General features: G+C 43.8%; 24 protein-coding genes. 15 read left to right on the plus strand and 9 right to left on the minus strand.

The features are described 5' to 3' along the window. Nucleotides 1–668: 668 nt before the first annotated feature. A complete protein-coding gene (locus QVA83_RS05070; RefSeq protein ID WP_156079048.1) occupies nt 669–2,225 on the plus strand; it encodes an alpha-N-arabinofuranosidase in 1,557 nt (518 codons plus the stop codon). Nucleotides 2,226–2,338: 113 nt separating this feature from the next. Further along, complete coding sequence (locus QVA83_RS05075) at nt 2,339–3,169, plus strand: glycoside hydrolase family 11 protein (protein WP_156079047.1); 831 nt, start codon at nt 2,339–2,341, stop codon at nt 3,167–3,169. 39 nt (nt 3,170–3,208) lie between these two features. On the opposite strand, the gene QVA83_RS05080 is transcribed toward QVA83_RS05075, so the two are convergent. Beyond that, a complete protein-coding gene (locus QVA83_RS05080; RefSeq protein ID WP_156079046.1) occupies nt 3,209–5,032 on the minus strand; it encodes a NosD domain-containing protein in 1,824 nt (607 codons plus the stop codon). A gap of 263 nt (nt 5,033–5,295) precedes the next feature. Here QVA83_RS05080 and QVA83_RS05085 point away from each other — a divergent pair, with 263 nt between their 5' ends. Then, the gene (locus tag QVA83_RS05085; protein WP_156079045.1) at nt 5,296–7,701 is read left to right on the plus strand and encodes a glycoside hydrolase family 9 protein; all 2,406 of its coding nucleotides are present in this window, start codon (nt 5,296–5,298) and stop codon (nt 7,699–7,701) included. A 28-nt stretch (nt 7,702–7,729) separates the two neighbouring features. Here QVA83_RS05085 and QVA83_RS05090 read toward each other — a convergent pair whose 3' ends face one another. Beyond that, nucleotides 7,730–9,136 (minus strand): sugar porter family MFS transporter, encoded by a 1,407-nt coding sequence (locus QVA83_RS05090; protein ID WP_156079044.1) that lies wholly within the window; start codon nt 9,134–9,136, stop codon nt 7,730–7,732. A gap of 33 nt (nt 9,137–9,169) precedes the next feature. Beyond that, complete coding sequence (locus QVA83_RS05095; RefSeq protein WP_156079043.1) at nt 9,170–11,695, minus strand: glycoside hydrolase family 3 protein; 2,526 nt, start codon at nt 11,693–11,695, stop codon at nt 9,170–9,172. A gap of 380 nt (nt 11,696–12,075) precedes the next feature. Between QVA83_RS05095 and QVA83_RS05100 the strand changes: the two genes are divergently transcribed. Then, nucleotides 12,076–13,014, plus strand: a complete 939-nt coding sequence (locus QVA83_RS05100; RefSeq protein ID WP_156079042.1) for an aldose epimerase family protein — start codon at nt 12,076–12,078, stop codon at nt 13,012–13,014. 96 nt (nt 13,015–13,110) lie between these two features. Here the strand turns inward: QVA83_RS05100 and tal are convergent, their stop codons facing one another. Next, a complete protein-coding gene (gene tal / locus QVA83_RS05105; protein ID WP_156079041.1) occupies nt 13,111–14,064 on the minus strand; it encodes a transaldolase in 954 nt (317 codons plus the stop codon). A gap of 284 nt (nt 14,065–14,348) precedes the next feature. On the opposite strand from tal, the gene xylB reads away from it, so the two are divergent. The 4 genes from xylB to QVA83_RS05125 all read left to right on the plus strand — a co-directional run bounded on the left by xylB (nt 14,349) and on the right by QVA83_RS05125 (nt 20,319). Then, on the plus strand, nt 14,349–15,833 hold the full coding sequence (gene xylB / locus QVA83_RS05110; RefSeq protein WP_156079040.1) for a xylulokinase: 1,485 nt from the start codon (nt 14,349–14,351) through the stop codon (nt 15,831–15,833). 3 nt (nt 15,834–15,836) lie between these two features. After that, nucleotides 15,837–17,156 (plus strand): xylose isomerase, encoded by a 1,320-nt coding sequence (xylA, locus tag QVA83_RS05115; protein ID WP_156079039.1) that lies wholly within the window; start codon nt 15,837–15,839, stop codon nt 17,154–17,156. Between the two features lie 104 nt (nt 17,157–17,260). Next, nucleotides 17,261–19,276, plus strand: coding sequence for a transketolase (gene tkt / locus QVA83_RS05120; protein WP_156079038.1), 2,016 nt, complete (start codon nt 17,261–17,263; stop codon nt 19,274–19,276). Nucleotides 19,277–19,338: 62 nt separating this feature from the next. Further along, a complete protein-coding gene (locus tag QVA83_RS05125) occupies nt 19,339–20,319 on the plus strand; it encodes an aldo/keto reductase (protein ID WP_156079037.1) in 981 nt (326 codons plus the stop codon). Between the two features lie 97 nt (nt 20,320–20,416). On the opposite strand, the gene QVA83_RS05130 is transcribed toward QVA83_RS05125, so the two are convergent. Both QVA83_RS05130 and QVA83_RS05135 read right to left on the minus strand, forming a co-directional pair. Then, entirely contained in the window at nt 20,417–23,584 is a 3,168-nt protein-coding gene (locus tag QVA83_RS05130; RefSeq protein WP_156079036.1) for an endo-1,4-beta-xylanase, read from the minus strand. Between the two features lie 4 nt (nt 23,585–23,588). Continuing rightward, nucleotides 23,589–24,293: a hypothetical protein gene (locus QVA83_RS05135; RefSeq protein ID WP_156079035.1), complete on the minus strand. Its 705-nt coding sequence runs from the start codon at nt 24,291–24,293 to the stop codon at nt 23,589–23,591. A gap of 231 nt (nt 24,294–24,524) precedes the next feature. On the opposite strand from QVA83_RS05135, the gene QVA83_RS05140 reads away from it, so the two are divergent. After that, the gene (locus QVA83_RS05140; protein WP_156079034.1) at nt 24,525–26,459 is read left to right on the plus strand and encodes a sialate O-acetylesterase; all 1,935 of its coding nucleotides are present in this window, start codon (nt 24,525–24,527) and stop codon (nt 26,457–26,459) included. 326 nt (nt 26,460–26,785) lie between these two features. Continuing rightward, nucleotides 26,786–29,662 carry a glycosyl hydrolase 115 family protein gene (locus tag QVA83_RS05145; protein ID WP_156079033.1) on the plus strand — a complete coding sequence of 959 codons (2,877 nt, stop codon included), beginning with the start codon at nt 26,786–26,788 and terminating at the stop codon, nt 29,660–29,662. Nucleotides 29,663–30,110: 448 nt separating this feature from the next. Here the strand turns inward: QVA83_RS05145 and QVA83_RS05150 are convergent, their stop codons facing one another. Together QVA83_RS05150 and QVA83_RS05155 are read right to left on the minus strand one after the other, a co-directional pair. Next, nucleotides 30,111–31,139, minus strand: a complete 1,029-nt coding sequence (locus QVA83_RS05150; RefSeq protein WP_156079032.1) for a glycoside hydrolase family 43 protein — start codon at nt 31,137–31,139, stop codon at nt 30,111–30,113. 10 nt (nt 31,140–31,149) lie between these two features. After that, nucleotides 31,150–32,631 (minus strand): MFS transporter, encoded by a 1,482-nt coding sequence (locus QVA83_RS05155; RefSeq protein ID WP_156079031.1) that lies wholly within the window; start codon nt 32,629–32,631, stop codon nt 31,150–31,152. 229 nt (nt 32,632–32,860) lie between these two features. On the opposite strand from QVA83_RS05155, the gene QVA83_RS05160 reads away from it, so the two are divergent. From QVA83_RS05160 to QVA83_RS05180, 5 genes are all read left to right on the plus strand, one after another. Beyond that, nucleotides 32,861–34,057 (plus strand): XylR family transcriptional regulator, encoded by a 1,197-nt coding sequence (locus QVA83_RS05160; RefSeq protein ID WP_014951344.1) that lies wholly within the window; start codon nt 32,861–32,863, stop codon nt 34,055–34,057. 304 nt (nt 34,058–34,361) lie between these two features. Beyond that, the gene (locus QVA83_RS05165; protein ID WP_156079030.1) at nt 34,362–37,400 is read left to right on the plus strand and encodes a TonB-dependent receptor; all 3,039 of its coding nucleotides are present in this window, start codon (nt 34,362–34,364) and stop codon (nt 37,398–37,400) included. A 193-nt stretch (nt 37,401–37,593) separates the two neighbouring features. Further along, nucleotides 37,594–38,325 (plus strand): SapC family protein, encoded by a 732-nt coding sequence (locus QVA83_RS05170; protein ID WP_156079029.1) that lies wholly within the window; start codon nt 37,594–37,596, stop codon nt 38,323–38,325. Between the two features lie 11 nt (nt 38,326–38,336). Continuing rightward, a complete protein-coding gene (locus QVA83_RS05175; RefSeq protein WP_156079028.1) occupies nt 38,337–39,371 on the plus strand; it encodes a cupin-like domain-containing protein in 1,035 nt (344 codons plus the stop codon). A gap of 16 nt (nt 39,372–39,387) precedes the next feature. After that, nucleotides 39,388–40,869, plus strand: coding sequence for a tryptophan halogenase family protein (locus QVA83_RS05180; RefSeq protein ID WP_156079027.1), 1,482 nt, complete (start codon nt 39,388–39,390; stop codon nt 40,867–40,869). Between the two features lie 114 nt (nt 40,870–40,983). Here the strand turns inward: QVA83_RS05180 and QVA83_RS05185 are convergent. After that, nucleotides 40,984–41,858 (minus strand): helix-hairpin-helix domain-containing protein (locus QVA83_RS05185; protein ID WP_287498203.1); only part of this gene is annotated, 875 nt, incomplete at its 5' end.

Consider the following 41,858-nt stretch of genomic DNA (forward strand, 5'->3'; position numbering starts at 1 on the left):
GGTTGGTAATAACGATCCCTAAGGTCGGGGTAATCGGCGCTGACATTCAGCATATTTTTTGAGACAGGCGAGTTCATAAAATCATCCTTTGATTAGGGCAAATGAACCTTGCTGTACAGACAGGTGAAACGTTCGTACACCAAAGGTCGAAAGCCCTTAGCTCATTACGGTTGTCCGAAAGTGCTGCCTTGAAAAAGGCTGTGGTCAAATGAGCGACATTACCTTCGTTAAACGTGAAGGCATTTACAGCATGTCAACGGCCTCGCTAAACGCTAACAACATACGAACTTCGGTTTCGGTGTGACCCACACCTCTTCATTATTTCGGTATTTTTTATTTTAGTACTCTTTATTCAAGAGTATCTGCGTGCATAGAGTTTCCATGCGCGCGATCTAATGTAACACAAGCTAATGTAGCAAAAGCGGCAAGGCAAAGGGAAGTGAGTTAAAAGAGCTGCCTTATTTAGTTAACTATTGGCTTACTAAGCCAACACTTACTGTTTTTCCACGCTGCGAGCGGAACATCACCGAAGAAGGAGAAGAGACAAAGCTTTCAATACGACGTCGCCATTACGAAACAACATAAATTGAATCGTAAATGTCGTTATAAATTTTTAGGAAAGTTACTTGTATTATCAATGTTGTTTTTGATATTGAGGCGAGACTTAAATGTTTAAAATAAAGCCATTGCTATTTTATTGTTTTTCTATACTAGCGACGCCGACGGCGGCCCTTGCCGTTGACGTAAAGTTAAATATTGATGTCGAAAGCTCTGGCCCGATATTGAATAAAAATATTTATGGCCAGTTTATGGAGCATTTAGGCAGAGGCATTTATGAAGGCATTTGGGTAGGTGAAGACTCACGCATACCTAATGAAGAAGGCTTCCGATTAGATGTACTACAAGCATTACGCGATTTAAAGGTACCTTTATTGCGCTGGCCAGGGGGCTGCTTCGCAGATGAGTATCATTGGCGAGATGGTTTAGGTCCGCGAGATAAACGCCCAAGAACAATCAATAGTAATTGGGGAGGGGTTATTGAAGATAATGCGTTTGGCACCCATGAATTTTTCCAATTCGCAGAGTTATTAGGCGCACAAACATACGTCAACGGCAATCTGGGAACAGGCAATCCCCGAGAAATGGTAGAGTGGCTGCACTATATGACCTCTGATGCAGATACGACGATTGTTCGCGAACGTAAAAGAAACGGCCGAGATAAGCCGTTTAAAGTGGACTACTTCGCCATTGGCAATGAAAGCTGGGGATGTGGGGGTAATATGACACCAGAATATTACGCTGATCTTTACAAGCAATATTCTGCATTTCTCAAAGCCCCAGGAGGAAACCAACCTAAGTTTATTGCCAGCGGTGGTACTGACGATCAAACAGAGTGGACAAAAGTACTCACCGAGAAAATTAACTCTTCATGGAGTCTAAAAATGGACGCGATAAGCCATCATTACTACACACTTCCGACCGGAGATTGGAGTAATAAAGGAAGCGCCACAGGTTTCCCCGAAGATCAATGGTATTCAGCGATACATCGCACTTTGCAAATTGAAGCATTTATTGAGAAGAACCTCGCCGTTCTTAAAGAAATGGATCCTGAAAACAAAATCGGTTTTTATGTCGACGAATGGGGAACCTGGTACGACGTTGATGAGGGGACTAACCCTGGTTTTTTGTATCAGCAAAATACGTTGAGAGATGCGATTATAGCTGCATTGAATATTCACGTTTTCAACCGCCACGCCGAACGCGTACAAATGACGGTAATTGCTCAGATGGTTAACGTATTGCAAGCCATGATACTCACTGATAACGAAAGAATGCTTTTAACGCCCACATATCATGTATTTAAAATGCATATACCGTTTCAAAACGCGACCTACCTTCCCGTTAGCCTAAGTAAGCCACTATTAAATAAACACGCAGAGATAAGCATTCCAAGTATCAGTGCTTCAGCCGCCAAGGCACAGGACGGTAACACCTATATTTCTATAGTGAACACGCAGTTGAATAATGCAATTGAAGTAGAGCTTAATCAGATAAAAAAGGTCAAAGGGGAAGTATTAACCAGCGATAAAATGGACGAGCACAATACCTTTGATAACCCGAACAATATTCAACCTTATGAGTACTCTACTGGCGTTAAAGATGGTAAGGCCGTCATAGTCGTCCCAGCAAAGTCGCTGATGGTTCTTAATTTAGGCCAGCTTTAATCAAAAAGTGTGGTGTGAAAAGACCCGCAAAAGCAGTGGGGCGCAATATAACTTAAGCGTTCAGTTTGCGCTTTCATTTAACATTAATGTTTTTTATAAGAATAGAAAGAATTATGCAGATATTACTTATTAGACAAATCGCGATGACTGTAGCGAGCATTGCTCTTCTTATTGGCTGCTCACCTCATCAAGGTGACGGAATAAGTTTTGATAATGACCCTGAAGCTTTCAAGCCGCAAGCTATTACTAAATTTAAAGCCTATACAAAGCAATTCGACGATGACATACACATGTCTAAAAACCATGCAACAGGACATGTTGGGGCTCTCTTTTTTACTCACTGGAAAGACGGTGGCGAAGCCTCTCTCAAACTAAGTCAAAGCGGAGAATTTGAAGTGAGTTGGCAGGGTGGCGGATATAATTATGTGGGGGGCCCCGGGTGGCATTACGGAGATGTGAGCCGCGAAATTGGCTATCGCTTTGAACAAGAGAGTGGCGCTAGTTATATTGCACTCTATGGATGGGGTTACGACAGCAACATGTCTAAAGACAATCCTGCTCACTTAGTTGAATATTATGTTCTTCAGCGCTGGACCTATGACCCTAGCCAAAACGGCATTTTCGGTAAGACATTTGTGAGTAATGGCGTTGAATACACAACTTATCGGACTATACGAGAGGGAAAGCCCTCTATAAATAATACGGCCACTTTTTATCAGTACTGGAGTAAACCGTCTAAACCCATGCCTCTAGGCGAAGACCATAAAATTATCTTTGCCGATCACGTGGCAGCTTGGGCTGACACAGGCTGGATTCTTCCTGATATGAATAATTTTGACGCAAGCGACGACCCTACATATCAAGTTATGGCAGTAGAAGTATTTAATCCTGCAGAGGACGGTAAGGCGACCGGTAAAGTGTGGGATGCTAGTGCTCAACTTTAACTCAGCTGCCTAACCTGCGCAGTTGTAATCTTGTGTTAATTATCGACTTTGATTATCCGATGCCGACGGTAGCGCACCAATATTTTTAAAAGCGCTCGTTACCTTCTCTGGCAATACTATATTCACTTTTTTGGAAATATGGCGCTGTAGTTCAAATCGCTTTAAGTCAGGAGAGACAAAGACTGTTCTGGGATGCCCGATAATCAGTTGACCATTGGCTTCATATTGAGCTGTGCTGCCTTGCAATTTATCGAGTGTATGTATTTTACGATTGCAGGGCTCTGAACTATTTGTAGATAATGTTATCAACGGCTGTTGATTTTCAGGTTTTACATAAGCGTTTCCGTCCAGTTCAGCAAGTTGAGCTTTCTTGTATTGGGCGCATAAAGCGTCCTCTTGATCCACACTTAGTAAAGGGCCATGATGTTGCTCATCTGCCGTCAACAAATTACTTTTTACTGTATGACCATCTCGCTCAAATACATCAGGCCCTGTCTCGGGGTGCCAGCCAAAGTGGTCATCTGTGGCACTTCGAGCAGTTCTTGTAAATCGCAGCGTACTGTTTACAAACGTATTATGCGCAATATTGGCGTTCGCTGAGTTGAGCACCCACACACCTAAGTCGTTATTTACAAATACGTTACCCACAGCCGTAATGCCATCCGATATCTCAAAAAATAACCCAGCCTGCGTGTTTTCGACATAGTTGTTGATAAACAGGCCTTCACGGTTTCCCACGTCGTACCATACACCCTTTGATGTTGGATGATTAATAATCAAGTTATCCCGTACTGTTACTCTGTACGTTTGATTAATGATTTTCACTGCGGAAACATAATAACCAGTGATGTTCTCAATATCGTTACGCTGAATGATGTTTTTTTCGAGTAACACGTCTGAAGAACCAATAATATAGATACCTTCAGTACTGGTATCAGAAATCAGGGAGTGTCTTATTATTAAACCGTCACCGCGAAAATAGCCTGCGACACGCGAGCAATATGTGATGGTGACATTTTCAAGTAGCGTGTTTATGACCTCTTTACCATAGGTTAAAGGATCGGCAACGCCAACAGGTTCATCTACTGGCTCGTCTTCTGGTAAAAAGGTTCGTTTACCTTCTATACCGATAGCCCGCCAAGCGTATTGAGTAAACGTAATCCCATAGATTTTAGGCCCAATTTTGTCACTTCGTTTATTGTGGACCTCGTTCGATGTACGCAACAGCGCTGTGTCGTAAGCGGTGATTTCGATTAACTTATTATTTGGATCAGTACCGATGTAAACCTGCTGCTTCTCATAATCAACAAAAAATGTATTAGGCGTTAACTCTTCGATACTACCGGCCGACTGTAAAAACTCACCATCAATAAAAACCATGTCATTATTAAATCGATGTAGCGGCGTTTTATCAATGTGGCGCTCCTGACGCCACCAAAACATAGGTTTAGAAGGAAACAAGGTTTTCCAATTTGTAACCCACACATTGTCTTGTTTTTGTTCCCAGGTCGAGGCTACTTGAGTTCCTTTCAAAATGGGTTTTTCGTCTTTATAGGGTTGTAAAGTTATCCCTTGATTAAGTATTAAATTGCCAGTGCGATAAGTACCACCTCTTAAAACTATTGCATCTCCCGATGTTACTTTACTTATAGCAGAGCTAAGCGAAGTGGGATTATCAAGTTTGAGTCCATCTGCCCGTGGTTGTCCTTCTGGAGACACATAATATATCGTCTTAGCGTTTGGCTGCGCATAGCTTTTCGAGATTGGCCCATAAGGTCCCCCAGAAAATTGCGCGTTTACAGGTGTGACTGAACTGAGTCCAAAAGTCATCACGATGAGTCCGAAACGGAGCCAAATGTTCATGATTACTGTTCCTTTAATATTCACAAGTTAAAGAAAGCCAGTATAGAGGTTAGTGAGCGGTGATGAATCTATATTCATCCTATTAACAAATAATCGAAATGAGGTTAACAAATTCAGTAATATATGTTGCTCCGCTTTCTACTAGCATAATGAAAAATCAATTCACAAGTAGCAAGAAAGGAACAAACATGAGGTTAAAACTCTTGTGCGGCAGTGTTTTTTTAATCAGTGCTTTAACAGTTAAGGGGCAAACTTCCCCCCCTATGAAAATTAATGATTCAGAGTATTTTGAGGCTCCAGGAGCCAATATATTGGTATATAGCAACTGGTACGATGGGCTGTTCAGCGATTCAAAGATTAGTGGCATTGAAATTATTCAGCACGGCAAGCGTATCGCCACTAATGGTGACGTTAGGCTAAATGATACGCCCGAACAGTGGGATAGTATTCCGACTTTCATCAAACGCGATGTTGATGCCGAAAACGGTGCCATTAGAGCTTCACTACATTATCCAGAACACAAATTTAATTTCAGCGTCAATGTAACTTCGACGAAAGAGCATATCAACATTAGCGTACACACTGATGCCCCTTTACCCGAAGAGCTAGTGAACAAGGCGGGGTTTAACCTCGAATTTATGCCTTCAGCATATTTTAATAAGTCTTTTATCGCCGATGACGCAACCGGTACGTTTCCTCTTTACCCCTCTGGACCAAAAGAACAGAATGATTTGCAAGCACCAACGCCGCTTGCCACCGCGTACCATTTAGTCCTAGCACCCGAAGACGCAGAGCGCAGAATAAGTATTGAGTCGAAACAGCAACCTATCTATCTGTATGATGGAAGAACAAAGGCCCAAAATGGGTGGTTTGTAGCGCGTTCCATGATCCCGGCAAATAAAAGCGGTAAAGTGCTGGAATGGTCTCTAAACGTTAGCAGTATAAAGGATTGGGAACGGTCACCAATAATTGCGCATTCTCAGGTAGGCTACCACCCTAATCAAAACAAAATAGCGGTACTTGAACTCGACCCGAAGCACGTCATAGGCGAAAACCTAGTTTCCTTACTTAAAATAATGCCGTCGGGTGAAAAGAACGCGGTCTTGTCTAAAAAGCCAATGGATTGGGGGAAATATAAACGATATCAATATGCAAAATTCGACTTTTCAGCGGTACGTGAAAGTGGCCTTTATCAGCTTAAGTACAATGACACCATCACCGCGCCGTTCAGAATAAGTAATGATATTTTCAGCAAAGCCTGGCATCCAACCCTAGACGTTTTTTTTCCGGTTCAAATGGACCATGTTTTAGTAAACGAAGCCTACAGAGTTTGGCATGGTGCTTCCCACTTAGATGATGCTTTGCAGGCACCGGTCAACCAAAAACATTTTGATTTATATGCCCAGGGGCCAACAACCGATACTCAATTCGCGCCTTTAGAGCATGTTCCGGGGTTAAATATTGGTGGATGGTATGATGCGGGAGATTACGACATTCGTACTCAGTCGCAATACAGAGCCGTTCTAGGTCTTGTTGAAGTATGGGATCAGTTTGCGCCAAAACGCGATACTACCCTTGTTGATTACGACCGAAAGTTTGTTGACATTCATGTGCCAGACGGTAAACCCGACATACTCCAGCAAATTGAGCACGGCACTTTAGCATTAATTGCACAACACCGAGCATTTGGCAGAGCAATAAACGGTATCATTGTGCCTAATATATCCCAGTATACACACTTGGGTGATGGCATCACCATGACCGACAATCTGGTATACAGCCCTACAATGACACCTTTACAAGCAGATGGAAAACACAGCGGGGTCCCTGATGATAGATGGGTATTTACCAGTCGCTCCTCAGCCGTTAACTTTGGCTCTATCGCCGCTTTAAGTGCAGCCGCGCGTGCACTACGGGATCATAATCCTGAGCTCGCTACAGAAGCGCTCAATACAGCCGAGTTAGCTTGGCATGAAGAGCGATCTCACCCTCCCTTTTTATTTCATCATGGGAATACAACAGGGGGACGACTTGACGCAGAAAAGCTTTCGGCGGCAGCAGAACTATTGATGAGCACGGGCGACGAGCAGTATAAGCAGGCAATTAATACCCTTTGGCCCGAAGTCGAGGCACATTTTGCGCAGCACATTGGTACTCTAGTTCGCTTAATTCCTTTAATGGGCGATAATTATAAGCAAAAAATTGAATTGCTAGCTAAAGACTATGTGAATGAAGGTAGGCACATTACGCAAGGTAACCCGTTTAATGTCACCATTACAGAAGGTGGATGGGCAGGAAATGGACGGATAATACGCGATGCTATTCATCATTACTATTTGGTCAAGGCGTTTCCTGGGTTACTCGAACCAGACGCTGTTTATGATGGGCTGCATTATCTCTACGGGACGCATCCAGATTCAGATATATCCCTCGTATCAAATGTCGGCACCGTATCAAAACGCGTAGCCTACGGTATGAATCGCGCAGATTTTTCATTTATTTCTGGTGGGGTTGTCCCGGGTATTTTAATAATTAAACCTGACCTGCCAGAAAATAATGAAGAATGGCCATTTTTCTGGGGCCAAAATGAATACGTAATAAATATCGCAGCGTCTTATATCATGCTTGTGCATGCCGCTAACGACTTACTAAATAGCTCTGCTGAATAGCCCAAATAGGGCTATTCTCCCTTACAGATTAGCCCTGCATTTGTTCGAGCTCGTTCCCTGCGGTTTCGCGAACAAATTTAAACACGAAAAAGACTGAAAGAAGCGCGCACGTAGTATAGATACTGTAAGCGCCTGCCAATCCAATCCCAGTTAGCAGGAGTGGGAAAGTCATGGTGACTGCAAAGTTAGCTAGCCATTGTGCTAAGCCACTTACAGCGAGACCAGAGCCTCTGATTAGGTTAGGAAACATCTCACCTAGTAAAACCCACATTACAGGCCCCCAGGATAAATTGAAAAAGAAAACGTAAGCATTGGCGGAAATAAGCGCCACACTACCTAATCCGCCAAGAATCAAATTTCCGTTGATGTCGCTCGATGAGTTGACGAAGGTGAATACCATTAATGCGAGAGAAATAGTCATTCCTATTGAACCAATAATCAGAAAAGGTTTACGCCCTAATCGGTCAATGAGAAACATGGTGATAACACAACCAGCGATACTTACAGCGCCTGAGATAACGTTAATTAAAAGTGCATCAGCCTCTGAAAATCCCACAGCTTGCCATAGCACCGCTCCGTAATAAAAAACCACGTTTATTCCTACAAGCTGCTGAAATGTAGCCAATCCGACACCTACCCATACAATGGGACGTAGACGGTTTCTCGTTTTGTCGATTAAATCTGAAAACTTTGGTTTTCGGTCTTTTTTAACTAAAGATGCTTCAATCTCCAAAAGTTTTCTTTGTCCTGCTTCTTGACCATACAACTTCTGTAAAATGGCCAGCGCTCGTTTACTGCTTTGCTTCATAACTAAAAAACGTGGGCTTTCAGGAATGAAAAATAAGCTTGCAAGAAATAGTGCGGCTGGAAACAATTCTATCCAGAACATCCACCTCCATGCTTCATATCCCCACCAAAAAGGAGCTGTTGATAGCCCCGCCATATTGGCTACCATATAATTACTGACGAATGCGCTAAATAAGCCGAAAATGATGGCTACTTGTTGAATAGTGATAAGCTTACCCCGTATGTTTGCTGGAGCAATTTCACTAATATAAGCAGGTGCAATCACTGAGGCAGCTCCGACTGCCAACCCGCCAATAACGCGATAAACCACAAATTCGGTAGAGCTTATTGCTATACCTGACCCCCATGCACTAGCAATAAACAATGAAGACGATAACAAAAGAACGGTTCTACGCCCTACTATGTCCGAGAGCCTTCCTGCGATGAAGGCGCCCACTCCACACCCAAGCAACATACTGGCAACATTAAACCCGGTGCCAACAGAGTCAGAACTAAAAGCCAGTTTTAGCCCGTCGACAGTGCCGTTAATTACCCCGCTATCGAAGCCAAACAAAAAGCCACCGATAGTAGCCACCACACTGATAAGGAAAATAAAAATAAGATTTTCTTTTTCTTTGATATCTTTCACAAAACTACCACCTAAAAGATTAATTAAAGAGCACTACAATTGGCAGCTCGCCTGACCCTGATTTGCCACTAATTTAATTGTGTTTAGTTGAATGGACCCAGTGCCAATTATCTCTAACTCAAAAGGAACTTTTATGTTTTTCATATCAGCGCCTATATCAGCAAAACAACTGAGTTTCACAAAGCCTTGCTGCCATCCCTCGCCTGCTTTTGCTTGTATTGTTGTCGTCACGTCCAGGTTTGACTTGCATTGACTTTCGCACCCCAACTTTATTGAGGCGCGCTGTATGTCTGCTGATAACACCTGATAGTCTATCTGTAGAGCCATATCACCATTCGACTGGCGTTCAAGGTCAATCGGTTCTCCCTCTATTAAAAAGCTTCCTCTATCTAACCAGTTCACAATAACCGAATCTTCTTGGGCGAGATAATCAGCCGATTCAACATTCATGTTGCCACTCGCACTGCTGCTTTTTCCCTGTAGGTACTGATTGCGACCTTTGACATCGCTCAACACTAATCGCCATGGTGATACCGCTGCTCCAGCAATCAAAAAGTTTGATATGTGATAGTCGCTTATTGTCTCTGCTTGGGTTTCATCTAGCTGTTCAACGCTGACATCGTCCGTTACAGAGAGTCCATATCCCAAAGCGAATAAGGGATCATAGTCGGCATTTTCACCACTCAAAACATCTTGATCGGCTTTTTTGGGCCACGAGAAACTTAGGCGCCCAATGAAGTCATGGTTAATTTTTTCTTGCTCATTACGCATTATTACGTCTGCAATTCCGCCGCCTTCAGTTCCAGGCAACCAAGCTGCAACAAACGCATCGGACGCGTTTATTTCTGGATTCACCCATAAAGGTCGTCCGGAAATAAATATCGAAACAGTGGGAATATTTAACGCTTTGAATTTTTGAAGGAGTTCTAATCCAGTGTTATCGGTGAAATCTACGTTGGGTCTATCTCCTTGGAACTCTGCGTAAGGTTGTTCACCGAAAACGATGATCGCTACATCCGGTCGTACTTCAAATTTACCCTCAGGGTGATAATCGACTGTACCCTCACTACCGGCTACCGCCGATCTAATGCCGGCAAGAATTGACTCTCCGTTCGGAAAATCGCTATTGGCATTACCTGTACCCTGCCAGCTTAACGTCCACCCGCCACTAGCTTGGCTAATATTGTCAGCGGCTGTACCCGCCACAAGAATACGTTGATTCGGGCTAAGCGGTATTAATTGCTTGTTATTCTTTAACAACACTAGTGACTTTCTGACCGCCTCTCGCGCCACGGCTCGATGAGATTCGCAACCCAAACGCTTATAGTCACCCGCTAGTGGCCGTAATGATGGTAATCCTGCATCGAACAGACCTGCTCGCAGTTTTACTCTTAGTATTCGGGCCACAGCCTGATCTAAACGAGCTAACGTAATTTCTCCCGACTTTACTTGCTCGAGTGTATTTTGATAGAGCTTCTTCCAGCTATCTGGCGCCATAAACATATCAAGACCTGCGTTAAACGCATTAGCACAAGACACATTCGTGCAGCCTTCAACTTGTCCGTGCCCGTTCCAGTCGCCCACTACAAAGCCATCAAACCCCATTTGAGCCACCAATACATCGGTGAGCATGGTCTTGTGTCCATGCATTTTTATACCGTGCCAGCTGTTAAACGACGCCATTATCACCTGCACACCGGCTTGTATTGCGGGTGGATACCCAGCGCCGTGCACATCGCGCATTGTTATCTGATCATCTACGTTGTCCCCTTGGTCTTGACCATTACGCGTACCCCCATCACCAATAAAGTGTTTAGCGGTTGATATAATATGATGTGAATTTAAAAACTGGTCCGTGTTAACTTTCCCCTGAATACCGGAGACGAGTGGTTCAGCATAGCTCGCAACAATGGCCGGATCTTCAGAAAAGCTTTCGTAGGTTCTTCCCCATCTGCTATTTCGTGCTACAGCCAAGGTTGGAGCAAATGTCCAGTCTAACCCCGTTACTCGCATTTCAGTGGCGGTTACCTTTCCTATTTTTGCCATTAGTGCAGGGTCGTTGGCCGCTCCTAGTCCAATGTTGTGAGGGAAAATAGTTGCTCCTACAATATTATTATGCCCGTGAACAGCGTCACTTCCCCACAGCAAAGGGATGCCGGCTCTGCCGTTAGATTTATCAGTAGAGGCTAGCCAAAATTCATCAGCTAACGCCAGCCACTTGTCCGCTTCTGCACGATTATTGTTTTCTGGCGCAGAGTTCCCACCATTCAATACCGCGCCAAGATAAAATTCTCTTGCTTCGTCAGGCGTCACAGAATTGATGTCAGCTTGAATAATCTGCCCCACCTTCTCTTCCACCGACATTGCATTAAGTAACGTAGCGATTTTCTTTTCGTGTTCACGGTTTACCGTTATTGGAGATTGCTGTGAAGGCCACGCCTTAGGTTCTATTTTAGGAACGTCTTCTCGATAAATAGTTGTGTTCTTTTTTTCCATACCCGAGCAAGAAGAAGCCAAAAATACAAACGCTAACGCAGAAAAATAGTGAACCTTTGACATCTCTTTAAACCATCAAAAATTGTTGATGGTGTAATACTGCCAGAAAAAATAATCACCACTACGCGATGCATAAAAAACACAAACGACTTACAACAATTCATAAACAGATTGTTTACATGCTGCGCTAACATGTTGTTGTTCTGTTAAAAAGACATCTATCGCACGTTTGCTAGTTCCCTTGTGCTAAGTAGGTTTATGTGCAGAGCGCGGTTGAAATATCGGAAGTCCCTGCGTTAGCTCCGATCGGGATTTTGTATCCGGTTGAGGAAAAGGCGTCGTCAATGAATTGCCCGATAAATTCACTGTTACTTTCAAGTAATTGGTATACGTGGGAACAACGCTTGGTATATACGCTGACGGAGAGCAAAAAATAATAGTTTATGAAAATCATCGAACTTAAATCTGATGCAATGCGTGTCACTATAAGTGATTTTGGTGCTCGCATCCTTGATTGGCAGGTACAAGTAAATGGCAGCTATCGGCCGATTGTGCTTAAGTACAATAACGAAGCAGATTATTTATCCGACCAATTTTACCTAGGTGCAATTGTTGGCCCATTTGCAAACAGAATTAAAGATGGGAGGGTAGATATTAGAGAAAGCCAAGTATTGCACCTTGACCGCAACGAAGGCCTTAATCATTTGCACGGAGGGGAAAATGCAATAGATAAGCAGGTATGGCAAATCACTCGTTATTCACAGAGCGCTGTGCGGCTGGAATTAGTTATTCAGGATATGTGGAATGGTTACCCTGGAGCATTAGAACTTACCGCTGAATACACATTAGAAAATAACCGGCTTCGACTTCGCGTAAGTGCATTCTCGGAGAAAGACACAGTAGCGGGAATGTCAGCCCATAGTTACTTCAATCTTAACGGAGTTCATAGCCATCAAGGTGGCTTAGAGCAGTGGCTTACCACATGTGCAACTCACGTAAATATTAACGATTCGAACGGCCTACCAATCCGCCCTCCTCAGTCAGTCAAACATACGCAATATGACTATTCAAAGCGGCATCTTTTAACTCAACAAAAGGGGTCTCAGGTTCTCGATAACAATTTCATTTTTTCCAATTCGTGCTCCAAGGCTATTTTGGAAAGTTTCGATAGAGATTTGAAGCTGGAAGTATCTTCAGACTACCCTGCCATGCAGTTTTATACCGGAGGTCATTTAAGTGAGCCTTTTTGTAAAAACCAGAGCGTTTGTATAGAACCGCAGTTCGGCCCTGACATGCCTAATTGTAAAAATCATCCCTTGGGGTTACTTCCAGCAAATACGCTTCAACAACACATAATCGACTATACAATTACCACAGAATGATAGTTCCCAGTTTCAACATTGTCGCAATATCGCTTTGAACACTTGGGGAACTATCAATGGTAACACCTAGATGAGGGCGTTATCTCACAGCATTTCCTATAGTCTGTCAGCAAGCATGTTTTCCAGCTTTTGTTGATCGATAGCAAAGTTGCGTATGCCTTCAGCAAGCTTTTCTGTGGCCATTGCGTTTTGGTTCATTTCCCAGCGAAAGGTTGCCTCATCTATTGGTGCAGGGGGAACTTGGTACTCATTTTTATCACAAAGCATACGAGGTAGCGGATCTGAACAGTTCGCCAGTGCCTCCAGAAGCTCTGGACTAATAGTTAATCTGTCACACCCTGCCAAAGCCTGAATCTCACCGATATTTCTAAAGCTCGCTCCCATAACAACGGTTTTATAACCGTGAACTTTATAATAATTATAGATTTCGGTGACCGATTTAACTCCAGGGTCATCGCTAGGTAAGTACTCAGCAATATTGTGATGAGACTTGTACCAGTCTAATATTCTGCCGACGAACGGGGATATCAAAAACACGTTTGCTTCGGCACACGCTCTTGCCTGCGCAAAGTTAAACAAAAGCGTAAGGTTACAATTAATGCCTTCCCGCTCTAACTGCTCAGCGGCTTTAATTCCCTCCCACGTCGAGGCTATCTTTATAAGAATACGAGATTTGTCGACGCCTTCTTCCTCATATAGTTTTACGAGTTGTTTGGCCTTATCAATAGTGGCAAATGTATTGAAGGACAGTCTAGCATCTACTTCCGTAGACACTCTTCCAGGTACAAACTCGCTTATTTCTTTACCAATAAGTACACAGAGCATGTCGTTGGCGTGCAGAATTTGCCGTTCCTTATTATTAGCCTGTGCCCTTGCCCAGCTAAGTGATTTATCAATCAAATGTTGATATTGAGGCAGCGTAGCGGCTTTTAAAATTAAGGATGGGTTGGTAGTGGCATCATAAGGTCGATACGTTTTAATTGCTTCCACGTTTCCTGTATCTGCAACTACGGTAGTCATATCCCTCAATGCATCTAACTGATTTTTCATTTCTTTACTCTGTAATTATCTAAAAGGACTTTGGGTCAGTTCGGAAGAACTTTGAGTATTAATGTAAATCGCAAATACAGGGCGCAGATATTATGATTTTGGATATTGGTGTTGCGAAAAATCTGACTAAAAAAACATAGCCTATAACCTTCCTAAAAAAGTGAAACCACCACCTAATAACAAATAAATTACAAAATTAAAGAATTTCATTTCCACATTTCATAATTGCGATAGCCGATAAAAAGAATGACCATTTCGGCCTGGTTATGTTCTGGAATGTAGTTATGTATTTAGGGATAGATTTAGGAACATCTGGTTTAAAAGCGGCACTTATGGACGACGCAGGTAATATCATCGACACGAAATCTGCGGCGTTGTCTGTGAACAGTCCCAACCCCCTTTGGTCTGAGCAAAACCCACTTGATTGGTGGTCAGCAGTAGAGTCGGTTATTGACCAGCTTTCACAGTCTCATATCGTTTCACAGATAAAAGCGATAGGGCTCTCTGGGCAAATGCACGGCGCTACTTTGTTAGATGAAGCTGGAAGCGTAATAAGGCCTGCAATTTTATGGAACGATGGGCGCTGCCAAGCGCAGTGTTTGGAAATTGAAGGGGTTGTTTCAGACAGCCGAATATTGACTGGTAATATTATGATGCCAGGGTTTACTGCGCCCAAGTTGCTGTGGGTCAAGAATAATGAACCTGAGCATTTTAAGAGAATTCATAAAGTGCTTTTGCCCAAAGACTATTTGAGATTTCGGCTGTGCGGCACGTTCTTTTCTGATATGTCAGATGCGTCAGGCACAATGTGGATGAACACCCGAGAACGCTGTTGGGATGAATCACTTTTGGCTGCATGTGGGCTTACGAAAAAGCACATGCCAGAGTTGGTCGAGGGGCCCCAAGTAACGGGGACATTATTACCCGAGCTAGCCCAGAAGTGGGGAATGGACGAAATCCCAATTGTGGCCGGTGCAGGAGACAATGCAGCCGGCGCCATAGGCGTTGGGTTGACTGAGCCTGGTCAAGGCATGATTTCACTTGGCACCTCTGGCGTATACTTTGTCGTAGCTGATCAATTTAGCAGCTTCCCTGAGAAAGCAGTGCATAGCTTTTGTCATGCCTTACCTGACCGCTGGCATTTAATGTCGGTAATGCTAAGTGCCGCCAGCTGCCTTGACTGGTTCGCCAAATCAGTGCTTGGAAAAGACGTTCCAGCTGTACTTTCTTTGCTAGAAAATGAAGACGGCCCGTCGAAAAATGCGCCGTTTTTCCTTCCATATTTAAGTGGTGAACGTACGCCGCACAACGACCCTAATGCCTCTGGCGCCTTTATTGGCCTTACACACCAACACTCCACAAAAGATATGGCTTACGCTGTTTTGGAGGGGGTTTGTTTTGCTATGGCTGATGGTGTAGATGCTGTTCATGCCTCAGGTACCACTGCGAATGACATTTGTTTAATTGGCGGTGGCACTAAAAGCGCCTATTGGCGACAAATGATGGCGGATATCTTGAACCTAAAACTTTCTTACAAGCAGGGAGGAGATGTTGGCCCTGCACTAGGAGCTGCAAGGTTAGCTCAACTGGGAACCTGCGAAAACAGTCAAGTGCAAAATGTGTGTGGATCGCCACCTCTGGTTGATACCCACAACCCAAATGCAGAGCATCATCAAGTTTACCAGCGAAGACGAAACGTATTCGTTTCGCTTTATCCCGCTATTCAGCAAGCGGTATCGCCTTTATCTCAAACGTCAACGGAGCGCTAAATTATGTCAGCTTATTTTGAAAATATTAAACCTATTCAATATGAAGGACCTGAATCAGACAACGATTTAGCTTTTCATTACTATAACCCCGAAGAGGTTATTTTGGGAAAAACCATGGCAGAACACCTGCGTTTTGCAGCGTGTTACTGGCATAACTTTTGTTGGGATGGCGCTGATGTGTTTGGTCAAGGCACCTTTGGCAGACCGTGGTTGAAAGATGGCGACCCCATGAAGCGCGCAGTTGAAAAAGCTGATGTTGCATTTGATTTTTTCAGCAAATTGAATGTTCCTTATTACTGTTTCCATGACACCGATGTGGCGCCCGGCGGAGACAGCATTAATGAGTATGTCAGCAACTTTTCAACTATGGTCGATGTGCTTGAAGAGAAGCAAGCACAGACAGGACTGAAACTTTTATGGGGCACAGCGAACTTATTTAGCCACCCAAGATATTGTGCTGGCGGTGCCTCAAACCCCAATCCTGAAGTTTTTACTTTTGGCGCAACACAAGTTTTCCATGCTATGAACGCTACCAAGCGGTTGGGTGGTGAGAATTATGTACTATGGGGCGGAAGAGAAGGTTATGAAAGTCTCCTTAACACCAACCTTAAAAAGGAAGATGAACAGTTGGGGCGCTTCTTTACCATGGTCGCAGAGCACAAGCATAAGATTGGCTTTAAAGGAACGCTACTCATCGAACCTAAGCCTCAGGAGCCTACAAAACATCAGTATGACTACGACTCGGCCACTGTGTATGGTTTTCTAAAACGTTATGGACTAGAGGACGAATTCAAAGTCAATATCGAAGCGAATCACGCTACGCTTGCTGGCCACTCTTTCCACCATGAAATAGCAACAGCAATAGCATTAGGCATTTTTGGCAGCATTGATGCTAATCGTGGTGATGCACAAAACGGCTGGGATACTGACCAGTTTCCAAATGCTGTTGATGAGTTGACGCTGGTCATGTATGAAATCTTAAAAAATGGTGGCTTTACTACTGGCGGATTGAATTTTGACTGTAAACTTCGTCGCCAGAGCTGCGCCCCGGCAGATTTATTCCATGGTCATATAGGGGGCATGGACCATATGGCCTTAGCGTTACGAAAAGCTGCAAAAATCATTGAAAACGACTTTCTGGCGCAAGCAAAAGAAGCAAGATATAAAGGCTGGCAGAGTGATTTAGGTAAAGCAATTGACAGTGGTAAACACAGCTTGGAATCATTAGCAGAGCATTGTGTATCGAATGACTTAGCGCCCAAAGCCGTGAGTGGTCAACAAGAGCTACTCGAAAATAAACTAAACCGCGCACTATTTGGCTAATTTTGCCTACATCGCGGGCTGGAAGAATTTCTAGCCCGCTTTTTACCTTTAGTCTTCTCACTCGATTTTCATCAACATCACTTCATTATCTTTTTGGAATAATTATGAAATTTTCGAATCCTATGGCTAATGCTGTACGTGCTTTATGCATGGATGCGGTAGAAAAAGCTCAGTCTGGTCATCCCGGAGCTCCTCTGGGAATGGCGGATATCGCCTATACGCTCTGGACAAAACATCTCAGACATAACCCATCTAATCCTTACTGGTTCAACCGCGATAGATTTGTTTTGTCAAACGGTCATGGTTCTATGTTGCTCTATGCGCTGCTTCATCTAACTGGCTATGACCTTTCTATCGACGACCTAAAGCGATTTCGTCAGCTACACTCTAAAACGCCAGGGCATCCTGAATATAGCTACACCCCGGGGGTAGAAACCACCACTGGGCCGCTAGGTCAAGGACTTGCCAATGCTGTGGGGATGGCTATTGCTGAAAAAGTTTTGGCCGCACAGTTTAATAAACCTGAATATGCGGTAGTTGACCATTATACCTATTGTTTTGCTGGCGACGGTTGCTTGATGGAAGGCATTTCCCACGAGGCTTGTTCTTTGGCAGGGACGCTGGGATTGGAAAAGCTTATAGTATTTTGGGACGACAATGGTATTTCAATAGATGGCGAAGTAAAAGGCTGGTTCACTGACGATACGCAAGCCCGATTCCAAGCTTATGGCTGGCAAGTTATCGCTAACGTTGATGGTCACGACAATGAGGCTATCGACAATGCTATTTTAGAAGCGAAAAAGTGCGCTGGCAAACCCACGTTAATTTGCTGTAAAACGGTGATTGGTGCTGGGTCTCCAAATAAGGCTGGTAAAAACAGTAGTCACGGTTCACCGCTCGGAGAAAGTGAAATTCGGGCGACGAGAAAAGTCCTCAACTGGCATCATGATCCCTTTAATATCCCTAGTGACATCCGCCATAAGTGGGACGCCAGAGAGGCCGGTGCAGCGTGGGAGAATGAGTGGAATACCTTATTTAAGAAGTTTAATGAAGCGCATCCTGAACTAGCGAGCGAATTTACACGACGCACTACGGGACAGTTGCCAGAAAACTTTTCACAAAACGCCAATAGTTTCATCCACTCAGCGCAAGCTGAAATGCAACCTATGGCAACACGTAAAGCTTCCCAAAACGCTATTGAATTTTATGCGAATCTTTTACCTGAAATAATTGGAGGCTCAGCTGACTTGTCGGGGTCCAATTTAACCATGTGGAACTCATCTCAACCGATAACCGCAGAAAATGCTTCAGGAAACTATCTGTTTTACGGAGTACGAGAATTTGGAATGACTGCTATTGCTAATGGAATTAGCATCCACAGTGGTCTTAAACCATTTTGTGCTACCTTTCTAATTTTCATGGAGTATGCTCGAAATGCTGTACGAATGGCAGCATTAATGGGCCTTCCTAATATTTTCGTTTATACCCATGACTCAATAGGTCAAGGCGAAGACGGCCCTACTCATCAGCCAATTGAGCAACTTGCCACTTTACGTATGACACCTAATTTGGATACATGGCGGCCCTGCGACGCTGCGGAGACGGCGGTAGCATGGAAGATAGCGCTTATGCGCTCAAACGGCCCCACCGCTTTAGTTTTTAGTAGGCAAAGTGTGAAGCCCCAAGTAAGAACCGATGACCAATTACAAAAGGTTGAAAAAGGTGGCTATACTCTTCGCCCTTGTGAGGGCGAACCTGACATTATCCTCATTGCCACTGGTTCAGAAGTCCCACTTGCTGTTGAAGCTGCTGAACAACTAATCAACTTGCACGGTATTAAAGCCAGTGTCGTATCCTTACCCAGCCCGAGTGTATTTCTGCGTCAAGAATCTACTTACCAAGAACAGGTATTGCCCCCTCACGTAACATGTAGGCTAGCCATAGAGGCCGCACATGTCGATTACTGGCACAAGTTCGTGGGGCCTGCGGGAGAAATTATTGGCCTTGACAGCTTTGGGGAATCGGCACCAGGCGATGTTCTGTTCTCACACTTTGGCATTACCGTCGAGAATGTGGTTGCAAAAGCTCAAAAAGCTCTGGCAAAACGGAACACTTTTTAAGGAGCTAAAAGGACGGATAACACTTTAATTAACCGGTGAAGACGATATCTAAAGGGAAAAATATGAAACAACGAAAACTTGGTAACTCTTCTATTTTAGCGAGCGAAGTTGGTCTGGGATGCTGGCAATTGGGAGGAGATTTTGGTCCAATCGCTATAAAAGATGCTATTCATATCATAGAAGCTGCCTTAGAGAACGGTATAACTTTTTTCGATACCGCTGATGTATACGGAGCGGGGCGAAGCGAGTCTATTCTTGGAGAACGGCTGGAGCAAACAAAAGCTGACGTTAAAATAGCTACTAAATACGGCCGTGGTGAAGGCACCTACCCCAATGGTTATACGCTTCAAGATATGCGCGACGCTATTCGACGCTCTCGTGATCGGCTGCGTCGCGATAAAATTGATCTTCTTCAACTTCACTGCATACCACCTTCGGTTTTAGAAAAAGGTCACATTTTTGATTTCTTAAGGCAAATGCAACAGGAAGGCCTTATCGATTATTTTGGCGCTAGTGTTGAAACCATTGATGAAGCCATGATGTGTGTAGCACATCCAGACCTAACTTCTCTGCAAGTTATTTTTAACCTATTTCGACAGGCTCCTAAAGATGCTTTATTCAAAGTAGCCAAAGAAAACCAGGTTGGTATTATTGCGCGCCTTCCTCTTGCCAGCGGTTTATTAAGTGGCAAGTATAACGCTTCAACGTCGTTCGCTGAATCCGACCATAGAAACTACAACAAAGATGGCGAAGCTTTCAGTGTTGGCGAAACCTTTTCTGGCATTGATTTTAATGAAGGTCTTAAATTGGTAGACGCGTTGCAGCAGATAAAGCCCTCTGAAATAACGATGGCAAACTTCGCTATGCGGTGGATTTTAGACCACGAAGAAGTAACAACTGTAATTCCAGGGGCCAGCTCTGCACAACAGGTTATACAAAACGTAAACGCTTCTACTATCGCTCCTCTTTCAAGCGAAAGTCACAAATTACTGTATGAACTATATCAGTCTAAAATAGCGAATCTAATTAGGTGCCCAGTGTAATATAAAACCTTTGTACTTGAGGTCATTAGCTCAATAATAAACCCTTCTTTTGTCAGAGGGGTTTACTTTTTCTAGTAGCCGGGCGCTACATCATTCTTTAAGGAAATGTCACTAGCACGTTATCAAGCAACACAGTATCCTCACTTGCGCCTGAAAACGATCCATTAATTTGAAATGCTATCCTTTCAACGTTTGCGATGTCGCCATTACCATTATCAACGGGAGTGAAAGTAAAGACGTTTTCACCTGGCACCACATTTTGAATATTTCCGTACAGTCGTGTGTAACTAGGCGCTCCTGTCTGAACATAGCCCTGCACAGTCAATCCATTGTTGGCCTGCTCCTCGGTTACTGTCACCGTATATTTTAGACTTGCACCTGTATAATCAGTAGGGGAAAACTGGACTATATAGTTATGTAAAGCACTTGAACCGTTTGGAAGTAATTCAGCCGATTCGCGCAGCGCGTTATGCACCACATTTGCAGTTGTGCCGTATTCGCCTTGCCAGCCTTCAACAGTTTCTTCAAAATCATATTCAACTACATTACTCGCCGGAACCGTTACAGGAATAGTAACAATCACATTATTTAACAATACGTTTTCGTCTAACGCCCCGGTTAAAGGCCCGTTAAGTTGAAAACCTATTCGTTCAATAATTTCAATGTCACCATTACCATTATCCAGCGGGCTTATTCTGAACGTATTCTCGCCCGCCACTGGTGTAAACGCCTCACCATATATACGCGTATAGCTTGGCGCTCCGGTTTGAATAAAGCCTTGAATCGTTAGGCCTGCGTCCACAAGCGTTTGAGAAACCGTTACGGAATAGTCCACGGTTGCATCGGTTAGGTCAGTTAACGCTATCTCGCGAATATACACCTGCTCATTCGCGTTACCGGCCCAGTCTGGTATCATTACAGCCGCCTGTGCCGCCTCATCATAACCCACAGACGCTCCAGTACCATAATCACCGCGCCAGCCTTGAACATCATTCAGAAAATCGTACTCAATCACAACGGGCTCTAAGTCGTCACCTGGAATGAAGATTTGTAGATCCAAGACCAAGCTGGTGTAGCCGTCCTGCTCAACTTGTACGTAAAGATTTCTCAATGCAGAACGTAAATTTTCAGTAGTAGTAATTTCACCCGTTTCACTGTCGATAGTGAATTCCCCCTCACCCGAGCCACCTAAGATTGACCAAGTGACGGGTTCACCTTCGGTGTTAACCACGCCGTCAAATGTTTTAGACTCAAGTACTATAATAGAGGTCCCGATTGGTGCATCTGCGCTAACCTCCAGCAGACCCGGATTTGTGATGGTAGGAGAGAGGCCTCGCATGTAACTACGTAACCACTTCAGAGCAGGTTTTTCCGAACCGTTTTCCACTGCTAATATAGCACCTTGATTCTCGCGCCAGTGACCCGGTAAATACCCCCACATAGTTATCCCTTTAACTGCCGGATGTTCCCAAAATAGGGGGAATATTCTTTGATAATCCAGTAATTGAATAAGCTCGGTCGGGCCATCGATATCAAGCTCAGTAACGTAAACATCTAATCCTGTTTCTGACGCGATTCTATCGAGATTTTCTAACATAGCTTCGTTAGGACCAGTTGTAGAAAAAGCATGGCCTTGAAAGCCAAAGTCATCAAGTAGTCCACGTGCTTGAAGTAACTTCGCTAATTCAATAGCAAGGTCAGTACGAGAGGTGGAATTGATTAAATTATACTCATTAAACATCAAGCGGGTAGTTGAAGGGAAAATATTTCGTGCCATCTGGAATGCATTGATGATCCAGTCGAACTTAGCGGCCTTATTTGTGGCTTCGGGCGTTGACAAGCCATTATTTTCAAATTGGCTAATTAATTCCGAAGTGGTTTGCGGATCAAATAAACGCAACGCATCAATGTAGCCTGGGCCATCATTGGCTAGATTTGGCGGATCATTATCAAATTCATTTACCACCTCAATAAAGTCGATAGCTTCATATCTTGCGTTTACGGCATTAAACCATTCCAGAATTTCTTCAAGTTGTTCCTCTGCAGGCAAATCTGTTATCCATTCAGGCTGCTGATTCCCCCATACGAGAACGTGATGCTTATAAGGGAAATTGTTGGCTTTGGCGAGCTCATAGGCTTCATCAAGCTCAGCCCAGTTCATCACATCTCTGGTACCTTCCACTGAACCCCATTTGCCTGCATTTTCGGGCGTAACCTGATTCCAGTAAGCTTCGAAGTTAGGTCGCTGTCGTCCACAGCAAACTCCCCCGAGGAATTTCTCTTGCCCTGTAGCAAGTGGAGGTCCAGCGGGAACGAAAGGTGGGGGTGGTTCAATATGGTTACCAGCACGGCCATTTTCTAATGCTTCTATAGTGAACAGAAGATCTTCTTTGGCAAATGCAAACTTATCAATGGCTAAACCATCTTCGCGACCAGCAAATCGAAACACCTGATCTAAGCTATTATCAGGTACCGTATAGGTCGGGCCTGCTATCCGTGTCCATTTCCACACGTTACCTGCGGCTGAACCTCCCGAGATAACTAAACTGTTCGCTTCATAGCCAGGCTCTCCAGGCACCACAAATCCTGAAATATTATTAAGCGTTTCCCAGCCGTTATTTCTACCAAACTCAGTAGGGAGAAAGAAGCTGTCGTCTTCAACTGTATTAGGGCCAACACGCACTCTCGCATATAGCGTATATTCTCCGGCCTCAGGGAAAGCGATTTCAAGTTCGATAACACGAGCATCATCGGTTGGCGCATTAGTGTCTGTTTCATTGATGGTGACGAAACTCGGGTCGCCCTCAATAACACTGAAGGCGTTACCTTTAAACACTAGCGTGCTGGCACCCCCGCCCTCTGCCTCTGCATAAATTGCAACGTTAGGCTCTGCCTTTTGAATAACAGCATCAAAGGCGAGCCTCGCTCGATTCGGTTCAAACGTCGTTTTAACCGAGACGCTTTGACCAGCAGGTAATGATGCTTCACTAACTACAAAATATGGCGCACCACTTTCGCTTAGACCATCCTCGCCCGTCACCTCAATGGTAGCGTTTTTAACCAGCATTCTTAGAGGGCCTTGAATGTCCTCATCACTATCATTCTGTATTTGTACATTAACAACGTAGACTCTGTTCGTTCTGTCAAATAAAGGTCGAGATTTGCTAATCGATATTTCTTCAATATCAGTCCAGTCGGCTAAAACGGGTGAAGCTAGCCAGGTTAAAGAAGTAACTATAATTAGTTTCAGTAAAAATTTGGTCATTGTCCTAGCTCCTCTGCCAACCTAACTGCTTTCCTCGCGACGTTCGCGCGCCTAAAGCAGCCAAACTAATCATCATAAGTATTACTCCACTAGGCGCTGGAACCGGCACCCTGTTTTCAGTAATGGATACGTTATTTATTCGGAGAGTAGAACCACCTAAATCGGTAAAACCATCATCATCTGCACCTAACAGAAGCTGAAAATCTAGGGACAAATTCGAGATTGATGTAAGCGATGGATCAAGTAGAAAAGAAAGAGTGTAACTGGCCAAGCCGTTAATATCGGCTTCAAAAAGGCTCCCGGTAGAGCCCGTATTACTATAAAAATTGATGCCATCAAAAAAGCTAATAACAAAATAATCGGCAATAAAACTATTATCGATGTCTGATAATTCACTATTTACCTCAATATCCATGCTCAGAGTGAGTGGTCCACTTCCCGCAGAGCTGAAATCTAAAAACTGAAATAATGTGTTTGCAAAAAAGGCTTCTGTATCTGTGTAATCAACACTAATTACAGCCTCACAACTGGGGGCGGTGCCATTTATGGAAAAGTCATTTCCCGACGCTATAACGCCAGCGCCATCTGTATCTCGTTCCCATCCTGCAAAATTACACGTTGAGAAATCGCCGTTTTCAAGAATTGCTGCGTTCACAGCGGGCAGATAGAGCATTAATAAGCTTAATAAAATACTTCGATAAACCAACATAGCTATATTCCTAATTTATTTATTGGGGGGCACTCCGTCATTACTAAAAAACGAAATTTAACTTAGTAATAACGTAATAAGGCCAAACGTGACGTTTGGTTATAGTGGAGAATAGAGAATTGCCAGTAACATTTTCATAACAAAAAACAGTATTGCATTTACAATTTTTGGTTTTTTATTTCTCGGATAGTTTACTGCTAATAAGTAGCATTAGGATGAAAGGAGTATCGGATGAAACAAGTAGTGTTTAGGTGCACCATAATATTACTCATATTCAGTAGCCGTTGGGCCTTCGCTGAGGTAAAGCTTCCCTCAGTGCTGTCCGATCACGCCGTACTTCAGCGCGATATACCAGTTTCTCTTTGGGGATGGTCTAGCCCTGAGGAAAAAGTAACCATTTTCCTAAATGGTGAAACATTGGCTGTTACAAAAGCTGACAAAGAAGACGGCATTTGGCGCACCTCACTACCCAAACAACCTGCGGGCGGACCTCATACCCTGACATTTGTTGGCAACAATACTGTTGAAGTCAAAGACGTATATTTCGGGGACCTGTGGCTGGCGTCTGGGCAATCTAACATGGTGTTACCGCTAGCGAGAATAAAGGAAAAGTTTCCTGACATTGTAGCAAATGAAAGCAGACCGTTGATCCGCGAGTTTAGTGTACCTATGCAGTACAATTTCAAGCAGCCAAATATCGATGTAAAAGACGCACAATGGAAATCGGCCGATAAACTTAGAGAGCGAGAATCGTTTTCAGCCGTTAGTTTTTTCTTTGCACGCGCAATTCAGGACGATGTGAATGTACCAGTAGGTATTGTTCTAAGTGCAGTGGGTGGAACGCCAATACAGTCGTGGATGAGTGAAGATGCATTGGCCTCATTTCCCGAGGATTTGAAAGAAGCGAAGCACTTCCAAAGTGATAATGTCATTAACTCAATTATATCCCAAGATGCTGAGCGACAACGACAATGGGAAGATTACATATCAACTCACGATAAAGGTAATGTATCGCCCTATTGGTGGTCAAACAACATTGACGAAAGTGACTGGACTTTATTTTCGGTGCCTGGTTTTCTAACCGACGCGGAGCAAAAGCCTATTAATGGCGTGCATTGGTTCAGAAAACGCTTTCAGTGGCCTCGTCACCTTGTAGGTGAACAAGCGACACTTGTGCTTGGAGCACTTGTCGATGCGGACACGACTTATGTAAACGGCACCAAAGTGGGGCAAACTACCTATAAGTATCCTCCCCGCCGTTACACGGTGCCCGCTGATGTGCTTAAACCTGGAAGCAATACTATTACTATTCGCTTAGAAAGTCATAGGGACCACAGCGGGTTCGTTTCTGACAAGGAATACTGGATTGGCGCAGGTGAAACTCGCGTAGATTTAAACGGCGAATGGCACTACAAACTTGGCGTTGTCCATGAACATCTTCAGCAAACCACCTTCATTCAATACAAACCCATGGGCCTGTACAACGCCATGATCAACCCACTGACATCTTTACCAATCAAAGGAGTTATTTGGTATCAGGGGGAGTCAAATACAGCTAATCCAGATAAGTATGGTGATATGTTTAAAACCATGATTGAAGACTGGCGAAATAAATGGAGCAACCCCACGCTGCCATTTTTATTTGTTCAGTTGGCTAACTTTAACCCGCGTTTGTCAACGCCAGCCCAAAGCGGTTGGGCTGAGTTAAGAGAACAGCAAGCATCCGCATTGTCTTTGCCCAACACGGGCATGGCGGTGGCCATCGACGTAGGTGAATGGAATGATATACATCCTTTAGATAAAGAATCAGTTGGTGAGCGACTCGCCAAAAATGCGCTCCATAAAGTTTACGGTAAAGACATTGTGTACAGCGGCCCTATGGCAACAAAGGTAACTCTAAAAGGAAGCCATGTGTGGATTAACTTTAAGTATCAAGGCGGTGGCTTGTCCACTTCGGGTACTAATTTGACAGGGTTTGAAATCGCGGATGAAAGTGGAGTGTTTCACTGGGCAAAAGCAGAGATTAAGGGGGAGCGTGTTCAGGTTTGGCACCCCGATGTAAAGCACCCTTCGGCCGTCCGTTATGCTTGGGCAGACAACCCAGCCGCGAATCTATATAACAAAGATGGGTTACCTGCCGCTCCATTTCGTTTTAATTTGGATTAGTACCAGGCATTAGCTTTTGCTTATAGGAAACACGTAACTGTTAAATTCTGCATGGAAGAAAACATGCAGATTTAACAAGAGCATTTGACTTGCGTGTGTCATGGTCATTATCACTTTATATTGCGTGTACTATTGTCCTAAACCTCACTCTTACCCCATCCTTCTACCGTTATTTATTGTCTTGGGCTTAGTTTTACAAAGTTTTATAAGGGGAAACTCAAAAAAAACAAAAAATTAACATTCCCGCCTGCCGTAAGATTGCGCGAGTATCTTAGGGGTGTGAGTAAATTAATGTCCAAGTTAGGTGGGCAGCTTTCGGAGGAACCATGACTGATTTGATACGAACATTTACTTTATTGATCGTGTTCTGGGTAGGGATAAATAGTCCAGCAATCGCAGCTGAGTCATTTGTGCACTTTGAGCGCGATAGCGGTGATTTACCTTTCGCAGTCGATGGCCAGCCAGCTCCACTGATCTTCAACAATGGTGAACCTAAAGGCGTAATCATGGCGATTGAACAGCTCAAAGGTGACATTAAGAAAGTAACAGGAAATAGTCCTTCTATCGCCGAGCCACAAGTTAAACAATCGGCTGTTGTCATTATCGGGACATTGGATAACAGCCCCGAATTACAGATGCTTGAACGGAAAGGGAAAGTCGACTTCTCGCGTATTCGTGGTGAATGGGAGGCATATCATATTGAGGTAATTCCCTCCCCCATGCCAAACATAGCACAAGCGTTAGTGATCGCCGGTAGTGACCGCAGGGGGACGATTTATGGCATTTACGAACTCGCACGCCAACTTGGCGTTTCACCTTGGTATTGGTGGGCCGATGTTCCCGTCAGCACTCATAAAAATATCTATATACATCATAAAACTCAGATCATAGACCAGCCAAAAGTAAAGTACCGGGGCATTTTTTTAAATGACGAAGCACCTGCGTTAACGGGGTACGTGAAAGACAAATTTGGCAACTACAACAATGAATTTTACCAGCATGTATTCGAACTACTTCTACGGTTAAAAGCCAACTTTCTCTGGCCAGCTATGTGGAATAATGCGTTTAGCGTTGACGATCCAATGAATGCTCAACTGGCACATGATATGGGCATTGTAATGAGCACCTCCCATCATGAACCGATGATGCGGGCAGATAAAGAATGGAACAGGTTCGGGGAGGGAAAATGGGATTATGCGGTAAATCAAGACAATCTATATCAGTTTTGGACGGAAGGAGCAAAACGTCATAAAAGTTTCGATAGTGTGTTCACACTCGGTATGCGTGGCCAAGAAGACACGCCGATGAGTGAAACTCAAAATATCGCACTTTTAGAAAAGGTGGTCACCGACCAAAGAAAGATATTATCCGATGTTTTTACTGAAAAGGATGTGTCTGACATACCACAGGTGTGGACCCTTTATAAAGAAGTTCAAGGCTATTATGAAAATGGAATGCGAGTGCCCGATGATGTCACACTGCTATGGGCTGATGATAACTGGGGCAATATTCGACGTTTGCCTACACCAGAAGAGCGCCAACGAAAAGGTGGAGCTGGCGTATATTATCATTTTGACTATGTGGGGGGGCCGCGTTCCTATCGCTGGATTAATACCGTTCCTATCGCCAAAATATGGGAACAGATGCAGTTGGCTTATCAATTCGAAGCACGAGAAATATGGATAACCAATGTAGGGGACTTGAAACCCATGGAGTATCCGATTGATTTCTTTTTGAACATGGCCTGGGATCCAACACTTATGGATACCGAAGCACTTGCAAACTTTGGATTAAAATGGGCTAGCCAACAATTTGGTAAAAAACACGCAAAGGAAATTGCAGATATCGTTGAAGGTTATACGCGCCATAATGGCAGGCGTAAACCTGAGCTTGTTGCGTCCTCTACATATAGTATATATGTATACGACGAAGCTCACCGTATTTCTGAAGAACTTGCTGCGCTAGAGCTCAAGGCAGAATCGATTTACCAGGACTTACCAACAACCTATCAAGATGCCTTTTTTCAGCTTGTCCTTCATCCAATTAAAGCTGTGCGCATTGTCTACGAATTAAACCACAGCCTTGCGAAAAACAGACTGTACGCCCTGCAAGAACGTGCGAGTGCGAATGATTATGCCCGAAAAGCGCGAAAGTGGTTTGCACAAGATGCAGCTTTAGAAAGAAGGTACCACGAGCTAAATAATGGGCGCTGGAACCATTTTATGTCTCAACCCCATATTGGTTATACCAACTGGAACAACCCACCAGAAGACACCATGCCGGTGTTATATATCAACAAACCAAATGCTGTGTCTGATATGGGCGTGTCTATTGAAGGTAGTGCCGCAGCTTGGCCCCAGGATAGCGGTACATCATGGCCTCACAATAGCAATATGAAGCTAACGTTCGAATCTTTCGGCCAATCCCAACGCTACATTGAAATATATAACAAAGGTACTGTTCCCTTTGATTTTACCGCAGAGGTCTCTGCTCCTTGGATACGTCTAAGCCAGCAAGAAGGAAAAGTAAAAGATGATAAACGCATATTAGTCAGTATAGATTGGGAAAATTTAACGATAGGCCACCATGCCGGTCATATTGTGATCTCAGGAGCAGCTTGGGGTGATGCAAAAATCAGTATATCGGCAATTAAACGACAACAAGAAAGTATCAAAGGTTTTGTGGAAGCTGACGGATATATCTCAATAGAGGCAGCCAATACACAACGACGGCACCGCACCGATAGCGGCTTATGGTACGAAATTCCACTACATGGCCGCACCCGCTCATCTATGGCAGTATCAATGCCTATCGATGAAACATTTGTAGAAGATTTAACTGCTTCGCCAGTCATTGAATACGATCTTCATCTGTTTAGCAGCGGCGACATAAGCATTCAAACAATTGTAGCGCCAAGTCTAAACTTTGTTCCTGATCGGGGACTGCGCTACGCAATTTCACTGGGTGAAGAGCCTCCTCAGATCATCGATATTCTAGAGGATAACAGTGACAAAGCATGGCAGGATTCAGTTAAAAAGGGCGTTCGCTATGCGATAAGTCACCATACTCTAAAAACACCCGGAGCGAAAACCCTAAAGATCTACGCCATTGACCCTGGTGTGGTGATTCAAAAAATAATTGTGGATACAGGTCGCTTAAAACCGAGCTATCTTGGGCCAGAGCAGAGTGTTTTTATCGAGTGACTAGCCGGCTACGGATACTAATGACATTTGAAGTCCTCTGGCTTTATTAAGATGAGTATCGGTGTGCTGGCCGGCTTTTCGGTCCAGCGCATTTCCTTTTTCTCGATAAATTTCTCGGGTCCAATGTGTAATTTATCCAAGATTAATTGGAAGGGCTTAGTGTGGAGGAGGTCGCTGTGAGGAGACACGAAAACTCATTGAGCACATATCATTTTGATGCCCGAAGAGAGCGAACTGTCGGTTGTGAACTTTTAATAAAATTAGAGTATCGCCTAAACAGACCGACGTATAAAGCCTTAAGACATAAGGCGAAAACGTTCAATGTGATATAGACGATACACTAGCTCTCACGAAGAGGTTTTACCGAAACCTCTTTAAAGGCATTACACTTGTAATATGTTAAACCGCTTTCGGTTGAATGCCGCTTTAACCCTACTTTTCTTCTACATTACTCAACGCGTACATCGCCGTAAGGGGAAAGCGTTATAATTTTTCCATCATCATCATATTCTATCGGTGCCACCTTAACGGAACGCAAATGGGTTACGCCACCCGAGAGTGTGCTATCGTGATAAAACAAATAGTGTTTACCTTCAAACTCACAAATTGAATGGTGTGTTGTCCAACCGACCACGGGCTCAAGAATTCGTCCAGCATAAACGAATGGCCCGTAAGGACTATCGCCAATTGCATAGCAAAGAAAATGGGTATTGCCTGTCGAATAGGAGAAGTAATACTTCCCTTTATATTTGTGCATCCACGATGCCTCAAAGAAGCGACGCTCATGGTCACCCGCTAATAAAGGTTTGCCACCTTCGTCTACAATCAGTATCTCTCTGGGCGTATGGTCAAATTCCAGCATGTCCTCGCTCATCTTGGCCACTATTGGACCAAGTGCAGGCTCGTCGTCTTGGGGTTCTGCAGAAGAAGCGTTGTACTTGTTATCTCTATAGTTCTGTAGTTGTCCACCCCATATACCACCGAAATACATGTAGTGTGTTCCGTCGTCGTCTTCAAACACGGCTGGGTCAATAGAATAACTTCCGCCGATAGGTTCAGGCTGGGCCATGAATGGACCATGAGGAGTATTGCTTACAGCAACGCCAATTTGAAAGATTCCATCGCTTTTCTTCGCAGGAAAATAAAGAAAATATTTACCATTTTTAGTTGCGGCATCTGGTGCCCACATTTGGCGCTCTGCCCATTTCACGTTATCCACGTGCAGTGCTACACCATGATCTTGCACCGGTGATGTTAGCGAGTCCATGGAAAGTACATGATAGTCGCACATAGCAAAGTGATCGCCATTGTCATTAAAAGGTATTCCCGCTTCAATATCGTGAGAGGGATAAATGTAAATTCTCCCTTCAAATACGTGTGCAGAAGGGTCTGCGGTGTAGATGTGCTCTACAAGAGGCTTGGATATCGCAGACTCTTTATATGTTTCGATCTCATTTTCATATTGTTTCTCTGGCATTTTATACTCCTTAAAGCTCTACCTTCACAGCCCGCCTTACCATTAATTCCTTTTCAATTTGAGTCTCTTTACTCTTGTCTATGCTATACAAGAACAGCACAGCAATAACACAAAGTAAAAAAGGTATAGCAGCATAGACACTCACCGATAATTTAATTCCTTCAACCGCGGCTACGGTTTGCGATGACAATTCTGCATCATATCCATAGGTAGCCAGTATGCCCGCGACTAACGCTCCCCCTATGCTTAGGCCAGATTTAAGCCCAAATATCATTGCGGAAAATATAATCGCGGTGGCTCTACGGTTATTTTTCCACTCTGAATAGTCCGCAACATCCGCCACCATTGCCCAAAGTAAGGGGATCGTAATGCCATAAAAGAAGCCATGCATAATTTGACTCAAAAACACCCAACCTATTTCTGTAGGAGGTATAATGTAGAAAGCGAGTATAAAAAGTGTTGAGACAAATAGAGCGCATCCAAATACATCTCTTTTGCCAAATTTATCAGCTAAAGGTTTGCAAAACCCTATCCCAACAATCATAAAAATAATGCCGCCAGCATTAAACAAACTAAAGCCAGATGTTGCCGCATCTTCAGGCCAGCGAAACTCGGTCAGGCCAGCATTGACGAGTACTTTGTTGAGTGCATCTATAGACGCGTTGAATTGAATATCATTTAGGAATATTTGAATGTGAGCTGCACTTAAATAATTCTCGAAATAATAGATATACATACCGCCTTTTAAAGCAAGCGTGACGAAAACTAAAATAGTGACGCAAAGAATAATTAACCAAGGCCGATTGCCCATCAAATCTGTTATGTCATCCTTGATACTCGAAGACATTCCTGGTGAAGGGATCACTCTTTCTTTCGTAGTTATAAAAGTAATCAGAAAGAAAATAATACCCACAACAGAAAATATCATTATGGTATTTTGAAAGCCTGCTGCTTTATCCCCGTCTCCTAAAATCAACACAAGAGGTAGCAACAAAACCTGAATAATAAATTGAGCAATCATTACCGCGACGAAACGGTAGGCCGATAGACTGTTTCGATCTTTCATGTTGCCAGTCAACACGCCGCTTAGGGCTGAATACGGAAGGTTGTTCGCAGAATAAATCACGACCAACAATACATATGTGGTAAAAGCGTATATTAACTTTCCTTGGTCACTCAATTCGGGAGTACTAAAGGCAAGTAAGGAGATTATACCTAAAGGAACCGAAGTCCATAGTATCCATGGCCTGAACTTGCCCCAGCGTGTATGAGTACGGTCTGCTATCACACCCATCACAGGATTAAAAAAAGCACCTATCATGCCGCCAACAAAAATTATTGTTGCAGCCGAGGCTGGCGGGATTTTATAAACATCTGTGTAAAAAAAAGCCAGAAAAGTCATCAGCGTTTGAAATATAAGGTTGGCGCCTAAGTCGCCGAGGCTATAGCCTATTTTTTCTGTGATAGATATGGAACTGGTTTGTGCATTCATTTACTGCGTCTACTTACATATGGAAAAGAAAAGTGGAATAAGTGTAATAAAAATTTGTTATCATCATGTTGCAACTTGCCGCTATTATTAACAATTATGTTTTTTAAGATACTTGTTCTCGTTTTGCATTTTTAAAGAGATAACGGCTTTCAACTAGGCTTGAAATGTATTCAAATTCAGAGTATCAAGTAACACTACATTAGGTCGATTAACAGGTTCAGGTCCGAGTATGTATGAATCAAAACACAGCATTTCGCTGCTTTTTAATGCTAATAACGTGTACGATCGACAAATTCTAGAGGGTATTGGACACTACCTGCATACCACTAAAGTTGATTGGGACGTCTTTTTAGAAGAGGACTTTAGGTTTCATGGTGATGATGTTAGTGAATGGCGCTGTGATGGATTAATAGCTAACTATGATGACCTAGAAATTAAGAAAATTGTAGACAACATATCTGAACCGGTTATCGGTGTAGGATGCTCCTATTCTGATTTAGAACAATACCCGAATATTCCTTACGTGGCATCAGACAATTTCGCGCTGGTTGAATCTGCGTTTAAACACCTAAAAGAGAAAGGCTTAAAACGTTTTGCGATGTATAGCGTACCCCTCGATGAACATCATCGGTGGGTTATCGAGCGTGAGCGCGCATTCGCGAAGTTGGCAAGTAAAGAAGAATATAGCTACCAAATTTATAAAGGCCATGCCACAAACCGTAAAACATGGCATTCCACGTTCAAGCAATTAAGCGATTGGATAGAGAATCTGCCAAAGCCTATAGGGATTATTGCGGTAAACGATGCCCGAGCACGGCACCTACTCCAAGCATGTGATCACTTAGGGGTAGAGGTTCCTGAAAGAGTATCAATTATTGGCATTGATAATGACGACTTAGCAAGAAACCTAAGCCGAATTAGCTTGAGTTCAGTGACACAAGGTTGTTTCGAAATGGGATATAAAGCCGCGAAACTTCTTCACAAACGGTTAGAAGGTAAAAAGGTGCCTGAAAGTCAGGTATTAGTGGGTCCAGTAGGCGTTGAAGCACGTCAATCGACAGAATTTAAAGCATTGTCTGACCCTTATGTTATTCAAGCCGTTCACTTTATACGACAGTTTGCCACTAAAGGTATCAAGGTTGATCAGGTAACAGACTTCGTAGGTATTTCCAGGTCTAATCTCGAAAATCGTTTTCAACAAGAACATGGCTACAGTGTTCATACAGCAATTCACAACGAGAAACTTGTTCGCGCGTGTAAGCTACTCGCCGAATCAGAGATGTCAATAAATGACATTGCCGAAAAATGCGGTTATCCCTCACTCCAATATATGTATTCTGTTTTCAATAAGCACTTTAATTCAACGCCATCAGCTTATAGAAGCGAAAATCAAAAGGGTAAGGAAAGTAAAGTTGCTAGTTTTTGAGTTGCAACAATAGCACCTTCTATCCTCAGCGAAAAAGAGTTCGGTTCGAGCCCAGTGGTAATTACTATACGATTTTATTTCATGCTCATACTTGTCGAACTAATCCTACTTAGAGCAGTAAAAACTCACGCCCTGTTAAAATTTAGTTAACGGTTTGATAAATTACATAAAGGCTTTTGTCTTATCTCGAGCGCTATTATTGAGGCGTTAAACAATCATCGGTGTAATTTGAAAATAACGAATAGCGGTACAGATGATGTTAACGAATTAATACACTCATTAATGCGGGATCTGGAGAAGGCACATGTCGAAAAGAAAGTTTGCCAAAACACAGTTGGCAACAAGTTTATCCTTAATTTTGGGAGTTACAATTTCAACTCCCGTACTTGCTCAGGAACGAGATGATCAAGAGACAGAGATTATCGAAGTAACAGGTATAAGAGGTAGTTTGCAAGAAGCCGCATCTATTAAGCGTTATTCTGCTGGTATCGTAGATGCAATTTCAGCTGAAGATATTGGTAAGTTCCCAGATACTAACCTCGCAGAATCGTTACAGCGTATTACCGGTGTTTCAATCAGCCGGACTAACGGTGAAGGTTCAGAAGTGACTGTTCGCGGTTTCGCGGGTGGTAATAATATGATTACACTTAATGGTCGTACAATGCCTGCGGCTATTACTTATGGTGCGGGTTCTGGTGCTGACGGAACAACTCGTGGGGGCAACACCCGTTCATTTGATTTCCAAAATTTGGCTTCAGAGGCCGTTAGAGCGGTAGAAGTATATAAAACAGGTAAGGCCAATATTGCAACGGGCGGCATTGGTGCAACCATTAATATCGTGACAGCTAAACCCTTAGACAATGAAGGTTTTACGGCTACTGCAGGTGTAAAAGCGGTACATGACACGACAAATAGAACGGGAGACGATGTAACTCCAGAGGCCTCGGCGATTGTTAGTTACGCTAACGATGACGCGACCTGGGGCGTTAGCGTAGCTGCGATCCACCAAGAGCGTGACTCAGGTTACACCGGTGCGACGGTAAATGACTGGAATATCGATTATTGGGACGATCTTGCTGATCCAGATAGGCTGTGGAATACGACAAGTGCTGAGTATATCAATGCTCCCCAGCAAGGCCAGTTATATGCTCGCCCAAATGATATTCGTTACGCATTCTCAAATACTCAGCGCGTTCGCGATAATGTGCAGTTAACTCTTCAGTTTGCTCCTACAGAGCAGTTCACAGCCTCCGTTGACTACACCTTTGCTGAAAACGAAATAGTTGAACAACGTGGCGAAATTACTAACTGGGTACAAACTGGCAGCAATACACAGGTTGTGGAATTCGATAACAGCACTGTAAAAACTCCTATCTATATGAGAGAGACCTATGCTGGCGGAACAGATGAAGGCTATGAGCAACAGTGGCGAGAGCAAACTAATACGCTAGACTCAATAGGTGTAAACTTTAAATATTTAGTAAATAACGACTTTTCACTTACGTTTGATGCGCATGACTCGGAGATGCACAGTCGTGGTACCGGCCCACGTGGCTCGGGAGAAATTGCGGTGGGTTTAGGCGCCCCTACTGTTGTAGAGAGGGAGTGGTTCTACGATTCGGAGTTACCTACTTATCTAAATGTTTACGACGACAGTATTCGTGGTGCCAATAATAACGGAGTAGTTGATGCCGGTGATGTAGGTTCGTCAATTGCGCGTATTCGTAACGCAGCTCAGCGCTCGAAGATCACACAGTTTAAGTTAGACGGCGAATATGTGTTAGATAATGGTCGTTTCGACTTTGGTGTTGAAGCTCGGGAAATGGAATCTCGTTCGTTCCAAACGGCTGGCAACAACATTGCCTTAGGTAACTGGGGGGTTGCTAATCCTGGCGAGTTTGGTGACTTAATTCAACCTTTCGATCTACCTGGTGAATTTGACGATTACGGTGTACTACCGGGTGGCTTTGGCTTTATTGCTGACGCTCGTGAACTTTATACAGCCGCTGAATCCTTATATCCAGGCATTCCATCGTCAACCGAGCAAGCCTTGTCGTTTGACGATACAATTCAAGAGGACACTTTAGCGGCGTATGCACAAGTTTCATTAGATGGAGAACTTGGTGGCATGTATTTCAGCGTGCTAACCGGGCTTCGCTACGAAGAAACAGATGTGAAATCAACCTCTCTAGTAGGTCAAACTTTATTCCGTTGGGAAGATAATAACGATATCGTTCCCTTTGTAAATTCTGATGTCCCCCCTACGCCAGCATCAGCTGAGAACAGCTATGATTATTTACTACCTAGCTTAGATTTGAAACTGGAAATTAGCGAAGATTTGATTGGTCGCTTCTCTTATAGCAAAACTATTGCTCGTGCTGGACTTGGCAGCCTCGGTGTGTCGGCGAGCAACTTTGGTGGTGGCGGCGGTTCTACGTTATTAGGTGCAATACCTACGGCAAACGCCTCAAACCCAGGCTTGTTGCCACTTGAGTCGTCGAATACAGATGTGTCGCTAGAATGGTACTACGATTCTACGAGCTATGTTTCTGCAGGATTCTTTCAAAAAGATGTGGCTAATTTCCTAGGCAGCCGCCAAGTAGACCAGCCCATTCTAGGTATACGCAACCCAACAGCGGGTCCTCGTGCTCTGGAAGCAGCCGCCGCTCTCCAAGATTTGGGTATCGCTGTAGATGATACATCTTTATACGCAATGACCGTATTGCTAAGCCAGCCAGAAGCCTTTCCTAACGGAGCTGCTGACTACACTGGCACGCCCGAACAGATACAGCAACTCGCAGAAACTCCAGGATGGGATATTCTCGCCAATGAGTCAGACCCAGAGTATGTGTTTAGGACTAACACCCCTGATAACAACCGCTCTGCGAAAATTTACGGGGCAGAGTTTGCTGTTCAGCATTTCTTTGGCGAGACAGGCTTTGGTGTTCAGGCCAACTATACCTTCGTGAACGGTGATGTAGGCTTTGATAACAATGCAGATCCTAATACGTCACAGTTTGCTTTAATTGGGCTAAGCGATACGGCTAACCTAGTGGGCTTGTACGAAGATGACAAATTCCAAGCGCGAATAGCTGTTAACTGGCGCGATGAATTTTTAGCTGAAGCTAACCGAGGTGGCTCAAATAACCCCCGGTATACCGAAGCTTACACACAAGTTGATGTAAACCTTAGCTATAACATAAATGAGCAATTCAGTGTTTTCGTCGAGGGTATAAACGTAACGGGCGAGAACGCACGAGACTTTGCACGAAACAAAACGCAAATGTGGTTCTTGACGGAACTTGGAGCGCGTTACAACCTTGGTGCCCGCTATAAGTTCTAAGTGAGTTGTTTCAAGCGCTGGCAACAATAGCTTGCCAGCGCAAATAGCTATTTATAGCCGCGGTACAGCGGCCTTTTTAATTGTCTGAATGTGTGTATTACATGTTTTATTTTAGTGTTGTTGTGGGCAATATAAAGGGCTTTCACAGCAATCATATTGGGTGCATTCAGACCATGTGATTAAGGGGAGACAGATGACAAAACACGTGCTGTTAAACAACGTCAATCACAAAGATACAAAAGTTATCACTCACTACGCCGCACGGTATGGTGATGATCAGGCCAGTGTTTTAGCTTTCCCATCTGAATTCATTGAATTACAAAAACACTATCCTATTTTTTTCCGTCGAGATAGCGAAGTCGACGGTTATCAATGTGTAGTATTACTGGGTTTAGAAAAAAACGAAAACTTGTTTTTAGACGCCTCTTATCCATCGGGGTGGAAGGCTGATTACGTACCCGCAGTCCTTAATAAAGGGCCTTTTCTAATTGGCTTTCAACAATCTAGTCACAGCGAAGAAAAAAATGCTGTTATACACATTGATATGGATCACCCTAAAGTGAGTAACAGTGAAGGGCAATCGCTTTTCCTTACTCATGGAGGAAATAGCCCATATTTGAACCATATATCATCGTGTTTGTCGGTTATAGATAGTGGTTTGGAAATCCAAAGTGATATGTTTAAACAATTTTTGGCGTTAGATCTTATAGAGCCTGTCAATATTGAATTTGAATTAAGCAATGGTGAAAAGCGAAGGTTAAGTGGTAACTATACAATTCATGAAGAAAGACTCGCAGCATTGACAGGTAGCGAATTGCAGGCGTTAAGTAAATCCGGTTACTTACAACTTGCCTTCGCAGTGGTGGCATCTATGACAAATGTAAGAAAGCTTATAAACCTCAAAAACCTTCATCTCTCACAATAGTATTTAAAAAGATGATACCTATTACTCGAAAAGCGAGAGAACTACGTCCCAGCGAATCGGGAAACATACCAGATGATTTGCATAGTTACGACGAACCTATAGTCCTCAGGGGGCTTGTTAATCACTGGGAGCTTGTAAAAAAAAGCCTACATTCCGATATCGCCGCCGCGGAGTATCTGAAAGCTTTCTACAATGGTCGGCCTACCCTGACCTACTTTGGGGAAGCTGGGCTCGATGGGCAGTACGGGTATAACGACAATGCAACCCAACTCAATTTCAAAAAAGAAAAAGCTCATATAGGCGATGTCTTAGACCTAATTATAACTTATCTTGAGGATTCGGCGCCGCCTAGCGTGTATATCGCTTCAAACGTTATAGATTCTAGTTTCCCCGGCCTTCGCCAAAAAAATGATCTCGATATGTCGTTTGCGAAACTGGCACCTAATTCTGAATCTCCGATTCCGAGCATTTGGATAGGCAATAAGTCTATCGCCAAATGTCATTACGATGCATCAGATAACATGGCATGTGTGGTAAAAGGCCGGCGCAAGTTTATATTGTTTCCACCAGATCAAATCGAAAATCTGTATCCTGGCCCCTTGTCGCCTACGCCAGGAGGACAAGCAATCTCTATGGTAAATTTTTACGACCCTGATTATCAAAAACACCCTAAGTTTAAACAGGCTGAAGAAAAAGGTATCACTGCCGAATTAGAGCCTGGTGACGCCATTTTTATCCCCAGCATGTGGTGGCATCAAGTGGAAGGATTGGATAAATTTAATATTTTAGTTAACTACTGGTGGAGCAATGCCGAGCGATTTATGGGCTCAGCAATGAACGTTTTATACCATTCTATCTTAAGCCTTCGCGACAAACCTGCTCACGAAAAAGCTGCTTGGAAACACGTGTTCGACTATTATATTTTTAACGATGAATTATTACCTACTCAGCACTTACCTCCTGAATCACACGGACTTCTTTCTCCATTAGATGAACTAAAATCCCGCCAACTGCGAGCTATGCTGGTAAACAAACTGAATAGATAAGAAAAGAGAGACAATAGTGAATAAAAGCGTGAAAAAGATCGTCATTGCTGGAGGCGGGACTGCGGGTTGGACAGCGGCGGCAGCAATTGCTAAGCAAATGGGTCCTACGATTAGCATCACGTTGGTCGAATCTGACGAAATTGGAACGGTCGGTGTTGGCGAAGCCACTATCCCTCCTATGCGCGTATTCCACAAATTGCTGGGTATTGACGAAAAGGAATTCATGCAGGCGACGTCGGCCACTTTTAAGCTTGGCATACAGTTTGAAAACTGGGGCCAAAATGGTGATGCTTATATTCACTCATTTGGCGTTACTGGGCGAGAGAGTTTTGTCGCACCCTTCCATCACTTCTGGCTTTATGGCAAAGAACAAGGAGTGGCTAAAGATTTTGGTAATTATTGTTTTGAGCTTCAAGCTGCTAAGCAAGATAAATTCGCCGCCTCTCAGAATTCAAATACTCAGTATGCTTATCACTTGGATTCTAGCCTATATGCCCAGATGCTCCGCGATTACTGTGAAACAAGAGGTGTTGTTCGAAAAGAAGGAAAGATCGAATACGTTCATCAAAATAAGGAAACGGGCTATATAGAGTATCTTCAACTCGCTTCAGGCGAATTAATCCATGGTGACTTCTTTATCGATTGCACTGGATTCAAAGGCTTACTCATCGAGGAAACGTTGAAAACAGGCTACGAAGATTGGTCACAATGGCTGCCCTGTGACAGGGCTATAGCCGTGCAAACTGAATCTGTCGGCGCCCCACGCCCTATTACAATGGCCATAGCGCATGACAGCGGGTGGCAATGGAAGATTCCTCTGCAACACCGGACTGGGAATGGATTAGTTTATTGCAGTCAATATTTGTCAGATGATGATGCCAAACAACGTCTACTCGATAACGTAATAGGTAAAACGATCACCACACCTAGAGTGATAAAGTTTAAAACTGGCCGACGCCTTCAGGCGTGGAATAAGAATTGTCTAGCGCTTGGATTGTCGAGTGGTTTTGTAGAGCCTCTGGAGTCCACCAGCATTCATCTGATCATAATGGGCGTCATTCGCTTTTTAAAACTCTTCCCTAATAGTGGAGTCAGCGAACGTATTGCCAAGGAATATAATCGTCAAACACTTGATGAGATTGTTAAAATTAGGGACTTCATTATTCTCCATTATCACGCTACGCATCGTAAGGACAGCCCATTCTGGCAGTATTGCCATGACATGGAAGTGCCCGAAACATTGAAACATCGTATGCAGTTATTTGAAGAGTTTGGCCATGCCTTTCAGGAAGACGGAGAGCTTTTCAGAGTCGATTCATGGACGCAAGTTATGCTGGGGCAGGGAATAATACCTAAAAGTTATCACTCCAGTGTAAGAGGTATGCCCGTAAACGAACTGCAAAGATTCTTACAGGGCATAGAGATGGCAGTACACAAGGGGCTGCAAAATATGCCATCTCACGAAGCTTTTTTGCAGCATTATTGTTCTGGCTCCTAGGACGGAACGAGCATTCGGCTTTTCGATTGCTCTCCCAACTGCTCTGAGATAAGAAAAAGGCCCACTTTAAAAAGTGGGCCTTGTTGCTTCAAAGTAATAGTTAAGCGCTACCGTTTACTTTTTCGCTTTAGCAAAGGCATCGGCAAAGGCGTTGCCCATAGCGCTGTTTTGAGGTTGGCTATTGCGATTGCCGCCACCTTGATTCGAACGCGGGTTTGCTTTTGCGTTAGCACGCCCAGCCCCTTTATTTTGTGGTTTTCCTGCTGCAGGTTTGCCGCCTGCATTATTGCTTTGACTCGGTGTGTCGTCTAAGCGCATGGTGAAGGAGATACGCTTGCGAGGTACGTCAACTTCAAGCACTTTTACTTTGACGATATCGCCTGCTTTAACTACCTCGCGTGGGTCTGAGATAAACTTGTTAGTCAGTGCTGAAATATGCACCAGTCCATCCTGATGTACGCCTACATCAACAAACGCGCCAAAGTTGGCCACGTTGCTAACCACACCTTCTAAAATCATGCCTGGTTTAAGATCGTTAATGGTTTCAACGCCTTCTTTAAACGCGGCAGTTTTAAATTCTGGACGAGGATCACGGCCTGGTTTATCCAGCTCTTTTAGAATGTCTTTAACCGTTGGCAAACCGAATGCGTCGCTGGTAAAGGTGTCTGGCGACAGGCTTTTTAGCAGCTCGGTATTGCCGATGATGTCGTTAACCGCAACAGCGGTAGTATCAACAATCTTATCTACCACTGGGTATGCTTCTGGGTGAACCGCAGAGGCATCAAGTGGGTTGGTGCCGTTTACAATGCGAAGGAAGCCCGCCGCTTGCTCAAAGGCTTTAGGCCCTAAACGTTCTACTTTCAATAGCGCTTTACGGTCTGGGAAAGCTCCATTGGTGTCTCTGAAATTAACAATGTTATGCGCTAGAGTTTTATTCAAGCCCGATACGTAGCTTAATAGCGCGGGCGAGGCAGTGTTCAAGTCAACCC

This window comes from Alteromonas sp. AO-Serp (assembly GCF_017849675.1).
Classification (GTDB): Bacteria; Pseudomonadota; Gammaproteobacteria; order Enterobacterales; family Alteromonadaceae; genus Alteromonas; species Alteromonas macleodii.

Excerpts from the sequence above, each read along its gene's own strand:
- tkt (WP_156079038.1), top strand. The coding sequence starts at position 17,261 with ATGAAATTTTCGAATCCTATGGCTAATGCTGTACGTGCTTTATGCATG.
- QVA83_RS05080 (WP_156079046.1), bottom strand. The coding sequence starts at position 5,032 with ATGAACATTTGGCTCCGTTTCGGACTCATCGTGATGACTTTTGGACTC.
- QVA83_RS05070 (WP_156079048.1), top strand. The coding sequence starts at position 669 with ATGTTTAAAATAAAGCCATTGCTATTTTATTGTTTTTCTATACTAGCG.
- QVA83_RS05165 (WP_156079030.1), top strand. The coding sequence starts at position 34,362 with ATGTCGAAAAGAAAGTTTGCCAAAACACAGTTGGCAACAAGTTTATCC.
- QVA83_RS05170 (WP_156079029.1), top strand. The coding sequence starts at position 37,594 with ATGACAAAACACGTGCTGTTAAACAACGTCAATCACAAAGATACAAAA.
- xylA (WP_156079039.1), top strand. The coding sequence starts at position 15,837 with ATGTCAGCTTATTTTGAAAATATTAAACCTATTCAATATGAAGGACCT.
- xylB (WP_156079040.1), top strand. The coding sequence starts at position 14,349 with ATGTATTTAGGGATAGATTTAGGAACATCTGGTTTAAAAGCGGCACTT.
- QVA83_RS05140 (WP_156079034.1), top strand. The coding sequence starts at position 24,525 with ATGAAACAAGTAGTGTTTAGGTGCACCATAATATTACTCATATTCAGT.
- QVA83_RS05095 (WP_156079043.1), bottom strand. The coding sequence starts at position 11,695 with ATGTCAAAGGTTCACTATTTTTCTGCGTTAGCGTTTGTATTTTTGGCT.
- QVA83_RS05135 (WP_156079035.1), bottom strand. The coding sequence starts at position 24,293 with ATGTTGGTTTATCGAAGTATTTTATTAAGCTTATTAATGCTCTATCTG.
- QVA83_RS05130 (WP_156079036.1), bottom strand. The coding sequence starts at position 23,584 with ATGACCAAATTTTTACTGAAACTAATTATAGTTACTTCTTTAACCTGG.
- QVA83_RS05100 (WP_156079042.1), top strand. The coding sequence starts at position 12,076 with ATGAAAATCATCGAACTTAAATCTGATGCAATGCGTGTCACTATAAGT.
- tal (WP_156079041.1), bottom strand. The coding sequence starts at position 14,064 with ATGAAAAATCAGTTAGATGCATTGAGGGATATGACTACCGTAGTTGCA.
- QVA83_RS05150 (WP_156079032.1), bottom strand. The coding sequence starts at position 31,139 with ATGCCAGAGAAACAATATGAAAATGAGATCGAAACATATAAAGAGTCT.
- QVA83_RS05125 (WP_156079037.1), top strand. The coding sequence starts at position 19,339 with ATGAAACAACGAAAACTTGGTAACTCTTCTATTTTAGCGAGCGAAGTT.
- QVA83_RS05175 (WP_156079028.1), top strand. The coding sequence starts at position 38,337 with ATGATACCTATTACTCGAAAAGCGAGAGAACTACGTCCCAGCGAATCG.
- QVA83_RS05075 (WP_156079047.1), top strand. The coding sequence starts at position 2,339 with ATGCAGATATTACTTATTAGACAAATCGCGATGACTGTAGCGAGCATT.
- QVA83_RS05155 (WP_156079031.1), bottom strand. The coding sequence starts at position 32,631 with ATGAATGCACAAACCAGTTCCATATCTATCACAGAAAAAATAGGCTAT.
- QVA83_RS05160 (WP_014951344.1), top strand. The coding sequence starts at position 32,861 with ATGTATGAATCAAAACACAGCATTTCGCTGCTTTTTAATGCTAATAAC.
- QVA83_RS05145 (WP_156079033.1), top strand. The coding sequence starts at position 26,786 with ATGACTGATTTGATACGAACATTTACTTTATTGATCGTGTTCTGGGTA.
- QVA83_RS05085 (WP_156079045.1), top strand. The coding sequence starts at position 5,296 with ATGAAAATTAATGATTCAGAGTATTTTGAGGCTCCAGGAGCCAATATA.